Here is a 54,606-nt window from a genome sequence, read left to right as displayed (position 1 = left end):
GTTATCCGGGGTGCCCCCCTTGGACGCGACCGCGGCGTAGACGCCGTCGTGCTCGACGCGCATGACCGGGTTCTTGCGGAGCTTCCCGGACTTCGCGCCCCTGGACGTGATCACCACGATCGGCCAGTCCGGACGGCCCCGCAGGATGTTCGCGCGCGCGCCGTTCGATGCCTCGAACTCCTCGACCTGCTCACGGACCCAGCCCTCCGGGCTCGGCTCGTACTCGCCTTCAAGTGTCATGCCCCCACCATGCCCGTCCCGCGGTCGGCATGCCACCGGCGATAGCCTCGCCGGCATGACTGCGATCGACGGGGTGTCGGAGATCTTCGACGCCGACGACTGGGACGCGGTGCCCGGCTTCGAGGACCTGACCGACCTGACGTACCACCGGGCGAAGGCGCACGGCACGGTCCGCGTCGCGTTCGACCGGCCGGACATCCTCAACGCGTTCCGCCCGCACACCGTCGACGAGCTGCTCCGCGTGCTCGAGCACGCGCGCACCAGCTCCGACGTGGGCTGCGTGATCCTGACCGGCAACGGGCCGAGCGCGAAGAACGGCAAGTGGGCGTTCTGCACCGGCGGCGACCAGCGGATCCGCGGTCGCGCGGGTTATCAGTACGCCGAGGGTGAGACGGCCGAGAGCGTCGATGCCGCGCGACTCGGGCGGTTGCACATCCTCGAGGTGCAGCGGCTGATCCGCTTCATGCCGAAGATCGTGATCTGCGTGGTCCCGGGCTGGACCGCCGGCGGCGGCCACAGCCTGCACGTCGTCTGCGACCTCACCCTCGCCTCCGCCGAGGCGGCGCGGTTCAAGCAGACCGACGCCGACGTCGGGTCGTTCGACGGCGGCTTCGGGTCGGCGTACCTCGCCCGCCAGGTCGGCCAGAAGTTCGCCCGCGAGATCTTCTTCCTCGGCCAGGAGTACTCCGCCGAGGACGGCGTCCGCATGGGCACCGTCAACCGCGCCGTCCCGCACGCCGAGCTGGAGAAGGTCGCGCTGGAGTGGGGCCGCCTGATCAACGGCAAGTCGCCGACCGCCCAGCGGATGCTGAAGTACTCCTTCAACCTCATCGACGACGGCCTCGTCGGCCAGCAGCTGTTCGCCGGCGAGACGACCCGGCTGGCGTACATGACCGACGAGGCCCAGGAGGGCCGCGACCAGTTCCTGGAGAAGCGCGAGCCGGACTGGTCGCCGTACCCCTGGTACTACTGAGGCGCCGGTCCTCGCCGGGTCGTCCGCCTCTGGCACGGGTATGAGCCACCCTCAGGCGGACGACCCGATCACGCCTGACGCCGCGCGAAGACCATCGCTCCCGGGCGGTCGGCGTAAGGCTGGGTGAGCAGCTCCGCCTCGATGCCGAAGCCCGCGTCTCGCAACCAGCCGCTGACCTGCTCCGGGCGGCGGTGGTGGCTCTCGACGTGGATCGGGCGACCCGTGTAGCCGGTCGTGGACGTGCGCGTCCCCTCGCCGACGTGGAACCCGACGAGCACCGGTCCCCCGGGGCACAGCACGCGGTGGAACTCGGCGAAGACCCCCGGTACGGCGCGGTCGGGCACGTGGATGACCGACCAGAACGCGAGGAGGCCGGCGACCGAGCCCGCGGCCAGGTCCAGGTCGGTCATGGTGCCCACCTCGAACCGGAGGCCGGGGTGGTCACGCCGGGCGAGGGCGACCATCTCGGGCGCGAGGTCGATCCCGAACGCGTCCACGCCGAGGTCGTGGAGGTGGCGCGTGACGTGGCCCGGGCCGCAGCCGACGTCGGCAACCGGCCCGCCGCCGGCGTCACGCACCAGCTCGGCGAACAGCGCCAGGCCCGCACGCAGGTACGGGCTCGCGCCGAGCAGGTCGCGCACCTGCTCGGCGTAGCCCTCGGCGTCGGTGTCGTACGAGGTGCGGGTCTCGGCCAGCCAGTCGTCGGTCACCTGCGTGGTGACCGGTGGCGGCGCCGGAACTCATCGCGCCCGGGTTGCTCAGGGCCTCAGCACCCACCACCCCGGATGCCGCCCTGTGTCCGTGGCTTGCTGGCCCTGGATGGTGGCGACCGACATGGCAGCTACGGGAGCGGTGGGTGGGTGGTCGTCGCAGGCTCCCCGGCTTGCGGGCCCGCCGTGTCCCTGGGCCTGTGGAAAGCGACTCGGAATCGTAACCTGTTCGTTACCCAGGACCCTGTGGAACAAGGGGTTCTGGGCCTCTCAGTGTCGGTGGCCGGTGCTTGAGTAGCACCATGACAGCGATGGCCACACCCCGGCACCGGGTCTCGGTCACGGTTGCGCAGATGCGTGACCTGGCCGGCTCGGTGACCGATGCGTCGGTGTGGTCCATGGACGCCGCCGAGACCACCGCGACCCTGATCGCGCTGACCCGGCTGAAGGCGCAGGTCGCCGAGCTCGAGGCTCGGGTGGCCGAGCACGCCGACGACGAACAGGTGGACGCGTGGGCGCACCGGACCCGGCAGACCCGCCCGGCGGTGCTGGGCCAGGTGAAGCTCGGCCAGGCCCTGGTCACCCGGGGCCATGTCCGGGACGCGCTTGCGGCCGGTGACCTGGTGGTCGAGCAGGCCCGGGTGATCGTCGCCGCGCTGGACCAGTTGCCCGGGGACCTCGACACCGCCCTGGTGGACCGGGCGGAGCGGCACCTGGTCGCCGCCGGGCGCGAGCACACCGCCCCGACACTGCGGGTCCTGGGCAAGCGGCTGATGGACGTGGTCGCCCCCGACCTGGCCGATGAGTACGAAGCGAAGCAGCTCGCCCGCGAAGAGGCCGACGCGCTACTGGCCACCAGGCTGGAGATGTGGGACGACGGGCACGGCAAGTGCCACGGCCGGTTCACGGTGCCGTCCTTCCACGGTGCCGCGCTGAAGAAGATGCTGCTCGCGATCGCCGCCCCCAAACGGCAGGAACGGCCAGAACCCGGGGTTCCGCTGCGCCCCGGACCCGAACGCCGGGGTCGGGCGTTCTGCGAGCTCCTCGAGCGCTACCCCGCCCACCGGCTCCCCCAGACCGGGGGCGTCTCGGCCACCATCGTGGTCACCATGACCCTCGACAGCCTGCTCGGGAAGCTCGGGCAGGCCGCGCTGCTGGACACCGGGGAGAAGATCACCGCCTCGCAGGCCCGCCGGCTGGCCTGCGAGGCGGGGATCATCCCCGCCGTGCTCGGCGGACCCTCTGAGGTCCTCGACCTCGGCCGCACCCGCCGGTTCCACACCAAGGCCCAGCGGACCGCGATCGCGATCCGGGACCAGCACTGCACCGAGCCGGGCTGCGATTGGCCCCCGGCGATGTGTCACGTCCATCACGGCATCCCGTGGAGCCGCGGCGGACCCACCGACGTCGAGCACGGCCGGCTCCTCTGCCCGAAACACCACACCAGGTTCCACCGACGAACCTAGGCCGACCGGCCCGACCAAGCTCCGCCACAGACCGCCGACGGGCGCGGTCCTGGCTGCGACCCGTCACCGCGCACCGCGCGGATTGCGGCCGATCCGGTCGACCTCACGAAAGCGCGGACGCGGCCCGAGACAGCCTGCGGATGAAGGCCATCTGTCCGGTTACGATCGCGCGATGAACGACGATCTGTACGACAGTGGCCTTTCCTCTCGGGGCCTTTGGGGCACCTCGTGGGTGCTGGGTCTTGTGGCTGTTGGATCGCTGATGCGGCTGGTGACTGGTCCCGTATGCCGCTGACACCGGCACGGCAGTGTCCGAAGCCTTCGTCTGGGTCCTCCTCGGCACCGTCGCTGCCGCCTTCTCGGCTGCTTGCGCTGTCCTCGTCGGGGTGAAGAACGCCGAGTACCGAATCGCCTACCAACTTCAGCAGCCTGCCCGGGACTGACTGCGCGGTGCCGGTGACGTGCTCAGCGGTCGGGTCGACTGACAGCACGTTCCCGGTTGGGAACCGAGGTGTCGCTGATGAGCACTCAGGGCCTCAGCACCCACCGCCCCCGGACGCCGCCCTTCGCCACGAGGCGCTGCGCCTCGGCCGCCTCGGCCAGCGGCAGCTCGCCCGCGACGCGCGTGACCAGCTTCCCCGCGACGGCGTCGGCGAGCAGGCCCGTCGTCCGGGCGCCGTCGGGCACCACGCCGACCACGCGGATCTCCACCCCACGCTCGGATGCGGGCGGGGCCGACGGCTGCACCCCGACGAAGACGCCGCCGTCCCGCACCAGGGCAACGCCGGCGTCCTGCATCACGGCCCCGTCCGCCACCGCGTCCCAGCCCGGCTCGGCAGCAGCGGTGAAGTCGGCGCCGAGGCCGCGCATGAACTCCGCGTCCGCGGCGCGGGCCAGGCCGGTGACCCGCCAGCCGCGCTCGAGTGCCATCGGTACGACGTACCCGCCGACGGCACCGGCGGCGCCGGTGACCAGCAGTGAGCGCCCGCCCCCGTCCCCGAGGAGGTCGACCAGCTGCGCCGCGGTGAGGGCGTTGAGGGGGAGCGTCGCGGCGGCGACCAGGTCCAGGTCGGCCGGGACCAGGCCGACGTCGGACGCGGAGAGCACGAGCTGCTCGGCGTACGTGCCGAAGTCCCGGTCGAAACCGCCGACCAGGCCGGCGACGCGGGTGCCGACCGGGAGGTCGACGCCCTCGCCCGCCGCCTCGACGGTGCCGGAGAAGTCCCAGCCCAGGCCGGTGCGGTCGGGCTGGTCGATCAGCCCGATCCCGTGGAAGTAGCCGTCGGCGACCGCGAGGTCGACGGGGTTGACCGGGGCCGCGGCGACCCGGACCCGGATCTCACCGGGTGCGGGGTCGCGGACCGGGAGGTCGACGAGCTCGATGGCGTCGGGGCCGCCGGGCGTGCGGACGACGGCGGCGCGGAAGGTCTGGGTCGTGGTCATGGAGCGCTCCTCTTGTGGACGTGGTGTTACGTAGTCCACGATGGCGGGGTAACTCTCCATTGGTAAGTAGGCACCTGGAAGTGCGTAACTTGCCCCGAGGTGTCCGGGAGGACCCGTGTCGACGATGACCGCCGCCCAGCAGCGCGAGCAGGCGAAGGTCGCCTACGACGCCTTCGTGGCCGGGTGCCCGAGCCGCCAGCTCCTCGACCGGATCTCCGACAAGTGGGTCGCGCTCGTCCTGGCGGCGCTCGCCGACGAGGGCACGATGCGCTTCTCGCAGCTGGGCCGGCGGCTCGCGGGCGTCAGCCAGAAGATGCTGACCCAGACGCTGCGGTCCCTCGAGCGCGACGGCCTGGTCGTCCGCTCCGTGACACCGACGGTCCCGGTCACCGTCGACTACACGCTGACGCCGCTGGGGGAGTCGCTGGACGAGCTGATGCGCGGGCTCAAGGCCTGGGCCGAGGCGCACATGGACGTCGTCCAGGCCGCCCGCGACGAGTACGACGCCCGCTGAGCGGCGCGACGCTCGCAAGCGTCCCGTCAGTCGGGGCGGATGACCATGGAGCGGATGCGGTCGTCGCGGACCTCGAAGACGAAGTCACTGGTGCCGTTGAACCCGTCACCGGTGACCGTGAGCGTCACGACCCAGGCGTCCCCGTCCTGACGGGTGCCCTCCACCCGGAAGTGCGTGTGCTTGCCGATGTTGTCGGTCTCGTCCCAGGACGCGACGCCGTCGTGCCCATGGAACTGGCGACCCCAGTCCTCCAGGTAGCAGTCCTCGGTGAAGCAGTCCACGAACGCCGCATGGTCACCGGCGTTGGTCGCGTCGACCATGCGCTGCACTGCAGGTGGGGCATCCACGTCTCCCATGCTGCCACGGCCCTTGACCGGCTCTGGGACTCTGGTCCCATGGCGACACCCGCGGACGACTGGTTCCGCCAGGCCTTCGGCAAGGCCTGGAAGGACAAGGCCGACGAGGTCGGACGCTTCAACCTGGCGATCTTCGGCAAGACCGGGGTCGGCAAGAGCACGCTGGTGAACGCCATCTTCGGCACCGAGATCGCGCAGACCGGCATCGGCGAGCCGGTGACCCGGCAGGCGCACCTCTACCTCCACCAGTCCGGGACCCTGGGCGTGCTGGACACCCGCGGCCTCGAGGTCGGCAAGGACAACGAGGCGCTGCTCGCGGAGCTGCGCGACTACCTGCACGGGATGCGCCGCAAGCCGCTGTCCGAGCAGCTGCACGTCGCCTGGTACTGCGTGCGGGCCGGCGACCGACGGTTCGAGTCGACCGAGGCGGAGTTCATCCGGGCGCTGGCCGAGCTGGGGATACCGGTGATCCTGGTGCTGACCCAGGTGCCCCGATCCGGGCAGCAGGTGCACCCCGACGCCGAGGCGCTCGCGGCCAGGATCGCTGACCTGCGGATGCCGATCGCCGACGGGCTGATCCACTACACGATGGCCCTGGCGGACGAGTTCACCGGGCAGTCGGCCTACGGACTGCGGGAGCTCCTCGATGCCACCTTTCGAGGTGCGCCTGCGGGCGTTGCCCACGCGATCACGGCGGCTCAACGCATTGACTTCGACCGCAAGCGGGAGCGTGCGGGGGCTGCGATCAAGGTGGCGACGGGAGCCGCCACCACCGCCGGCGCCTCCCCGATCCCCTTCTCCGACGCCGCCATCCTCGTCCCCCTCCAGCTGACGATGATGGCCTCGATCGCGGTCACCTACGGGATCTCCCTCGAGCGCTCGACGGCCGCGTCCCTGGCCGCGACCGCCGCGGCGACGACGGCCGGGCGCTCGCTGGTCGGCAACCTGATCAAGTTCATCCCCGGCGCCGGGACCGCGGTCGCCGGCACCATCAACGCCACCATCGCGGGCACGTTCACCTATGCGATGGGCCACGCCTGGCTGCGCGTCTGCGAGCGGATCGCGCGCGGCGAGCTCCGCGCCGTCGGCGGCGCGCTCGACAGCGACTCCATCCGGCGCGTCTTCATGGACGAGTTCAAGAGCCAGGCGGCGCGCCGGAAGCTGTCGTCGTGAGCACCCGCTGGGAGCAGATCGCGCTCGACACCGTGGGCGAGGGGTACGCCGCGGCGTACGCCGAGCGCTTCCGCCGGCTGGCCGAGGACGGCGCCGACGTGCACGGCGAGGCGACGTTCGCGGCGTCGCTGGTGCCACCGCCGGCGCGGGCCCTGGACGCCGGGTGCGGCACCGGGCGGATCGCCGTACGCCTGCACGAGCTCGGGTACGACGTGGTCGGGGTGGACCTCGACGCCTCGATGGTCGCCGAGGCCCGCGCCGCGGCGCCCGGCCTGGACTGGCGGGTCGCCGACCTCGCGACCTTCGACCTCGGCGCGGTGTTCGACCTGGTCGTCGTCGCGGGCAACACGATCCCGCTGCTGGACGAGGGGACCCTGGCCGCGGCCTGCGACCGCCTCGGCGCGCACACCGCCCGCGGCGGTGTGGTCGTCACGGGATTCGGGCTCGACGCCGCCCACCTCCCGGGTGACTGCCCGGTCAGCCCGCTGCCCGAGGTCGACGCCGCGATGGCCGCGGCCGGTCTCGCGGCCGGCGAGCGCCACGCCACCTGGACCGGTGACCCCTTCGACGACGGCGGGTACGTCGTCGCGACGTACCGGAGGGTGCCGTGAACGTCGTCGTCCTCACGGGAGCCGGCATCTCCGCCGAGAGCGGGGTGCCGACGTTCCGCGACGCGGACGGGCTGTGGGAGGGCCACCGCGTCGAGGACGTCGCGACCCCGGAGGGCTACGACCTGCAGCCCTCGGTCGTGCACCGCTTCTACGACGAGCGCCGGGCATCGCTCAGCCGCGTCGAGCCGAACGCCGCCCACCGGGCGCTCGCCCGGCTCGAGGACCAGCTCGGCGACCGGCTCCTCGTCGTGACGCAGAACATCGACGACCTGCACGAGCGGGGCGGCTCCACCCGGGTGCTGCACATGCACGGGGAGCTCAGGTCTGCGCTCTGCCGGGCCTGCCGAGGCCGGACGCCGTGGGAGCACGACCTCGCCGACTACCCGCCCTGCCCGCGCTGCGGGGTGAGCGAGCTCCGGCCGGACGTGGTGTGGTTCGGCGAGATCCCGTACCAGATGGACCGGATCCAGGACGCGCTCGACGCGGCCGACCTGTTCGTCTCGATCGGCACGTCCGGGGCCGTCTACCCGGCCGCCGGCTTCGTCCAGTTCGCCGCCCGGGCCGGTGCCCGCACCCTGGAGCTCAACCTGCAGCCCAGTGCGGGCACGCACCTGTACGACGACGCCCGGCACGGCCCGGCGTCGTCGCTCGTGCCGGCGTGGGTGGACGACCTGCTGCGATAGCGTGCGCGCCATGGCACGCATCGCACTGGCACTGGCAGGCATCGGCGCGATGGCGGTCCTGACCGCGTGCGGTGGCAACGACTTCGCCGACGGGTCGGCCGACTCGATCGTGAACTCCTCGAAGGACGCCATGGGCGGCCTGAAGGCGGTCAAGGTCGAGGGCGACCTCACCACGAGCGGCCAGGCGATCTCGATCGACCTCCAGGCCAACTCGGACGGCGACTGCACCGGCTCGCTCGGCATCGCGGACGGCACGGCCGACCTTCTCGGCGTGGGTGGCGTCACCTGGATGAAGCCCGACGAGGCGTTCTGGCGGTCCTTCGCCGGTGACACCGCGGACCAGGTGATGGCAGTCGTCGGCGACAAGTGGGTGGTCGTGCCGGACGGCGAGGACTCGATCAAGCAGTTCTGCGACGTCGACGAGCTGCTCGACCAGCTGCTGTCGGACACCGAGGGTGAGAAGGCGACGTTCAGCAAGAACGGCACGGACACCGTGGACGGCGACGACGTCGTCAAGGTCGACCGCGAGGACCCCGAGGACGGCACCTCGACCGGGTACGTCCTCGTCGACGACCCGCACTACCTGGTGAAGATCGAGAAGACCTCGGGCGACGACACCGGCACCGTCACGTTCTCCGCCTTCGACGAGGAGTTCGACGTCTCCGCGCCGTCGGACGACCAGGTCGTCGACCTCAGCAGCCTGGCCGGCTGACTCAGGGGCAGAGCGACCCGAGGATGTCGCGCGCGGCACCCGGGCGGATCGCGCGGTGCCCGGCGCCGGCCCACAGGTGCAGCAGGTCCGGCTCGTCGTTCGCGGCCGCCCAGGCGCGCAGCGGCGCCGTGAGGTGGTGGACGGCGGGGTAGCCGACCGGTGCGCCGTCGTCGTACGTCGTGCTGAAGCGGTTGCGCAGCCCCCGGGCGACGCGGCCGGTGAAGGCCCGCATGGTCACCGTCCCGGGGAAGCGATCGGGGTCGGCGAGCGCGGCCCGGTGGACCGGACGGGTGCCGGCCTCGTCGGCGAGCAGCAGCATGGTGCCGACGGCCACGGCCTCGGCGCCGGCCTCGAGCAGCGCTGCCACCTGATCCGCCCCGGCGACGCCGCCGGCGGCGACGACCGGCAGCCCGGTCGCCGCGCGCACCCCGGGGACGAGGTCCAGCAGCGGGACGTCGTTCGGCGTCCGGTGCTGGTCGAAGGTGCCGCGATGCCCGCCCGCGTCCTGCGACTGGACGACGAGCCCGTCCACCCCGAGCGCCGCGGACTCCCGCGCCTCGTCGACGTCGGTGACCGTGGCGAGCAGCCGCGACCCGGCCCGGCGCAGCCGGTCTGCCGTCGTGGCGTCGGGGAGGCCGAACGTGAAGCTGACCCAGGGGACCGGCCGCTCGACGAGCAGGTCGACCTTCGCCGGCCAGTCGTCGTCGTCGGACCAGCGCGGCTCGGGCACGGCGATCCCGGCCCGCTCGTACTCCGGTGCGATCCGGTCCCGGTACGCCGCGACCGCCGCCCGGTCGAACGGCGCGTCGTCCGGCACGAACAGGTTCACGCCGACGTCGTCGGTGTGCTCGCGCACCGCCGCGAGGTCACCGGCCAGCTGCTCGGCCGATCGGTAGCCGGCGGGCAGGAAGCCGTACGACCCGGCCGCGGTCGCGGCCGCCACCAGCTGTGGCGTCGACGGCCCGCCGGCCATCGGCGCGGCCAGGACCGGCAGTCCGCCCAGTCCGAGACCGGTCACCCGAGCACCGCGCCCGCGTGGGCCGGCAGCACCAGCCGGCCGTCGGCGAGGGTCGCGCCCCCCGGCGTCGCGAAGAGCAGCTCGCCGCTCTCCACGGGCAGGCCGGCCTCGGCGTCACCGAAGTTCACGACGACCAGCATGCCGCCCCGGCGCATCGTGAAGAGCCGGGACTCCTCGTCGGCGGTGCACGCGACCGATCCGAAGGACGGGTCCGTCAGGTCCGGGTGCTCACGGCGCAGCCGGGCCAGGTCGCGGTAGACCTCGAGCAGCACCGCGTGCCGTCCGGTCGTGGCCTCGGCCCAGTCGAGCTTCGAGCGCGTGAACGTCTCGGGGTCCTGGGGGTCCGGCACCACGGCCGGGTCCCAGCCCATCTTCTCGAACTCCCTGATCCGGCCCTCGGCCGTCGCGCGACCGAGGTCGGGCTCGGGGTGGGAGGTGAAGAACTGGAACGGCGTGGATGCGGCCCACTCCTCGCCCATGAAGAGCATCGGCGTGAACGGGCCGCACAGCGTCAGCAGGGCCGCGCACGCCAACTGGTCGTCGTCGAGCACCTCGGTGATCCGGTCGCCGCGGGCGCGGTTGCCGACCTGGTCGTGGTTCTGGTTGCACACGACCAGCCGCCACGTCGGCATCGCGCGCACGTCCACCGGGAAGCCGTGCGGACGCCCCCGGAACGACGACCAAGTGCCGTCGTGGAAGAAGCCGCGCTCGCACACCTTCGCCAGCGCGGACAGCGGCTCGAAGTCCGCGTAGTAGCCGGTCGTCTCGCGGGTCAGGGCGACGTGCACCGCGTGGTGGAAGTCGTCGCTCCACTGGGCGTCCAGCCCGTAGCCGCCCGCCTCGCGCGGCCGCACCAGGCGGGTGTCGTTCAGGTCGGACTCGGCGATGAGGGTCAGCGGCCGGCGCTGGTGCGCCGACAGTGCCGCCACCTCGATGGCCATCTCCTCGAGCAGGTGCTGGTGCGCCGCGTCGTTGAGGGCGTGCACGGCGTCGAGCCGCAGCCCGTCGACGTGGTAGTCGTCCAGCCACATCCGGACGTTGTCGAGGATGTAGCGGCGCACCTCGTCGGAGCCTGGCCCGTCGAGGTTGAGGAAGTCGCCCCACGTGTTCACGCCCTGCTTGAGGTAGGGCCCGAACTCCGGCAGGTAGTTCCCGGACGGGCCGAGGTGGTTGTAGACGACGTCCTGGATCACGCCGAGGCCGGCCGCGTGGCAGCCGTCGACGAAGCGCTGGTAGGCCTCCGGGCCGCCGTAGCCCTCGTGCACCGCGAACCAGCCGACGCCGTCGTACCCCCAGTTGTGGGTGCCGTTGAAGGCGTTCACCGGCATCACCTCGACCAGGTCGACGCCGATCTCGCGGAGGTGCCCGAGCTTCTCGAGGGCGGCGTCGAAGGTGCCCGCGGGCGTGAACGTGCCGATGTGCAGCTCGTAGATGACCGAGCCGGCCAGCTGGCGGCCGGTCCAGGCCCCGTCGTTCCAGGTGTAGCGGGACGGGTCGTGGGTTCGCGAGCGCTGGTGGACGCCCGCCGGCTGATGCCGCGACCGCGGGTCGGGTCGGGGCGTGTCCGCGTCGTCGATCAGGTAGCCGTAGTCGACCTCCTCTCCGGCCCGGTCGGGAACGGGCTGCGCCGGTGTCCACCAGCCGTCGACTCTTCGGGTCATCTCGACGGTGGCATCCCCCACCGACAGCCGCAGCCGTCGTGCACCGGGCGCCCAGACGTCGAACGGTCCGCGGGTCGTCATGCGTCCTCCCTCACCAGCAGCGCGACCGGGTGGGTGTCGAGCAGGTCGGCGAGCCGGCCGTCGGTGGCCGACCCGGTCAGCACGTCGTGCCACCGCCCGGGGGGCAGCTCGAGCACGGTGTCGCCCCAGCCGCCGCGCGCGGCGAGGCCGGCCGGCAGCCGGGTGGCGACGGCGATCGCGCCGCCGCGGTCGAACGCGAGCACGTGGTCGGCGGCCGGTCCGGAGGCAGCCACCGGCGCGTACGTCGTGAACAGGTCGGCCCGGTCGCGCCGCAGCCGCAGGGCGGTGCTGGTGACGTGCAGCTTCTCGACCGCGTCGTCGCCGTCCTCGCCGGCGAGCACCGCGGCCCGGTGGTCGAAGTCGACGGGGCGGCGGTTGTCCGGGTCCACCAGCGACGTCTCCCAGAGCTCGCTGCCCTGGTAGACGTCCGGCACGCCGGGCATCGTGATCGCGAGCAGCTTCAGGGCCAGCGAGTTCGACCGGCCCGGTGCGTCGACGCGGGCCGCGAGCTCGCCCAGCACCCGCTGCACGTCCGGGGACTCGAAGACCGCGTCCACGGCGGCGTGCACCGCGGCCTCGTACTCCTCGTCCGGCTCGGTCCACATGGTGCGGTCGCCGGCCTCGCGCATCGCCTTCTCGGCGTACCCGTGCAGCCGGTCGCGCAGGTCGGGGAGGTGGTCGGGGGTCCACGCGCCCAGCACGGCCTGCCAGAGCAGCGAGCCGAAGCCCGGGTCGGGGACCGGCGCGAGCCGGAGCAGCTCGGCCAACGCGGTCTCCCACGCGTCCGGGATCTCCGCGAGCACGGTGATCCGGGCGCGCACGTCCTCGCCGCGCTTGGTGTCGTGGGTCGACAGCGCGGTCATCGCGTGCGGCCAGTCGCGCTGACGCCCGGCCATGGCGTCGTGGAAGTCCGCGACCGACACCGAGAAGACCGACGGGTCCGCACCCACCTCGTTCAGAGACGTCAGCCGGGACCAGCGGTAGAAGGAGCAGTCCTCGACGCCCTTGGCCATCACCATGCCGCTGGTCTGCTGGAACCGCCGGGCGGGCTGCGAGTAGGCGTCGGACAGCACCGGCAGCAGGGCGTCGTAGGTCGCGGCCAGGTCGGGCCGGTGCTTCCGGGCGAGGTCGAAGGCCTCGTCGAGGTGCTCGCGGCCACCGGGCAGGTAGGAGCGGTAGACCGGGAAGCAGGCGAGCAGCTCGGCGACCGCGTCCTCGACGTCGGCGAACGGGAGCGGGACGATCCGCAGCACCTCGCGGGTGATCCGGCGGACCTCGGAGTGCAGGATGCCGTCGGCGACGGCGCGCTTGTTGTCGTGGACCATCGCCGTCCAGTCGACCGGCGCTCCGCGGAGCCGGGCCTCCAGGGCATCCAGCGGGGCCTCGCCCGCCGGGTCCGTGAGCACCCGGTCGAGCAGGACGAGAGCGTCGTACCCCGTCGTGCCCTGCGTGGCCCAGCCGGCCGGGAGCGCCTCGCCGGGCTCGAGGATCTTCTCGACGAGCACGTAGGCGCCGCCGGTCATCGCGGCGAGGTCGTCGAGGTAGCGCTTGGGGTCGCGCAGGCCGTCGGGGTGGTCCACCCGGAGGCCGTCGACGAGCCCCTCGTCGAGCCAGCGCCGGATCTCGACGTGGGTGTCGGCGAACACCTCCGGGTCCTCGACGCGCACCGCGGCGAGCGTGTTGACCGCGAAGAACCGCCGGTAGTTGAGGTTGTCGTCGGCCTGGCGCCAGCTCACCAGCCGGTAGTGCTGCTCGTCGAGCGTGGTCGTGCCGGGCGCGAGCGGGAAGCGGTGGTCGTGGTAGCGCACCTCGCCGTCCTCGCTCCGGATCGCGCCCTCGTCGCCGTCGCCGACCACCGGGACCAGGAGCTTCCCGTCGCCCGCGGCCCAGTCGACGTCGAACGCGGTCGCGTGCTCGGACTCGCGGCCCAGCGCGAGCAGGTCCCACCACCACGGGTTCTCGGCCGGCGTGGCGACGCCGACGTGGTTCGGGACGATGTCGACGAGCACTCCCATGCCGAGGCGCCGCGCCTCGGCGGACAGCGCGGCGAGACCCGCGGCGCCGCCGCGCTGCGGGTCGACGCGGTCGAAGGCGACGACGTCGTACCCGTGCTGGCTGCCGGGCTCCGACGACAGGAGCGGGGACAGGTAGACCCAGTCCACCCCGAGATCGTGGAGGTACAGCAGCCGCCGGGCGGCCTCGAACAGGTCGAACTCCGGCGTGATCTGGAGCCGGTACGTCGAGACGGGGACTCGCACCGCGATCAGGCCTTGCGCGCCTGGGAGGCGGCGACCGACGCCGCGACGGAGAGGTCCGGCTCGTCCTCGGCCTCGATGTGCTCCCGCAGCACGACCATGCTGCGGGACGGGATCGTGAACGTCTCCCCCGCCGCGAACGTGCCGTCCTCGTCGGCCGAGCCGCCGGTGTCGATGACGACGTCCCACGCGTCGGCGTACTCATCCGGCGGCAGCGTCACCTGCGCCTCGCCGTCGGCGTTGAAGTACAGGAGGAAGTGGTCGTCGACGATCTTCTGCCCGCGCTCGTCGAGGCCGGCGATCCCGTGCCCGTTGAGGTACATCCCGAGCGCCTTCGCCCCGTCGGCCCAGTCCTCGTCGTCCATCGGCCGGCCGTCGAGGTGCAGCCAGACGATGTCGTTGAGCCGGTCACCGTCGCCGCCGTCCGGCACGCGCACCGTGCCGCCCGTGAAGAACCGCTTGCGACGGAACGTGGGGTGGTCGCGCCGCAGCCGGGAGACCGCGGCGGTGAACTCGACGAGCGGCCCGTCGGCCTCGTCCCAGTGCACCCACGACAGCTCGTTGTCCTGCGCGTACGTGTTGTTGTTGCCCTGCTGGGTGCGGCCGAGCTCGTCGCCGTGCAGCAGCATCGGCACGCCCTGGCTGAGCAGCAGCGTCGCGATGAAGTTCCGCTGGGCCCGGGCGCGGGCGGCGAGGATGTCCGGGTCGTCCGTCGGGCCCTCGACGCCGTGGTTCCAGGAGCGGTTGTGGCTCTCGCCGTCGTTGTTGTCCTCGCCGTTCGCCTCGTTGTGCTTCTCGTCGTACGACACCAGGTCGCGCATCGTGAAGCCGTCGTGCGCGGTGACGAAGTTGATGCTCGCGAACGGGCGCCGTCCGGAGTGCTCGTAGAGGTCCGACGAGCCCGACAGGCGGGACGCGAACTCACCGAGCGACGGCTCGCCCCGCCAGAAGTCGCGGACGGTGTCGCGGTACTTGCCGTTCCACTCCGTCCACTGCGGCGGGAAGCCGCCGACCTGGTAGCCGCCCGGGCCGATGTCCCACGGCTCCGCGATCAGCTTCACCTGGCTGACCACCGGGTCCTGCTGCACGAGCTCGAAGAACGTCGAGAGCCGGTCGACGTCGTAGAACTCGCGGGCCAGCGTGGACGCGAGGTCGAAGCGGAACCCGTCGACGTGCATCTCGGTGACCCAGTAACGCAGCGAGTCCATCAGCAGCTGGAGCGAGTGCGGGTGCCGGACGTTCAGGCTGTTGCCGGTGCCGGTGTAGTCCATGTAGTAGCGCGGGTCGTCCTCGACGAGGCGGTAGTACGCCGCGTTGTCGATGCCCTTGAAGCTCAACGTCGGGCCGAGGTGGTTGCCCTCGGCCGTGTGGTTGTAGACCACGTCGAGGATGACCTCGATGCCGGCGGCGTGCATGGCCTTGACCAGCGACTTGAACTCCTGCACCTGCTGCCCGAGCGCGGCCTGCCCGTCCCGCGCGGCCGAGGAGTAGTCGGCGTGCGGTGCGAAGAACCCGAGCGTGTTGTAGCCCCAGTAGTTGCGCAGCCCCTGGTCCATCAGCGTGCTGTCCTGCACGAACTGGTGCACCGGCATCAGCTCGATCGCGGTCACACCGAGCTTCATGAGGTGCTCGATGACGGCCGGGTGCGCGAGGCCGGCGTACGTCCCTCGCAGCTCCTCCGGTACGTCGGGGTGCAGCTGGGTCAGCCCCTTCACGTGCGCCTCGTAGACGACGGTCTCGTTGTAGGGGTAGTCGAGGCGCCGGTCGCCCTCCCAGTCGAAGAACGGGTTGATGACCACGCCGTGCGTCATGTGCGGCGCCGAGTCGTCGTCGTTGCGCGAGTGCTCGTCGCCGAAGTTGTAGGAGAACAGCGCCTGGTCCCAGTCGATCTCGCCCGCGGTCGCCTTGGCGTACGGGTCGAGCAGCAGCTTGCTCGGGTTGCAGCGCAGCCCCTGCTCGGGGTCCCACGGTCCGTGCACCCGGTACCCGTAGCGCTGCCCCGGCTGCACCGTCGGCAGGTAGCAGTGCCACACGTACGCGTCGACCTCGGTGAGCTCCACCCGGGTCTCGGCGCCCTCGGCGTCGAAGAGGCACAGCTCCACCCGCTCCGCGACCTCGCTGAACAGCGCGAAGTTCGTGCCGCTCCCGTCGAATGTCGCTCCCAGCGGGTACGCGCGCCCCGGCCAGACCTCCACCACGTTCTCCACCCTGCCAGTCCGCTCGATTGGATCGATCAAAGCACGGTGTACCCCCCACCGGCACCCGCCGAACCTCCGGGGGAACAAATCACACCCGGCGGTAGGTTGCCGCGGGACATGGCCGTCAACGAGATCTCCCGCGCCAGCGTCGGACTGCGCAGCGAGCGCGGGCCGGTGCTGCTCGCGGTCATGCTCAGCATCGGGCTGGTCGCGATCGACTCGACGATCCTCGCGACGGCGGTGCCGGCGGTCGTCGCCGACCTCGGCGGCTTCAGCCAGTTCCCGTGGCTGTTCTCGATCTACCTGCTGGCCCAGGCGGTCACGGTCCCCGTGTACGCCAAGCTCGCGGACCTGGTCGGCCGCAAGCCGGTGATGCTCGTCGGCATCGGGCTGTTCCTGCTCGGCTCGCTGCTGTGCGGCCTCGCCTGGAGCATGGGCGCGCTGATCGCGTTCCGGGCCGTCCAGGGCATCGGCGCGGGCGCGGTCCAGCCGATGAGCATGACGATCGTCGGCGACATCTACACGCTCGAGGAGCGCGCCAAGGTCCAGGGGTACGTCGCGAGCGTGTGGGCGCTGTCGGCGGTGGTCGGCCCGACGCTCGGTGGCGTCTTCACCGACTACCTCTCGTGGCGATGGATCTTCTTCGTCAACCTGCCGCTCGGCATCGCCGCGTTCGTGGCCCTCTGGCGCCGGTTCGAGGAGCGCGTGGAGCGGCAGCGGCACACCATCGACTACGCCGGCTCGCTGCTGCTGACCGGCGGCGGGATCCTGCTGCTGCTGGCACTGCTCGAGGGCGGCGTGCGCTGGTCCTGGGACTCGGCCACCAGCGTCTCGCTGTTCGCGGTGGCCGCCGTGCTGCTGGTCGGCTTCGTGCTCGCCGAGCGCCGCGCGCCGGAGCCGGTGCTGCCGATCTGGGTGTTCCGCAAGCGCGTCCTGCTGTCGGCGATGCTCGCCTCGCTCGTCGTCGGCGTGCTGATGATGGGGCTGTCGTCGTACATCCCGCTGTACGCGCAGAGCGTGCTCGGCCACGACGCCCTGGTGTCCGGCCTCGCGCTGGCCGCGATGACGCTCGGCTGGCCGATCGCGGCGTCCAACTCGGGGCGGCTCTACCTGACGATCGGGTTCCGGGCCACGATGCTGATCGGCAGCGTCATCGGCTTCGCGGGCGCCGCACTGCTGCTGCTCATCGACACGGACAGCTCGATCTGGCTGCTGGCCGCGCCGTGCTTCGTGATGGGCCTGGGCTTCGGCCTGGTCGCCAGCCCGTCGGTCATCGCGGCGCAGTCGTCGGTGACCTGGCAGCACCGCGGCGTCGCGACCGGCAGCACCATGTTCGCGCGCTCGGTCGGCAGCGCCGTCGGCGTCGCGGTGTTCGGGGCGATCGCCAACGGCGTCGTCGCCTCGAGGCTGGGCCGCGGCGTACCCGACCTCGAGCACCTGACCCCGGACGTCCTCAACCCGGCCATTCACGCGGTGTTCGTGGCGTCGGCGGTCTTCGCCCTCGCGCTGCTGCCGGTCGGCCTGCTCATGACCCGGAGGATCAGCGAGCCGACGGCACCGCCAGGATCGAGCTGAGCACGCCGGGGTAGGCCGCCTCGACGTCGGCGAGACGCAGCCGCTGGTGGGTCTTCCCGGCGATCAGGTCGACCCCGATCACCCCGGCCTCGCGCAGGATCTTGAAGTGGTGGCTGGCGGTGGACTTGCCGATGCCGTCGTAGAGCTGCCCGCACGCCACCGGCGCGCCGTCCGGATCGAGCCGCCGGAGCATCTCGAGCCGCACCGGGTCGGAGATCGCGGCGAGGACGTCCTGCAGGGGCGCCACGGGCGGCCGCTCCTGGTTGTCGCTCACATGACCCTCCTCACATCGGTTTGATATCCATCGAACCGGAGTCTACGGTGATGCCTGTTCGATCTACGTCGAACTTACCACGAGGAGGAAGCCGATGAGCACCATCACCGTCGCCCGGGCCGCCGAGGCCCACCGGGCCGAGCAGCGGTGGGCCTACCCCCTGCTCATCGCGCTCCTGGCCGCGTCGCTCGGGGTGTCCGGGGCTCCGGCTCCGCTCTACGGGCTCTACCAGCAGCGCTGGGGCCTGGCCCCGATCACGACCACCGTGGTCTTCGCGGCGTACGCCGTGGCGGCGCTCGGGGCCGTGCTCGTCGCCGGCCAGGCCTCGGACAAGTACGGCCGCAAGCCGCTGCTGCTCGGCGCGGCGGTGGTGATGGTCGCCGGGCTCGTGGTGTTCATGACGGCGAACGGCGTCGCCGCCCTGCTCGCCGCGCGGGTGCTGCACGGCGCGGCCGTCGGGACCGCGGTCGTCGTCGGGAGCGCCGCGCTGCTCGACCTCCGCCCAGAGCGGGGCGCGCGGACCGGCCACCTGACCGGGATCATGTTCAACGTCGGCATCGGTGCGACCGTCCTCGGCGCCTCCCTGCTCGCGCAGTTCGGTCCGCACCCCTACGTCACGCCGTTCGCGGCCGTCGCCGTCGTCGTCCTCGCGCTGCTGGTCGGCCTGCTCGGGATGGCCGAGCCGCACGCCGGTCGCACCGGCCGCGCCTCCGGTCCGCTCCGCGTCGCGCGGCCGAGCGTGCCGGCGTCGATCGCGGGCGACTTTCGCTTCTCGGTCATCGGCGTGATGGCCGCCTGGTCGGTCCTCGGCGTCTACCTGTCCCTCTTCCCCGCCTTCGCCGGGCAGTCGACCGGCATCCACAGCGTCGTGTTCGGCGGTGCCGTGGTCGCGGCCATGGCCGGCGCGGCCGCAGTCAGCCAGGCGTTCGGCGGCCGGCTGGCCGCCCGCCGGGCCGCGATCGCCGGTGACTTCGGGACCGCGGTGGCGCTCGGCCTGAGCGTCGTCGCCCTGGACAGCCACCACGCGCTGCTGATCACCCTGGCCGCCGTCCTGATGGGCCTGTCGTTCGGGCTCGCGTTCGGCGGCTCCCTGCGGCACCTGGGCAGCGTCGTGCCGGCGGCTCACCGCGGCCAGGTGATGTCGGCCTTCTACGTGCTGGCGTACGCCGCGATGGCGGTCCCGACGATCCTCGCCGGGTGGGCGGCCACGACCTGGGGCTTGGCCGCGGTCTTCCCGTGGTTCTCGGTGGCGGTGGCGCTCAGCTGCGTGCTCGCCGGCGTGCTCGGGCTGCGCTCGAGCCGGGCGTGAGCGGAGCCTGTCCTTGGTTGCGAGGGCGCCCGGTCGGCGTTTGGATCGACCCATGACTGCCAGCGGGCTCAGTGACGCCGTCCCCCTGGGGCCGCACGACGGCGAGCCGCACCAGGCGGGCCTGAACAACCGGCTGAACTGGCTGCGCGCCGCCGTGCTCGGCGCGAACGACGGCATCGTCTCCACGGCCGGCATCGTCATCGGTGCGGTCGGCGCCACCAGCGACCGCTCCGCGATCATGATCGCCGGCGTGGCCGGGCTCGCGGCCGGTGCGATGAGCATGGGCGCGGGGGAGTACGTCTCGGTGAGCACCCAGCGCGACTCCGAGCTCGCCCTGCTGGCCAAGGAGCGCCGAGAGCTGCGCGAGGAGCCCGAGGAGGAGCTCGCCGAGCTCGCGGGCATCTACGTCGGGAAGGGTCTCGACGAGGAGCTCGCGCTCGAGGTGGCGAAGGCGCTCACCGCCAAGGACGCGCTCGGGGCGCACGCCGAGGCGGAGCTCGGCATCGACCCCGACGACATCTCCAGCCCGGTGCACGCGGCCTGGGCGTCGATGCTGTCGTTCACGATCGGCGCGCTGCTGCCGCTGCTGACGATGACGCTCGCGTCGGACGCGATCCGGATCTGGCTGACGGTCGCCGCCGTCGCCGCCGCCCTCGCGGTCACCGGGTTCGTCAGCGCCCGGCTCGGCTATGCGCGACCCGGCCGTGCGGTGCTCCGCAACATCGTGGGCGGGCTCTTCGCGATGGCCGTCACGTATGCGATCGGGTCCGCCCTGGGGACCCAGATCGGGTGAGGCTCTTCGTCGCCCTGGTTCCGCCGGACGAGGCGGTCCAGCACCTCGACGACTTCCTCGACGTACGACGCGGAGCCGCGGCGTACCGCTGGGCGAGCAGCGAGCAGTTCCACGTGACGCTGGCGTTCCTGGCCGACGTCGAGGAGCGTCGGCTCGACGACCTGGGCGAGCGGCTGGACCGGGCGGCCGCGAAGCGGTCGGCCTTCGAGACCGCGATCGCCGGCGGCGGTGCGTTCCCGAACCCCGGCCGGGCCCGGGTCCTGTGGGCCGGGCTCGACCTCGACCAGCGAGGCCGCACCGAGATGGACCGGCTGGCGACGGGCTGCCGGGCCGCCGCCGGCCGCGCGGGCATCGCGGTCGACGGCCAGCGGTTCCGGCCGCACGTCACCGTCGCGCGGCTCGGCCGGCCGGCGGAGGTGTCGAGCTGGGTCCGCCTGCTGGACGGTTACGCCGGTCCGAGGTGGCTCGCCGACCGCGTCACGCTGGTCGTCTCCCACCTGGGAGAGGGACCGCGCGGACGACCCCGCTATGTCAATGTTGAGGAGTTCACACTCGCAAGGCCCCCCGAAGTGCCCTAGGTTGCCACGGGTGAAGATCGCTGTGGCCAGGGAGACCCGCGAGGGTGAGGCGCGGGTGGCGATGGTCCCCGAGCTGGTCGGCAAGCTGACCGGGCTGGGGTACGACGTCGTCGTCGAGCCGGGTGCGGGCAAGCATGCGCTGATCGCCGACGAGGACTTCGTGGCGGCGGGCGCGACGGTCGACGCCGGCGCCGTCGAGCAGGCGGACGTGCTGGTGGCGGTGCAGCCGCCGGGCACCGACGTCGTGCGGCGGCTGCGTGCGGGCGCCGCGACGGTGTCCTTCCTGCCGACCGGGCAGGAGCCCGAGGTGGTGACCGCACTGCGGGACGCGCGGGTGACGTCGTTCGCGATGGAGCTGGTGCCGCGGATCAGCCGGGCGCAGTCCATGGACGCGCTGTCCTCGCAGGCGCTGGTGTCGGGCTACCGGTGCGCGATCGTGGCGGCCGGGATGCTCCGCCGGTTCTTCCCCCTCAACATGACGGCCGCTGGCACGGTGCCGCCGGCCGAGGTGGTGGTCCTGGGTGCGGGCGTCGCCGGGCTGCAGGCGATCGCCACCGCCAAGCGGCTGGGCGCGGTCGTGAAGGCGTACGACGTGCGCGCGGCCGCCGCCGAGGAGATCCGCTCGATGGGCGCGCAGGCGATCGACCTCGAGCTGGACACCCTGGAGGGCGCGGGCGGGTACGCCCGCGAGATGACCGAGGAGCGCGCGGCCCTGCAGATGGAGCGGCTGGCGCCGTACGTCGCCGCCGCCGACGCGCTGATCACGACCGCCGCTGTGCCGGGTCGCCAGGCGCCGCTGCTGGTGACCAGCGCGATGGTGGAGCAGATGAAGCCGGGGTCCGTGGTGGTCGACCTCGCGGCCGAGACCGGCGGCAACGTGGAGGGCGCCGTGGCCGGCGAGGTGGTCCGGATCGGCAACGCGCAGGTCTGGGGCGGGCGGAACGTGCCGTCGCAGATGCCCGGCCCGGCCTCGAGGCTGTACGCGCAGAACATCGTGAACATCGTGACGCTGATGAGTGGCGACTCCGAGGAGGGAGGGGCCTTCACCCCCGACTTCGAGGACGAGATCGTCGCCGGGTCCTGCGTGACCCACGACGGCGCCATCCGGCACGAACCCACGCGCACCCAGATCGAGGGCGATGCTCTGGAAGGAGCCAACTGATGGACGAGGCCGTCGTCTGGCTGACGATCTTCATCCTGAGCGTGTTCGTCGGGATCGAGGTGATCTCGAAGGTCTCCTCGACGCTGCACACCCCGCTGATGTCCGGCGCGAACGCCATCCACGGGATCATCCTGCTCGGCGCGGTCCTGGTGACGGGTGCTACCGACAACGACGTCGCGCTCGTCGTGGGCCTGGTCGCGATCGTGCTGGCCGCGGTGAACATGGTCGGCGGCTTCGTGGTCACCGACCGGATGCTGCAGATGTTCGTGCGCAAGAAGCCCAAGCCCGCAGCGGCTCCGACCGACGGCGGGAGCGCCGCCTGATGCCGACCTGGGTGCAGCTCGTCTACCTGGCCTGCGCGGTCTGCTTCATCCTCGCGCTCAAGGGCCTGTCCGGCCCGAGGACGGCGCGAGCCGGCAACCTGGTCGGGGCAGCCGCCGCGGTGGTCGCGGTGATCGTGCCGTTCATCTACCTCGACCTCGACCACGTGCCGCTGATCCTCGCCGCGATCGCGGTCGGCACCGCCGGTGGCGTGGTCGGCGCCCGCCGGGTGCAGATGACCCAGATGCCGCAGATGGTGGCGCTGTTCAACGGTGTCGGCGGTGGCGCCGCCGCGCTGGTCGCCCTGCTGGAGCTGCACGAGATGACGCCGCACGTCGACGACGTCTCGTGGTTCACGCTCGCGGCGACGGCGTTCACGATCGCGGTCGGCTCGATCTCGTTCGCGGGCTCGATCATCACGTTCGCGAAGCTCCAGGAGCTGATGACCTCGCGGCCGGTGATCTTCCCCGGGCTCCGCTACGTCTTCCCGATCGCCGTCGCTGCCGCGGTGGTGCTCGGCGTGCGCGTCGTCATCGACCCGACCATGTGGGTCGGCATCGTCCTGGCGCTGCTGGGGCTGCTGGTCGGCGTGCTCCTGGTGCTGCCGGTCGGCGGCGCGGACGTGCCGATCGTGATCTCCCTGCTGAACGCGTTCACCGGCCTCACGGTCGCCGCGGGCGGCTACGTGCTGTCCAACGTCGTGCTGCTGGTCGCGGGCACGCTCGTCGGCGCGTCCGGCACCTACCTGACCATGCTGATGGCGAAGGCGATGGGTCGCTCGGTCGCCAACATCATGTTCGGCGCCCTCAAGGGCGGCTCGACCCTGGGTGGTGGCGAGGCGTCGGACCGCCCCGTGCGGTCCGCCGGCCCCGAGGACGTCGCGATCCTGCTCGGGTACGCCGACCGCGTGATCATCGTGCCCGGCTACGGCCTCGCGGTCGCCCAGGCCCAGCACACGCTGCGCGAGCTGGTCGACGTCCTGATCGCCCGCGGCACCCAGGTCGACTACGCGATCCACCCCGTCGCCGGCCGGATGCCCGGGCACATGAACGTGCTGCTCGCCGAGGCCCAGGTGCCCTACGAGCAGCTCATCGAGATGGACGAGATCAACGGCGAGTTCAAGCACACCGACGTCGTCCTGGTCGTCGGCGCCAACGACGTGGTGAACCCGGCGGCGAAGACCACGCCGGGCGCGCCGATCTACGGCATGCCGATCCTCAACGCGGACGAGGCGCAGCAGATCGTGTTCATGAAGCGGTCCATGCGCCCCGGCTTCGCCGGCATCGAGAACGAGCTGCTCTTCGACCCCAAGACCACGCTGCTCTTCGGCGACGCCAAGGACTCGCTCGGCAAGCTGCTCAACGCCGTCAAGGCGCTCTGAGTCACACGCACCGCACGGGACGTCTCGCGTCGTCACTCGTTGGACGGGCATGACTGACGACGACGAGCGCTTCGGTCGCCCGGACGGGCACCGGTACGACGCGCCCGAGCCCGACGAGACCCGGGTCGGCAAGGAGTGGGCCTACGCCGTGCTCGGCGTCCTCGTGCTGGTGCTGCTGGTCCTCATCGCCACCGGCAAGGTGCAGATGATCCCGGGCTGAGCTGGGCGTCGGGATACCCGGTGAACCGGGGATCCCTGCGCTTCACGGGCGTTGCAACACCCCATAAGCGTCGGCATACCCGGCGAGCCGGGGATCCCGACGGCCCCCGACGCTCAGACGACGTCCGGTCAGCCGACGACGCCGTACAACCGGTCCCCGGCGTCGCCGAGGCCGGGGACGATGTAGCCCTTGTCGTTGAGCCTCTCGTCCATCGCGGCCGTCACGATCGTGACGGGGACGTCGAGTCCCTCCAGCTCCTTCTCCAGCCGCGCGCAACCCTCCGGCGCGGCGAGCAGGCAGATCGCGGTGATGTGGTCCGCGCCGCGGTCGGTGAGGAACTTGATGGCCGCCGCGAGGGTCCCGCCGGTGGCGAGCATCGGGTCGAGCACGTAGCACTGCCGGCCCCGCAGGTCCTCCGGCAGCCGCTCGGCGTACGTCGAGGCCTGGAGCGTCTCCTCGTTGCGGATCATGCCCAGGAAGCCGACCTCCGCCGTCGGCAGCAGCCGCATCATCCCGTCGAGCATGCCCAGGCCCGCCCGCAGGATCGGGACCACCAGCGGCTTGGGGTTCGCCAGCGAGACACCGGTCGTCGGCGAGACCGGCGTGACGATGTCGTACGCGGCCACCCGGACATCGCGCGTCGCCTCGTACGCCAGCAGCGTGACGAGCTCATCGGCGAGCCGGCGGAACGTCGGGGAGTCCGTCTTCTCGTCGCGCAGGTGGGTGAGCTTGTGGGCCACCAGCGGGTGGTCGACGACGTGGGTGCGCATGGTCGAAACCCTAGTGGGTATGGGCGCACAGGGGCTTGGCCGCGTCGCAGCGGTCTGCCACTCTGGAGGGCACCCGGCGAGCAGGAGCGGAGGAAGACGATGGTCGAGCAGATCGACGCGATCGACTTCGCCGTCGCCGCCTACCGCGAGGAGGGCTCTTGGACCGTGCAGGAGCTCGCCCACGACGTGCTCGAGGACATCGACAAGCTGTCCCACGCGCTGCGCCGGTTCCCGGGCGACGGAGGGGCGGTCGGCATGATCGCGACCGACGACGACTTCTTCGTGATCGTCCGGGTCGCGGGTCCCACCATCCGGGTGCTGCTCTCCGACATCACCGCCGCCGACGAGTGGGAGCTGGCCAGCTCGGCCGTCGAGTTCCTCGGCCTGCCGCAGCCCGAGGACGAGGACGACCAGGTCCCGGCCGGCGACCTGGACCTGCTGGGAGACCTCGGCATGCACGCCATGGACATGGCGGTGCTGCTCGACGACGTCGACCTCTACCCCGACGAGATGCTCTCCGACGTCGCCCGCAAGCTGGGCTTCGGCAAGCTCTTCGACGACACCGTCGGCCTCACCTCGGCGTGAGCGACGGGCGCTGGGACGACCCGATGCGGGTCGCCCTCGACGAGGCGCGGGCTGCGCTCGCCACGGGCGACGTCCCGATCGGCGCCGTCGTGCTGGCGCCGGACGGTACGCCGGTCGCGCGCGGCCGCAACGTCCGCGAGGCCGAGGCCGACCCGACCGGGCACGCCGAGGTGGTCACCCTCCGGGCGGCCGCCCGCGACCACGGCGAGTGGCGCCTCGACGGCTACACCCTCGTCGTCACCCTGGAGCCGTGCACGATGTGCGCCGGCGCCGCCGTGCTCAGCCGGGTCGAGCGGATCGTGTTCGGCGCCTGGGACCCCAAGGCCGGCGCGGTCGGCAGCCTCTGGGACGTCGTCCGCGACCGGCGCCTCAACCACCGGCCCGAGGTGGTCACGGGTGTGCTGGCCGACGAGTCCACCGCCCTCCTGGAGGCGTTCTTCGGGGACCGTCGCTGATCGGTCCGTGGGTCATGATGGAACGCGTGCGCGAGCAGTGGCGTGGCCGGTTCAGCCGAGAGTTGAGACGGCTGCGCGTGGGCTGGCGACCAGCGGTGTTCTGGTCGCTGCGGATCACCACGGCGGCGGTCGCCAGCTACGTCGCCGCCACGATGATCTTCCCGGACACCCAGCCCCTGCTGGCGCCGCTGACCGCGATGCTGGTCGTCCAGGTCACGCCGGTGTCGCTGCTGGCCAGCGGGCTCGACCGGGTCGTGGCAGTGGTGGCCGGTGTCGCCCTGGCGGTCGGCTTCGCTGCCGTCGCGCCACTGGAGTGGTGGAGCCTCGGTGCCCTGATCTTCGTCTCGATCACCGTCGGGCAGGCGCTGCGACTGCGCTCGAACCTCATCGAGGTCGCGATCAGCGGCATGCTCGTGCTCGGAGTTGGCGCGCTCGGCGCCGAGGCCGCCGCGAGCCAGCGCATCGCGGAGACGCTGGTCGGCGCCGCGGTCGGGATCGCGGCGAACCTGCTCTTCCCGCCGCGCATCCCGACCGCGGACGCCGGTCGGGAGATCGAGGGACTGGCCGACGCGGTGAGCGACCTGCTGCGCCGTTCCGCGGATGCGCTCGAGCAGCTGGCGGGCGAGCCGGACGAGGTCGCCCCCGCTGCCGCCGCGTGGCTCGACGACGCACGGGTGATCACGCACCACGACGTACCCCGGGTGGGGGCGGCGCTGCTCCGGGCCGAGCAGGGCCGCCGGCTGAACGTGCGGGCCGTCGCCACCCCTGACCTGGGACCGGGCCTGCGGCACGGCCTGGAGTCGCTCGAGCACACCGCGCTGGCCGTGCGGTCGATGTACCGGACCCTCGCCGACACCACGGCCGGACGTCCGGCCTGGATCGCGGACGACAGCGCGGAGGACCTCCTGCTCGGCCTCGCGCAGACATTCCGGGAGCTGGCCGCCGCGGTCGACGCGTTCGGCGAGCTGGTCCGGCTCGAGGCGGCGCCGCTCGGCCAGGTGCGCACGGCGGACTTCGCGGCGCTCCGGGAGGCGATGGCCGGCCTGCCGGAGGCGCGTGCCCGGCTCGAGGAGCTCGGCACGGTCGCGGCCGATCCGGCGCTGCGGGAGCTGCAGGCCAGCGTGCTGTCGACCGTCAAGAGGGTCGAGCGCGAGCTCGATCTGGCCCAGCGCGTGCGGCGCCAGCTGCAGCTGCAGGGCCCGGTCCGTCCCAGGCCCGCGCCGCTGCGCCCCCGTCCCCCGATCGCTCCGGAGAGCAGCCCGGACGCCGAGACGGTGCGGATGCCGCGGCTCCCGGCCGACGGGGACCGGGACGACCCGGACGCGGGTACGCCGTAGCCGGCCCCGTCGAGGCGACCGCGCTGGGGAAACGTCCTGGTGCAGGGTCGCGCGCACGGCGCCCTGTCGGGCACCCTCGAAGACCTGCGGACCCTGGCCGCCCGCGCCCCTGCACCTGTCGTCCACGAGCCCCACGGAGCTGTTCGATGAAGCGGCAACTTCCGAAGCGTCACGACCTGGCGCCCCTGATGAGGTTCAAGCGTCCGGTCTGGTCGCCGAAGGACCGCCGGCTGGCGGGGGCCCTGACCATCGAGGACCTGCGGCGGATCGCCAAGCGGCGTACGCCGAAGGCCGCGTTCGACTACACCGACGGCGCTGCCGACGGGGAGGTGTCGCTGGCCCGCGCCCGGCAGGCGTTCGGCGACGTCGAGTTCAACCCCGCGATCCTGCGTGACGTCTCGACCGTCGACACCTCGCGGGTAGTGCTCGGGAAGCCGGTGGCGCTGCCGTTCGGCATCGCGCCCACCGGCTTCACCCGGATGATGCAGGCCGAGGGCGAGATCGCAGGCGCGACGGCCGCGGCCGCGGCGGGCATCCCGTTCTCGCTGTCGACGATGGGCACCACGTCGATCGAGGACGTCGCCGCCGCGGCGCCGGACGGCCGCAACTGGTTCCAGCTCTACATGTGGAAGGACCGTGACCGCTCGATGGCGCTGGTCGACCGGGCCGCGAAGGCCGGGTACGACACGCTGCTCGTCACGGTCGACGTGCCGGTCGCGGGCGCCCGCCTGCGCGACGTGCGCAACGGCATGACGATCCCGCCGACCCTGAGCCCGCGCACCGTCGCCGACGCGATCCCGCGCCCCGCCTGGTGGATCAACTTCCTGACGACCGAGCCGCTCGCGTTCGCCTCGCTCGACTCCTGGTCGGGCACGGTCGCCGACCTGCTGGACACGATGTTCGACCCCACGGTGACGTACGACGACCTGGCCTGGATCAAGGAGCAGTGGCCGGGCAAGCTCGTGGTGAAGGGCGTGCAGACCGTCGACGACGCGCGGCGGCTCGCCGACGCCGGCGTCGACGCGGTGCTGCTCTCCAACCACGGCGGCCGCCAGCTCGATCGCGCACCGGTGCCCTTCCACCTGCTGCCGCAGGTGGTGGCCGCGGTCGGGAACGACGTCGAGGTGCACCTGGACACCGGCATCATGTCCGGCCAGGACGTCGTCGCCTCGATCGCGCACGGCGCGCACTTCACGCTGGTCGGCCGGGCGTACCTGTACGGGCTGATGGCCGGCGGCCGCGACGGCGTGGACCGGGCCATCGAGATCCTGCGCGGCCAGGTAGAGCGGACCATGCGGCTGCTCGGCGTGCGCACGCTGGACGAGCTCGAGCCCGGCCACGTGACCCAGCTGGTGCGACTGGAGCCGCGCCGCCTGTAACTCGGCGTTACATGTCGTCGTTGGGCCGGTATGCGCCGGTTCGTGCCAGCCCTCGTCGTCGCCCTCGTCTCCAGCTGCATCGCGCTCTGCGTCGACGCCGCGCCCGTGTCCGCCCACGCGGCGCCTACCGCCGTGCGCAGCGGGTGGCAGCCCCGGCCGGCGACCTACCCGGGCACCGTGACGCAGACCGACCTCGCGATCCCGATGTCGGACGGCGTCGTGCTGCGCGGCGACCTCGAGCTGCCGGCCGACGCGAACGGCAACGCGATCGACCGGCGGTTCCCGGTCATCGTCACGATCACGGCGTACAACAAGGCCTCCGGCAGCTTCAGCGGCGGCCTGACCGGAGGCAGCCCCAGCTACCTGGTGCAGCGCGGCTACGCCCAGCTCACCGTCGACGCCCGCGGCACCGGCAGCTCCGAGGGCCAGTGGGCGGCGTTCAGCAAGCGGGAGGACCAGGACGCCGGCGAGATCGTCGAGTGGGCCCACTCGCGTCAGCGCCCGTGGAGCAACGGCAACATCGGCATGAGCGGCCCGTCGTACATGGGCATCGGCCAGATCTTCGCGGCCGGCGCACGGCCGAAGGGGCTGAAGGCGATCTTCCCGCAGGTCCCGGCCGACGACGTCTACCGCGACGTGGTGGCGTCCGGCGGCCAGGTCGACGTCGGCTTCATCCCGCTCTGGCTCGGCCTGGTCACCGGCACCAGCGTCATCCCGCCCGCGGTCGCCGCCACCGACCCGCAGTCCGGCTTCGGGGCGCTCGTCGACCACCTCACTGCCGCGGCCACGTTCACGCTGCCGCTGGTGCTCGACGCGATGACCGGTGGCGATGCGGCGTACGACGGCGAGTTCTACCGCGACCGCTCGCCGGAGCGCGTCATCGACCGGGTGCAGGTCCCGACGTTCCTGGTCGGCGGCGAGTTCGACATCTTCCAGCGCGGGACCCCGCTGCTGTTCGAGAGCCTGCAGGAGCGCGGAGTCCCGGTGAAGATGATCATCGGGCCGTGGAACCACCTCCAGGGCTCCTCGGGCGAGGGCATCGGCGACGCCGGCTACGGCTCGCTCTCGGAGCTGCAGCTGCGCTGGTTCGACCGCTACGTGCGCGGCACCCCGGACCCGACCCTGGACACCGACATCCCGCCGGTCACCTACTACGAGCAGGGCAGCGGCGAGTGGACGCACGCGCAGCGCTGGATGGAGGACCAGCACGCCGAGACGTTCCGACTCTCGGGCTCCGCAGCTTTCGGCGGCGGCATCGGCGTGCTGACGCAGGGTCGGACCGTCGACGGCCGCGCGATCGTCCCCCCGGTGCCGGTCTCGGGGATGTGCACCCGCTCGACGAGCCAGTGGATGGCCGGGGTCCCGTCGACCGCGCTCGCCGACCTGCCGTGCTGGAGCAACAACGCGCCGAACGACAAGTCCGGCGTGGTCTTCCAGACCGACCCGCTCGACACCACGCTGCGGCTGCGCGGCCCGATCAACGCCCGGCTCTACACCTCCAGCCCCAGCGGCGACGGGATGCTGTCGGTGTCGGTCTCCGACGTGGCGCCGGACGGCACCGTCACGCGGTTGACCGGTGGCTGGCAGGTGATCTCCCAGCGGGCCCTCGACCAGTCGCGGAGCCGCTACCTCGACGGCCGGCTCATCCAGCCGTACCACCCGTTCACCCGAGCCTCGAAGAAGCCCCTCGCCGCGGGCGAGGTCGCGCCCGTCGACGTCGAGGTGTTCCCGACGGCCGCCCGGATCGCGCCCGGCCACCGGCTGCGGATCGCCATCCAGGCCTTCGACGCCCCGCACCTGCTGCCGTCGGCGCCCGACCTCCCCTCGAGCCTGGTGCCGCTGACGGTCCGCACGGGTCCGCTGTGGCCGTCGGTGCTGACGATCCCGGCCGTGCCCTGACCTCCGAGCGATGAGTACGCCGCCCGGCGCCGGTCGACACGGGCATGGGAACCCTCGACTTCGGACCTGCCACCACGACCGTCGCCCGGATCGTCTCCGGCGTGCGCGACGACCAGCTGGCTGACCCCACACCCTGCCCGGCGATGACGGTCGCCGACCTGCTCGACCACCTGCACGGGCTGTCCCTCGCGTTCACGCTCGCCGCGCGCAAGGAGCCGATCCCCGGCGGCGGGGCGCCGTCCGCCGACGGTGCGCGCCTCCCGGACGGATGGCGTGAGGAGGTCGGCGGGCGGCTCGCCGCGCTGGCCGCTGCCTGGGCGGACCCGGCGGCGTACGACGGCCTCACGATGGCCGGTCCCGTCGAGATGCCCGGCGAGATCGCTGCGCTGGTCGCCATCGACGAGGTGGTCGTGCACGGCTGGGACCTGTCCCGCGCGACCGGCCAGGACTACGACCCCGGCGAGTCCGCCGTACTCGCGGCGCTCGGCTTCGCGCAGACCTTCGACGGCCCCACCGACGGTGGCCTGTTCGGCCCGCCGGTGGCCGTCCCCGACGACGCCCCGGCCCTGGACCGGCTCGCCGGCGCGACCGGCCGCGACCCCGCCTGGAGGCCCTGAGCAGCTCGCTCGAGCACGTCCCGCGCCCACCGGCCGGATTTCCGTCGCACCCGATGGCTCCGGTACATTCTCCGGCGGTGGCGTGTCCGAGCGGCCGAAGGTGCATCACTCGAAATGATGTGTGGGGTCAAACCCACCGTGGGTTCAAATCCCACCGCCACCGCCAGCCAGAGGGTGCTGACGAGACTCAGCACTCGAGAGTGACGAAACCCCTCCAGGACTTGAGTCTTGGAGGGGTTTCGAGCGTCCTGGGACGATCCGAGGCCCGGGGGCGTGGTCGTCGGCAGCGATGGCACGGGTTCGCGGAGCACGCCGGCGATGCTCTGTCGCGTGCATGGCATGTCGACGTGCCCGACGGCGTTGGACCTCGGGCTGTGGGTGTCGCTGGTGTTGGTTGTCCTGCGCAGTGGGTCAGGCTCCCAGTCGCTCACCTGGCGGTCGTGCTAGTGCTCAAAGCCGCCCCGAGGATGTCTGTCAGGCGTCAGGGATAGGCCGCTCGAAGTTGGCGAGGGTGAGGTCCTTGCGGCTCGGGGCCGCCGCGCTTGCCGGTCTCGAACGGTCAGCACCGGGCCAGCCCGTCCGGGGGATAGACGCAACGGCCGGGCAGGTGTCTGCTGGAAAGAGGGTCACACCATCCCCTCCGTCCCACAGGTCACGACCGGACGCGGTGGGCGCTCACAGACTTGCGAGGTGAAGGCATCATGAGACAGGTCAAGCAGCTGATAGCGGCGCTGGCGGTGACCGCGGCGGCGACGGTGGCAGGGGTCGCTCAAGCGCCACCCGCGTCGGCGGACACCACCACCGTGCTGCGAGGCACCTGGTTCGAGGCAACCGCACCGACATGCACCCAGACCGACGCGTCCGGGCGGTGGACGATCGCGCTCCGATCGGACGGCACGGCGACCGTCTCGGTGACCGTGTTCCTCGACGGGGACCTGCATGCCGCATGGGGCGGCTCCGCCGTTGCACGAACCTTCACCTGGACACAGTCCGGGTCCACCTACGTCATCACCGGCGGCGGGCTCACGTTCACCGTCGCCGGGGAGACCATCCGGTTCGACATTCCCGGCCGGTACCCGACCTGCGACGCGCACGTGATGGGCACCGTCACCAGCAGCTGATGCGGTCGCGGCAACCGACGTCGATGCTGCGGCGCTCGGTGCCGCGCGGAGAGCGCCGGGCAAGACAGGGGTGCGCATCCTGACGTGGGGCCGCGGGGCTCTGTGCTGGTCCGTCAGTCCTGCGTCATGGCCGAGACGTGACGAACCTAGTCGGAGGCCGGCCGGCCGGTCGTCCCGTCTCCGCCCTGCGTGCCCCCGGGGAGGTGGCCGTCACGGCCTGAGGCCCCGGCTTGCTGGAGTGGCGGGTGTTCGACAGTTGTGCGGTGGGGTCAGGCGGCGACCGGCGGGTCGGTCCCGCCGGTATCGGCGCCTTCGGTGAACGCAACGAAGCCGCGGTCGGTGACGTCGAGATTGGTGAGGCGGATCCCCTGTGTCGCCGGTGCGCTCGGCCCAGCCGAGCAGGGGGTTGATGTTGGTGGCGCCGTCCGCACGTCCCCGGGGCCGTCTCCTCGATAGCGCGCCGGAAGCAGGACTCGAAATCGTCGAAGGAACCTTGCGCCTCCCGGCCTGGCGACGCGACGTCGTGAACGATCACTGCGGCGTCGTGGGACACGGCAGGCTCCCAGCACGCGACGTCGTCGTTGTCGTGTCGCCGAGCGACAGGTACTGGGGGGCTTGCGCTGTCGACCGGCTCGCGGGTCGATGGCCCTGTGTCCGTGGCTTGCTGGCCGTGGGTGGTGGCGACCGACAGGGCAGCCACGGGAACGGTGGGTGGGTGGTCGTCGCCGGTTCCCGGCTTGCGGGTCCGCCGTGTCCCTGGGTCTGTGGAAAGCGGCTCGGAATCGTGACCTGTTCGTTACCCAGGGCCCTGTGGAGCAAGGGGTTCTGGGCCTCTCAGTGTCGGTGGCCGGTGCTTGAGTAGCACCATGACAGCGATGGCCACACCCCGGCACCGAGTCTCGGTGGCCGTCGCCCACGCCCACTCCGAGATCGATGCGGTCGCAGACGCGTCGGTGTGGTCCATGGACCCCGCGGAGACCACCGCGACGCTGATCCAGCTGACCCGGCTGAAGGCGCAGGTGGCCGAGCTCGAGGCCCGGGTCGCCGAGCACGCCGACGACGAACAGGTCGACGCGTGGGCGCACCGGACCCGGCAGACCAAGCCCGTGGTGCTCGGCCAGGTCAAGCTCGGCCAGGCCCTGGTCACCCGTCCCCATGTCCGCGACGCTCTCGCCGCGGGTGACCTGGTGGTCGAGCAGGCCCGGGTGATCGTCACCGCGCTGGACCAGCTCCCCGGAGACCTCGACACCGCCCTGGTGGACCGGGCCGAGCGGCACCTGGTCGCCGCCGGCCGCGAGCACACCGCCCCGACCCTGCGGATCCTGGGCAAGCGGCTGATGGACGTGGTCGCCCCCAAGCTGGCCGACGCCTACGAGGCGCGGCAACTCGCCCGCGAAGAGGCCGACGCGCTACTGGCCACCAAGCTGGAGATGTGGGACGACGGGCACGGCAAGTGCCACGGCAGGTTCACCGTCCCGTCCTTCCACGGTGCGGCGCTGAAGAAGATGCTGCTCGCGATCGCCGCACCCCAGCACCGCACCGCCACCGACGGCCCCGCAGCCCCCGGCGCCGCAGTGGTGCCGCGGCCCGGCCGGGAACGCCTGGGCCGGGCGTTCTGCGAGCTCATCGAGCGCTACCCCGCCCACCGGCTCCCCCAGACCGGGGGCGTCTCGGCCACCGTGGTGGTCACCATGACGCTCGACAGCCTGCTCGGGAAGCTCGAGCAGGCCGCGCTGCTGGACACCGGAGAGAAGATCACCGCGGCCACCGCCCGCCGGCTGGCCTGCGAGGCCGGGATCATCCCCGCGGTGCTCGGCGGCACCTCCGAGGTCCTCGATCTGGGCCGCACCCGCCGGTTCCACACCAAGGCCCAGCGCATCGCGATCGGGATCCGGGACAAGGGCTGCACCGAGCCCGGCTGCGATTGGCCCCCCGCGATGTGCCACACCCATCACGAGCCGCCGTTCAGCCGAGGCGGACCCACCGATGTAGATCACGGCAGGCTGCTCTGCCCCCGGCACCACACCCGCTACCACCGACCGGACGTAGACCGACCGGTCCGACAACCCTCCACCACAGACCGGCCGATGGGCGCGGTCCCGCCTGCCAACGCCGCGAGCCGCGCGAAATGCGGCTGCTCCGGGCGAGTCGAGGCGGTGCGGAGTCCGCGGAAACACGGACTCGGACCCGACAGCCGGACGCGCGAGCCTCCGTCTCGGGGGGAGGCTCCAATGCCCAACTGCCGGGCCACCCCCATGGTGACCCGAACGCGGGACCGACAACCTCGCGCAGATGAGGGATCGTCCGCTCACACTCCGCTCGGATCTCGGCTGCTTGTTCCGGTGAACGGCCGGCCGCCTCTGCCGCCGAACTGGGACACACCGAGAAACTGGCTCGATTCCCCGGTGGGATCGCGACCGCGGTGCTGATGCACTCGGACTCCGGACTCGTGGAGACCAGTTATCAGCGGACGACCATGGCGTCCGCGCCACGCGGCGCGCGTGCCGGCGTGGTCCCGCGCCCCTTGGCGAGCGGGCCCGTCCCACGATGTCGCGGGGCGGGCCCGCCGCTTGACCCTCAGTCCAGACCGTTCGACGCTCTTCCGCGCCGGAAGCGGGGGATGTGGCGCGGAAGAGTTCCTCCAGCGTGGGCCTCCGCGGGACGCCCCGCATCACCCGCACGAGGGAGGCCCGGGCGGTAGCCACCGGTCGGCTGGTGCATCCGGCCCGCGGGCCAGGTGACGATGGCCGGGCGAGCGGCTCCTACGGACCCCGGTTGGCGGTCCCTCGTTGTGGGTGCTGGCCGCAATGTGCGGCCCCCGTGCGCCGACGGACGCTGATGTCATGGCGCCCAGGGTCCGAGTCGTCGGCGACAGCAGTGGCCCGGGCAGGGTGCGGTCCGAGAGCCCGTGGGAGCGTCGGCGGCCGAGCGTTTCCGAGTCGCGCCTCCGTACGGCCCTCGGGCGCATGTGCTGCTGCGCCAGGATGTGGCGGGGGCCGTCCGTCACCAGTGATGCAGCGGCCAGGTCGGCGGCGGCGACCGCGCCTGCTGTCCCGCCCGGAGAGTTCTCCCTCATGTCCTCGACGAAGCCTTCCGTCGCCGTGACTCGGCGGACCCTGGGCGCGCTGGCCGTCGTGCTCGTTGGCGCGTCAGCGTGCGGCTATCCCGCCGACGCCGACAAGGAGAACCGTGAACGGCGCGACAACGAGGACGAGCGCGACGAGAACGAGCGCGACGAGAACGGGCGAGACGAGATCGGGCGCGACGGGGACGGGCGCGACGGGGACGGGCGCGATGAGCGCGAGCGCGATGAGGACGAGGGCGACGAGGACGAACGCGACGAGGACGAAGGCAGAGATGGTGAAGGCGAAGGTGGCGACGGGAGCGGGGGCGAAGACGACGGCGGTGGTGACGACGAAGGCGGCGAGGACGAGCCGGACGAACCAGGCGGTTCAGGCGGGAAGTGCGCGGAGAACCCCGGCGAGTGTGAGCCCGGGAGCTGAGTCGGCGGCCGAACTGGTTGCCTGACCGGACCGTGGGCGGTGCCCGGCGGTTCCCCAGCATTGACGTCGCGGACCGGTTGGGTGCGTGCCCATGCTGGTGGGACCTCGAGAGGTTGTGCGGTAGGAGGTCCACGATGCCGGATCGTCGGGTGCAGGCAACGGTGGGACTGCTGCTCGTGTCGGGGCTGGTCCTCGCCGGACCCGGTGCGCGGGCTGCGGTGGTCACCGGGACTCCCGGTGACGACGTGCTGGTGGGCACCGCTGCGCACGACACGATCGAGGCGAAGGCGGGTGAGGACCTGGTCTTCGCCGGCGCTGGTCCGGACGTCGTCAAGGGCGGCCGCGGCGCCGACGTCCTCCGGGGCGGGCTCGGCGGGGACACCGTGTTCGGCGACCCCGGTGCGGACCTGCTCAAGGGCCGGGCGGGCCGTGATCTCCTGGTCGGCGGCAGCGGGGACGACCGTGCCTTCGGAGGGCCGGGCGGCGACCAGTTCGGCAGCCTGGCGCCGAACTTCGGGTTCCAGGGGAACGACGTCCTGGTGGGCGGACGCGGGATCGACGTCTTCCTCGAGGCCGGCGACGGCGACGACCTCCTCCGCGGCGGGCCGAACCGCCGCAACCCCGATGCGCTGTTCCCCGTCGAGACCTTGCGACCGGGCCCCGGAGCCGATCGCGTGTTCGGTGGACCCGGGCCGGACGAGGTCGTGCTCGAGGTCGACGGCAGCGCCGACACCATCCGCTGCGGCCCGGGCTCGGACGTGGTGACCTACCTCGGTGCCATCGACGACTCCGACACCCTCACCGGGTGCGAGCAGGTGCGGGCGCAGTAGCGGCGGTCGTCCCCACCCGGCTATCGGAGCGTCGGCCAGTCGATCAGCGTGCGGCCGCCGGGCGCGAACTGGATCGCGGTGGGGCCGCCCGGGAGCTTCGGCACCGGGATCAACCACCAGCCCGTCACGCACTGTCCCGGTGCGAGCACCTTCCGGAAGGGATAGGTCGGTGTCGGCAACGGGTGCGCGCCTGCCGGGCGGGCGGGGTAGACGCGGCCGTCCGTGCCCTTCGCCCGCCAGTCGTCCCAGCCGACCAGCTCGCGGTGGTGGCTTGATCGCCGGACGCAGGTGCGCACCTCCTCCGCCCAGAAGTCCAGCCCGGGCTCGTCCGGGTGCAGCACCTGCCCGTCGGCGTCGCGCACGTCCCGGCTCAGGAGCAGCTCCTTGACGACGAAGCCCCCGCCGCGGCGCGGCGGCAGGTTCTGGTCGGAGTACGGGCGGTGCTCCCGGTGCGCGTGCGGGAGGTCCGACCCGCCGGGCGCGGTGATCGCGGATGACTCGCGGGCCGGACTGTGGGCACATCCGCCCAGGAGGATGCAGACCGTCGCGAACCACAGGAGGCCGCGCACGCGCGCCGGCATCGCCATGGGAGCTCCTCTCGACATGCGTGCGACGCGCGGTCGGGGGCGAAGGTTGCGACCGGGATGGACCGGCCGGTCCGGCGGTCAGGTTGCTGGCAGGTGCGGCCACGGACCTTGGTCGCATGGACTCTCGTACGTTCGCCGGCCCCAAGGTGCCCGCCGTCTTCCTCACCTTCTGGGTCATCAAGCTGCTCACCACGGGCATCGGGGAGACCGGGGCCGACTTCATGGGCACCCACAGCATCCCGGTCGCCGGCGTGGTCGGCGTCGGCGGCTTCTTCGCCGCGCTGTGGTGGCAGCTGCGTGCCTCGGCGTACCAGCCGGTGCGCTACTGGGTGACGGTGCTGATGGTGGCCGTCTTCGGCACGATGATCGCCGACGGGCCGCACGTGGCGCTCGGTACGCCGTACTGGTTCGACGCCATCGTCTACTTCGTGCTGCTGTGCGGGCTGCTGACGTGGTGGCTGCGCAGCGAGGGGACGCTGTCGGTGCACTCGATCGTGACCTCCCGCCGGGAGCGGTTCTACTGGGGGACGGTGCTGCTGACGTTCGGGCTGGGCACCGCGCTCGGTGACGCCGTCGCCATCAACGCAGGCCTCGGGTTCGGTTGGTCGATCGTGATCTTCGGTGTCGCGATCCTGATCCCGCTCGGGCTGTGGCGGGCGGGCCTTCCCGCGGTCGCGTGCTTCTGGGCGTCGTACGCGCTGACCCGTCCGCTCGGCGCGAGTGTCGCCGACTACCTCGCGGCCAAGCCCTCGAGCGGCGGGCTGGGCTGGGGGACCGGGCCGGTGACCGCGGTCGGCCTGGTGCTGTTCGCCCTCCTCGTCGCGTACGTCGCCGTCACGCACTCCGACGAGGAGGGTGCGCACGGCACGGCACCGGAGGAGGACCACGAGGCGGAGCCGGTGCTCGACTGAGCAGAATGGCCCCATGGTCAGCATCGAGTTCGAGGGCAAGCGCCCCGCCGTCCACCCCGACGCGTTCGTCGCGGCGACCGCGACCCTGATCGGCGACGTGACCGTCGAGAAGGGCGCGAGCATCTGGTACGGCGCGGTGCTGCGTGCCGACATCTGCACCATCGTGGTGCGCGAGGGCGCGAACGTGCAGGACAACTCGGTGCTGCACGCGGCCCCCGGCGAGACGCTGGTCGTCGGTCGCGACGCGACGGTCGGCCACGGCTGCGTGGTGCACTGCAAGGAGGTCGGCGAGCAGGCCCTGGTCGGCAACGGCTCGACGCTCCTCGACCGCGCGGTGTTGGGCCCGCGCACCCTGGTCGCCGCCGGATCCGTCGTCACCCCCGGCACCGTGCTGCCGGGCGGCGTGGTCGCAGCGGGCATCCCGTGCAAGCCGACCAAGCCCATCGAGGGCACGTCGTCTGAGTTCTGGGTCGAGCAGAACCCGCCGTACTACCAGGAGCTCGCGCAGCGGCACCGCGACGGCGCCGTCCTGCTCGACAGCGAGGTCCGATGAGCGTCCGCGTCGAGGTCGACGGCGCCGTCACCACCGTCGTGCTCGACCGCCCCGAGGCCCGCAACGCCGTCGACGGCCCGACCGCGAAGGCGCTCGCCGACGCGTTCCGCGCCTTCGACGCCGACGAGGGCCAGGCCGTCGCGGTCCTGTACGGCGACGGCGGCACGTTCTGCGCCGGCGCGGACCTCAAGGCGATCGGCACCGAGCGCGGCAACCAGGTCACGGACTTCGACGAGGGCGGCGACGGCCCGATGGGCCCGACCCGGATGCGACTGTCCAAGCCGGTCGTCGCCGCCATCGAGGGGTACGCCGTCGCCGGCGGCCTCGAGCTCGCGCTGTGGTGCGACCTGCGGGTGGCCGCCGGCGATGCGGTGCTCGGCGTGTTCTGCCGGCGCTGGGGTGTGCCGCTCATCGACGGCGGCACGGTCCGGCTGCCGCGGCTGATCGGCGCCGGTCGCGCCCTGGACCTGGTCCTCACCGGCCGCCCGGTCGACGCCTGGGAGGCCGAGCGGATGGGCCTGGTCAACCGCGTCGTACCCGTCGGCACCGCGCGCGCCGAGGCCGAGGCGCTCGCCCACCAGCTGGCGGCGCTGCCGCAGCCCTGCCTGCGCGAGGACCGCCTGTCGCTGCTGGAGCAGGAGGGACTCACCGAGGACGAGGCGATGGCGAACGAGCTGCGGCACGGGCTCGTCTCGCTCGAGAACGGCGCGCTCGAGGGAGCCGCGCGGTTCGCGTCAGGCGACGGGCGTCACGGAGCCTGACGCGTCGGAGCCTCGTCCAGGCACACCGCCACCAGCCGGGCGGCACCCTGCGCGGTGAACACCCGCCAGCCGGTCTCGAACGGCACGAACCGCATCTGCCCGGACGCCGAGCGCACGATCGCGGAGACCGGCTGGGCGCCGCCGTCGAAGCCGGTGACCGAGCAGTGGTGCCGGTCGAGCAGGTGGTCGACGCGCGTGGGCTGGTCGTCGACCGCGTAGCCGGCGTACCCGTTGTCCGGCCTGTCCGCGACGGTCTGGGTAGCCCAGCCGGTCACGGCGATCGACCCGACGACGGTCACCTTGACCGCGAAGAGCGCGAGTCGGGCAGAGCGCGGGAGCCGGTGCGGCATGGGTCCTCCTGGGCCGGTGCTGCGCACGCGTCCCCCTCGGTCGGCGTGCGTCCCTCTCCGGGCGTTCCAACGAGCGGAGGTACGCCGAGGTGACGCCGCGGGTAGGCGAGGATGGGTGACATGCCGCACCCCAGCTCCTGGTTCGCCTCGCCCGACGACGCCGTCGCCCGCCTCGGGGAGCGTGGCTACCTCGCTGATCCGGCGACCGCCACGACGGCGTACCTCGCGGGTGCCCTCGAGAAGCCGCTGCTGGTCGAGGGGCCGGCCGGGGTGGGCAAGACCGAGCTCGCGAAGGCGGTCGCGCGCGCCACCGGCGCGGACCTGGTCCGGCTCCAGTGCTACGAGGGCCTCGACGAGGCCCGGGCGCTGTACGAGTGGAACTACAAGAAGCAGCTGCTGCGCATCCAGGCGACCGGTGAGCAGTCGTGGGAGGAGACCCACGACGACATCTTCACGGAGGAGTTCCTGCTGACCCGCCCGCTGCTGACCGCGATCCGGCGCGAGCAGCCGACCGTGCTCCTGGTCGACGAGGTCGACAAGACCGACGTCGAGGTCGAGGGACTGCTGCTCGAGGTGCTGTCCGACTTCCAGGTCACCATCCCCGAGCTCGGCACCGTCGCGGCGGTGCGCCGGCCCTACGTCGTGCTCACCTCGAACGCGACCCGCGAGCTGTCGGAGGCGGTGAAGCGGCGCTGCCTGTACCTGCATCTGGAGTACCCCGACGCCGCGCGCGAGCGGGAGATCGTCACCAGCCAGGTGCCCGACCTCGACCAGCGCGTCGCCGAGCAGCTGGTCGCGACCATCGGCCGGCTGCGCGACCTGGAGCTCAAGAAGGCGCCGTCGATCGCGGAGTCCGTCGACTGGGCGCGCACCCTGGTCGCCCTCGAGATCGGCGAGCTCGACGAGAAGGCGATCGCGGACACGCTCGGCGTCGTCCTCAAGCACGCCTCCGACCAGGACAAGGCCGTGCGGGAGCTCCGGCTGCGGTCATGAGGTGCTCATGAGCGGACTCGTCGACCGCCACATCAGCTTCCTGGAGGCGCTCCGCGCCGCCGGGATGCCGGTGTCGCTCGCGGAGGACCTGGACGCGGTGGCCGCGCTGCGCGCCCTCGACTGGGACAGCCGCGAGGTGGTGCGGGCGGGGTACGCCGCCACGCTGGTCAAGAAGCAGTCCCAGCGGCCCACCTTCGACGTGCTGTTCGACGTCTACTTCCCCCGCATGGTGGGCGACGGCGCGGCCGCGGTCGGTCGCGAGCCGGAGGTCGACAACGGCCGGGCGCTGGCCGACTTCCGGGACGAGCTCGCCGACGCGCTGACCGAGCAAGGTGGGGACGGGGACGAGCAGGCGCTGCTCGACCTCGCCGCCGAGATGGTGGCCCGCTTCGGTGCGATGCCGGGCCGGGGCCCGGGCCTGTCGTCCTGGTCGGCGTACACCGCGCTGCAGCGGGTCGCGCCGTCCGAGCTCGTGGACCGGATCGTCCAGGCCCTGCTGGCCGGCGGGCGCACCGACGACGAGGCCCGGCGTGAGGCGGGGCGCCGGATCGGCAGCTTCACCGGCATGGTCCAGGCCGACGCCCGGCGGCGGATCGCCGAGGAGAAGGGGCCCGAGCACGTGGCGAACGTCGCGGTCCGCCCGACGATCGACCGGCTCGACTTCACCTCCGCCCGCAGGGCCGACCTCGAGCAGATGCGGCGGGAGATCTACCCGCTCGCGCGGCGGCTCGCGACCCGGCTCACCCAGGAGCACCACGCGAGGCGGCGCGGCCCGCTGGACTTCCGGCGCACCGTCCGCGCGTCCGTCTCCACCGGTGGCGTCCCCCTGGTCACCCACCACCGCCCGAAGCGGCCGCACCGCACCGAGCTGGTCGTGCTCTGCGACGTCAGCGGGTCGGTGGCGAACTTCGCGCAGTTCACGCTGCTGCTCGTCTACGCGCTGCGCGACCAGTTCGACAAGGTCCGCGCCTTCACGTTCATCGACCACGTGCACGAGGTGACGCAGCACTTCCGGCCCGGCGCGGACCCGGCCGACGTGCTGGCGGACCTCGCGGCCAGCACCTCGCACGCCGCGCTGTGGGGCCGCACCAACTACGGCCGGGCGCTGACGAAGTTCGAGGAGTCGTACGCCGACGCGCTCGGCCCGAGGTCGTCGCTGCTGATCCTCGGCGACGCGCGCTCGAACTACGCCGACCTGCACCTCGACGTGCTGAAGCGGCTGGCCGGCTCGGCGCGGCATGCGTGGTGGCTCAACCCGGAACACCGCCGGCACTGGGACACCGGCGACTCCGCGGCGACGAGGTACGGCGAGGTCGTGCCGATGGTCGAGTGCCGCAACCTCACCCAGCTCGGTGAGTTCGTGCACGACATCCTCTGAGCGGCCCGACGGACGAGCTCGCGACCGGCGGATGGAGATCAGGAGAGATATCCCAGCCCACGCAGGCGATCCAGCTCCTGACGGATCCCGGGATGCTGCGCCGAGTCGACCGCGCGACCGCCCGCCACGTAGTCCGCGCCGTCGAAGACGACGGTCAGCCGGTTCGCGGCGTCGGCGTTGACCAGCGCGCCGAGCTGGGCGACCGGGTCGGCGCGGTCCTCGAGCGAGAGCACCCGCACGCCGTCGGGCAGTCGCGGCACCAGCGCGGCCGGCGAGCCGGCGGTGATGACCTGGTCGACGACGTACGGCGCGGGCCGGGTCGCGACCTCGACCGCGGTGGCCCCGCCCTGGGCGCACCCGACCAGCAGCACGTGCGCATCGGCGGGCACCGCATCCCGGAGGGCGTCGTGGGCGTGGTCGGCGTACGCCGCGTGGTCGCCCGCGACGACCCGCTGCCGTCCCTCCCCGGCATACGGTCCGCGCAGGAAGGCGACGTACCGCTGCGGCGAGACCTCGTGCACGGAGACGGGGGCGGGTGCGCGGGCCAGCGCGGCCATCAGGTCCCCCAGCCCGGAGAGCCGTGGGTCGCCGCCGGTGGTCGTGCGGTCGGGCGGGTCCTCCCCGAGCACCGGGGCGGCGACGTCGCGCAGCGCGGCGCCGAGGTCGGCGTGGAAGGGCTCGGCGCCGATCGCGCGCAGCCCGGCCCGGGCGGCGCCGGCGGTGGTCTCGCCCGTGGTGAGGAGGGACCGCAGCTGCAGCCCGTCGAGCAGTCCGCCGCCCCCGGCCACGTGCTCGCGCAGGTCCGGGTTGTCGCCGATCAGCTCCTCGAGGTACGCCGCGACGCCGTCGCGGTCGAGCGCGTCCGTCTCGATCAAGCCCGCGGCGACGACCGCGCCGCCGAGGGCGACCTCGGGGGCGAGGTAGCCGATCGCGCGGCCGGCGATCGAGCCGAGGGTGCGGAACGCGGCGGCCTGGAGGTCGTCGATCCATTGGTAGGTGAGCACCGTCGCGCGCACCACGAGTGCGTCGGCGTCGAGCTCGACCGACCGCGCGAGCAGGCCGTGCCGGCCGGTGGTGGCGGCGCGCACGTCGTCTTCGAACCGCTCGAACGACGCCGGCGCCAGCTCGGCGGACTCCTCGACGGCCGGGTCGCGGAGCAGCTGTTCGCCGAGCCCGGCGCGGCTGCGCATCTCGGCGCCGGTGCCGTCGAACAGGTCGGCCAGGCCCATCAGCTGGTCGTACCTCTCGGCGATCCTCATGGGCGCACCTCCGCGAGCACCGGGGCGAGCTCCGTGGCGAGGTCGCCGGGCCGGACCCGGCGCACCTCGACGAGGTCCGCGCCGTGGGGTCGCAGCGCGCGCCAGCCGTCGGCCAGCAGCACCCACGAAACCACGCCGATGACACTGGTGCGCTCGCCCGACACGTCGGCGACCAGCGCCCGGAGGCGGCCGCGCGGTTCGGTGGCGAGCGCGGTCAGCACTGGCACCGCCTCGAGGTCGACGCCGTGCTGCCCGGCCAGCACCGAGAGCAGGTCGGTGCGGTGGCTGCACACCGCCTCGGCGGCGGCGTCGAGGAGGTCGTACGGCAGGTCGAGGCGGTCGGGAGCGCCGGACTCGCCGGTCCGCAGGTCCTCGGGGACGACCGCGACGCGGGCCAGCTCGTCGGCCCAGGCACTGGTGGGGAACCACGCCAGCTCGAACACGATGCCGTCCGCGGTCGCGAGCGACGCGACGGCGTCCCCGCGTTGCCGGTGCCAGGCGCGGACCCGGCCCGGACCTGCCGTCACGTCGAGGTCGACGGCGACGGTCGGTGTGGCGAGCAGCCCGACGGCGCCGACCAGACCCTCGTCGACGACCGTGTCGACGAGCAGCCCCCGGCGGGCCAGGGAGGCATGCGGGTCGTGGAGACCCTCGAGCGCGGCGGCCAGCTCCTCGGCGTCCGTGGCACCGGGCGTCGGCCCGAGCCGGCCGTCGAGCTCGGCGTCGGGCCCCTCCGCCGCGCGGACGAAGGGCAGCGGGGCGCCGCCGGCCCGCTCGGCCACGAACAGCAGCTCCGGGAGGGTCAGCGAGAGCCGGCGAGGGAGTGCGTCGAGGAGGCCCGTCGCCGCCGGAGGGGCGGCGCCGAGGTCGATGGTCGCCACGTCAGAGTCCCGGCAGGTCGAGGGCGAGCCAGTCCTTGTGACCGGGTGGCGGTGGTGAGAACGGGACGCCGTCCTCCGCGAGGTGCCGGGCCCGGTGCTCGGCATCGTCGATGGCGTCCTTGAGCCGCTCCACCTCGAGCAGGTGCGCCTCGAGGGACTCCGCCGCGGCGTCGTGCCGCGCGGCGACGTCATGGAGCCTGCTCGCGCGGTCGCGGATCCGGATCGCGAGCGCGTCCGCCGCGCGCCCGGTCCAGCCGACGGCCTCGGTCCGGGCGACCAGCCGGTCGGCCATCCTGCGGATCTCGATCCCCTGCTCGCGCAGCTGGGTGGCGCGCTTGCGCATCACGTCGGTCTCGCCGTACATCGATGAGGCACCTTCTTCCGAGATAGCCGGGTGCGTCGGTGACCGCATTCCCCGATTCGACCGGGTGAAACGCGTCTCAGGGCTGGCGGACGATCTGGAACACCTGGCTCGTGACGGTGCTCCGTGGGCCGTCGCCGGAGGCCAGGAATCCGGCGTCGTGCAGGCTCGCGAGCTGCTCCTGCACGGAGGGGTCGGAGGACGCGTCCGCCGCGGCGGCGCCGTTCAGGTAGTGCCAGTAGTCGTGGTTGCCGACGACGCCCGACGCCCCGCCGTGGTCGGCGAAGGACACGGTGGCCTGCTCGACGGACTCGTGGTTGGGCGCGCCGTCGGTCAGGGGCACGACATCGCCCCGGTGCTCGAGCGACAGCACGTGCGTGCCCGACGGGAACGACGGCACCTGCGCGGTCGGCGAGCCCGCGGTGACGACGTGGGTGACGTCGTAGTCGCTGCCGTGGCCGAGGATCGCGGCCGCCTCCATGCCGCCCATGGAGTGCCCGACCAGGAGCACCGGGTCGTGGGGGCCGATCCCGGCCTCTCCCATCGCGTCGAGGATGCCCTGCTGGTAGCTGTTGCCGTGCCCGGACATCAGCAGCAGGTCGGTGGGCAGGTCGCGGACGTCGTCGTCCTGGGTCCACGGCAGCGTCGTCATGTCGTCGGTCCCGGGCAGGTACACGATGTGCCGGACGCCGTCAGGTCCGTGGATCGTCTGGATCTCGATGGTGCCGTTGAGCGCCGAGTCCGACCCCTGCGAGAGCGCGGCGACGTGCTGGAGCTGGCCGACCAGTCCGGTCAGGTTCGCCGGCTGCTCGCCGGAGTACGGCACGTCCGCGTCGATCGGCCGGACCCCGGCCTGCCCGTCGCCGCCGTACGCCAGGGCGAGCGGGCCGGCGCGGAGCTCGGGCTCGGTGAGGGCGAAGGCGCGCTCGGTCAGCGGCTGGAACCACGAGCGCACCTCGTCGTCGCAGACGTCGAACGTGGTGACCACCGCGCGGACCACGACCGCGTGGGCCTCCCAGCCGAACGACTCGACCAGCACGCCGTCGGGCCCGGTCGTCGCCGCGAGCACCGCCCGCTCGGCGAGCGCGAAGCTGACCGGCGAGATCGGGGCGGACGCGGCGAGGCCGGGGTCGAGCATGGTGCGGGCGCCGAGGCCGGCCCAGTCGCGCAGCTCGCTCCCGGCGGTGTCGAACCGGTCGGCGAGGCCGCGCATCGCGACGTAGGTCGCGGCCAGGCCGTGGGCACCGCCGGTCACCTGGGTGATGTGGGTGTCGCTCACAGCAGCTCCTTCAGCTTCCCGACGGTCCCCTCGACGGCGTCCACGGCGAGGTCCTCGAGCAGGTCGACCTCGCGGGCGTGCCGGTCGAGCGCGTCGGCGGCGTCCTCGTGCAGCCGGGCGGTGCGGTGGAGGGCCGAGACGCGGGTCTCCACGTGGACGCGCATGGTGTCCGCGGCGACGCCCTGCCAGGCGACGTCCCGCGCCGCGGCGCTGAGCCCGGTCGCGAGGTCGCGGATCTCGTCGGCCCGTTCGCGCAGCCGCCGGGCCAGGGCCCGGATGGTGGTCGTGTCTCCGTACATGCCCGGAAGCGTCACCGGGCGGGACTTGTGGAGAAACGTCAGGTGGCGGTGACTGTGGAGAGCCGGTCCAGGGCCTCCTCGATGCCGGCCCCCGGGCCGGCGAAGCTGAGCCGCACGAAGCGGCCGCCGTCGACGGTGTCGAAGTCGATCCCGGGCGCCATCGCGACGCCGGTCCGGGCCAGCACGTCGTGGCAGAACGCCATCGTGTCGTCGGTCAGGTGCCCGACGTCGGCGTACACGTAGAACGCGCCGTCCGCGGGTGCGAGCCGCGTGACGCCGAGCCGCGGCAGGCCGTCGAGCAGGAGGGCGCGATTCCCGGCGTACCGCCGTACGTGGCCGTCGAGCTCGTCGTACGACGCGTCGCTGAACGCCGCGAGGCTCGCCCACTGCGCCAGCACCGGCGGGCAGATCGTGAAGTTGCCGGTGAGCACGTCGGCCGCGCGGCGGAGCCGGTCCGGGACCAGCATCCATCCGATCCGCCAGCCGGTCATCGAGAAGTACTTGGAGAAGCTCGAGAACACGACGGCCTCGCGGCTGGTCTCCCAGGCGCTGCGGGCCAGCTGGTCGCCGCCGTCCAGCGGGGCGTACTCGATGCCGTGGTAGATCTCGTCCGAGATCAGCTGGATGCGCTGCTCCTCGCAGTACGCCGCCAGCGCGGCGAGCTCGCTGGGGACCAGCATCGTGCCGGTGGGGTTCGCCGGGCTGGCGACCACGAGGCCCTTGATGCCCCCGCCGGACTCCTGGAGCGCGGCGACCTGCTCGACGGTCGGCTGGAACCGGGTCTCCGGACCCGTGGGGATCTCGACGACCTCGCAGCCGAGCGCGGCGAGCACGTTGCGGTAGCAGGGGTAGCCGGGGCGAGCCATCGCGACCCGGTCACCCACCTCGAACGCCGCGAGGAACGCCAGCAGGAAGCCGCCGCTGCTCCCGGTCGTCACGACCACCTCGTCCGGATGCACGTCGATGCCGTGCGCGCGCTAGTGGTGCCCGGCGATCGCCTCGCGCAGCTCCAGCACGCCCGCGGCCGGTGTGTAGCCGAGTGGGTCGCCGGAGTCGAGCAGCCGCTTGGCCTCCTCGCGCACCGGGGCCGGCGCGCCCGTGCTCGGCTGTCCGGCCAGCAGGTTGAGCAGGTCGCCGTGCGTGCGCTGCCGGGTGGTCGCCGCCGCCAGCAGGTCCATCACGTGGAACGGCGGCACGTTCGCCCGGCTGGCGACCTCGAACCGGTCGGTCATGGGGCGACTGTACGGCGGGGCGTGATACCCGGTGAGCCGGGTATCACCACGCTTATCGGGTGTTGCAATGCCCGTGAAGCGACGGGATACCCGGTTAGCCGGGTATCCCGGCAGCGTGCCGCCCGGCCCGCCGACCGAAGAACGACCCCTCACCGAGCTGGGTGCCGGAGCAGTAGCCCTTGCCGTCCTGGGCGATGTTGGACGCGCAGGCGCCGGCGGCGTACAGGCCCGGGATGACCGAGCCGTCGGGGCGCTGGGCCTGGCCGTCGACGGACACCCGGATGCCGCCGAGGGTGAAGCCGGCGTACATCGCGTGCCCGAGCCGCAGGTCGAAGACCGCCCACGGACCGGTGTCCTGGGGGGCCAGCCACTCGGCAGCCTTGTGGAAGTCGAGGTCCTCTCCGGCGGCCGCCATCTTGTTGTAGCGCTCGAGCGTCGCGGCGACCGACCCGGCCGGCAGGTCGAGCGCCGACTCCAGCTCCGCGATCGTCTCGTAGCCGTCGATGAGCGGGACCAGGGGGAACTTCGGGTACTCGACGTGCTCGCTGTCGACGACGAGGTACGCCGTGTGGTCGGCCTGCTCCATCACGAACTGCGAGGTCCGCGAGTGGTAGCCGTCCTCGCCGCAGAAGCGCTCGCCGTCCTTGTTCACGATGATGCCGGTCATCAGCGACGACGGCGGGTAGAACGGCGCGGTGATGAACGGCTCCTCCATGTGCCGGAGCTCGGCGCCGGCGGAGGCGCCGAGGCGGATGCCGAGGCCGTCGTCGTACGTCGAGCCCAGCGTGAACGGCTTCTCGGCGAGGGACGGGGTGTACGACGCGACCATGTCGGGGTTCATCACGAAGCCGCCCGCGGCGACGACCACCGCGCCGGCGGCGATGACGCCCGTGTCCTCGAACGACCGCCAGGCGAGGCCGACGACGGTGTCGCCGTCCACCACGAGGTTGGTCGCGCCGGTCTCGTAGCGGACCTCGACCCCGGCCTCCTCGATCCGGGCGCGCAGCAGGTCCATCACCATCCTGGTGCCCTCGGTGTCGCCCGGCACCGGCACCTTGTGCCCGCGTGGCGCCGGCGTCGCCTGCTCCTTGAACGGCCAGACCTTCTCGTTGCCGGTGAACATCAGCCCCTCGGTGCCGGGCTGGATGACGGCCTTCTCCGGGTAGTAGGAGCGCTCGAACTCGAACCCGAGCGACTCGAGCCAGGCGAAGTGCTCGACCGAGCCGTCGCAGTACGCGCGGATCTTGTCGGGCTCGGGATCCTTGGAGACCGCGACGAGGTACGCGTACATCTCGTCGGCGGAGTCCGCCCACCCGGTCGCCTGCTGCACGGCCGTCCCGCCGCCGAGGTAGAAGTGGCCACCGGACATCGCGGACGTGCCCCCGTGGACCGCGGCCTTCTCCAGCAGCAGCACCCGGGCGCCCGCTCGTGCGGCCTCCAGCGCCGCGCAAGCACCGGCGATGCCGAAGCCGACCACGACGACGTCGTACCGCTCGGCGCCCTCGCCGCTGTCGGGGACCAGGACGGAGGCGGGGAGGACGTCGGGGATGGCGGTGCCGCTGCTCATGGGTCAAATCTAGAACAAGTTTCAATTCTGCGGAACGTCGGCCCGCTCGGCCGCACCGATACACTCGGGCCCCGCCCCGACGATCGCCGAGGTGACCTGTGTCGTTCGACGTCCATCAGCTCGACACGTTCGTCCTGGTGGGCTCCGCGGTGACCCTGCTGGCGATCCTCGCGGTCCGGGTCTCCTCGCGAGCCGGCCTGCCGAGCCTGCTGATCTACCTGCTCATGGGTGTCGCGCTCGGTGAGTCCGGCGCTGGCATCCACTTCGAGAACGCCGAGGTCGCCCACTCGCTCGGCTTCGCGGCGCTGGCGGTGATCCTCGCCGAGGGCGGCCTGACGACCAGCTGGCGCGAGATCCGCCCGGTCGCCCGGATGGGGCTCTCGCTCGCGACGATCGGGGTTGCGGTCTCGGTCGCGGTCGTGGCCGTGGGCGCCCACTACGTGCTCGGGCTGCCGTGGCAGCTCGCGGTGCTGCTCGGGGCCGTCACCTCACCCACCGACGCGGCCGCGGTGTTCTCGGTGCTGCGCGTGGTGCCGCTGCCGCGGCGGCTGACCGGCACGCTCGAGGCCGAGTCCGGCCTCAACGACGCGCCGACGGTCGTGCTCGTGACGCTCGTGTCGTCGGGCGCCGCGCAGGAGCACGGCGTGCTGGCGGTGCTCGGGATCGTCGGGTACGAGCTCGTCGTCGGCACGGGGTTCGGCCTGGCTGCCGGGTTCGGCGGCGCCTGGGTCATGCGCCGCGCGGCGCTGCCCTCCTCCGGCCTGTACCCGCTCGCGGTGCTGACCCTGGCCTTCCTGGCGTACGGCGCGGCGGCGTTCGTGCACGGGTCCGGCTTCGCCGCCGTGTACGTCGCCGCGCTGGTGCTCGGCAACACCGAGCTGCCGCACCGCACCGCCACCAGGTCGTTCGCCGAGGGTGTCGCCTGGCTGGCCCAGATCGGGCTCTTCGTGATGCTCGGCCTGCTGCTCTCACCGGGCCGGATCACCCTCGACTCGGTCGGCCTGGCGGTCGCGGCCGGGCTGATCCTCACGCTGGCGGCCCGGCCCCTCTCGGTGCGTCGTGAGCGCCGTCGTGCAACCGATGCCCCGGCGAGAGCTGGGCTTCATCTCCTGGGCCGGGCTGCGTGGGGCCGTGCCGATCGTGCTGACGACCATCCCGCTGGCCGAAGGGGTCGACGGGGCGGCCCGGCTGTTCGACATCGTGTTCGTGATGGTCGTCATCTACACCCTGCTCACCGGGCCGACGCTGCCCGCGGCAGCCCGGCTGCTGAAGGTCGCCCGCCGCTCCGAGCCGCGGGGGCTCGACGTCGAGGCCGCGCCCCTCGAGCGGATCGCGGCCGACCTGCTGCAGGTGGCGATCAGCCCGGTGTCGCAGATGCACGGCGTCGAGGTGGGTGAGCTGCGGCTGCCGCGCGGCTCGTCGGTCGCGATGGTGATCCGGGAGGGGGAGACGATCGTGCCCGAGCGCCGTACCGTGCTCCGGCACGGCGACGACCTGCTCGTCGTGGCGCCCCGGAAGCTGCGCGAGCAGACCGAGGAGCGGCTGCGGCAGGTCAGCGAGCACGGGCGGCTGGCGCAGTGGCTGGGGACCCGGCGGCGCTAGACCGGCGGGCTGCAGATCTGGGCGTCGTCCGCAGCGACCTCGCGGCGGTCGCCCTTGACGAGCGCGGTGAAGTCGTCGCCCACGACGACGGTGACCCCCGCCCCGAGGCCGTCGCGGCGCTCGATGTCGACCCGGCCGCCGAGCTGGCTCGCGACCAGCAGCACGGCGGGGTTGGTGGGCTCGGTCGTCCAGATCGCGACGTCGTCGACCTTCCCCGCAGAGGTGTTGCCGCTGTTGCCCTCGGCGAACCCGTCGTCGATGAACGACTGCATCACCCGGCCGGCCAGGCCCTCCCGGGTGCCGGCGTTGTAGACGCTGACCGTGACGTCCTGGGGGAACACCTTGTCGCCCTTGGCGATCGACCGCGTGCTGCACAGCGGGGTGTCGACCTTGGCGGGCAGCGGCTCGGTCGCGGCGCTCCAACCCCACACGGCGGCGAGCACGAGGAGCAGGGCCAGCGCGGTGATGGTGATCGCCGACCGGGCCCCCTGCGTCATCAGCCCTCCAGCGTGTGGACGCGGGCGTGCAGCACGTTGCGCTGCTGGAGCGCGGCCCGGAGCGCGCGGTGCAGGCCGTCCTCGAGGTAGAGGTCACCCCGCCACTCGACGACGTGTGCGAACAGGTCGCCGTAGAAGGTGGAGTCCTCGTCGAGGAGCGCCGCGAGCTGGAGGGTGTCCTTGGTGGTGACGAGCTGGTCGAGCCGGACCTGGCGCGGCGGGACGGCGGCCCAGGCCCGGGAGGAGAGCCCGTGGTCGGGGTAGGGCCTCCCGACACCGACGCGCTTGAAGATCACCGCGCGATTGTAACGAGGCCCTCCCCGGCCGGGGCTCACCCGTGAAGGGCGGTCACGCGGTCCAGCGGACCGCCTCGTCGAAGTGATCGGCGAGCGCGTGCACGCCGCGCAGGTCCGCGCGCTCCTCCATCAGCGAGGTGAGCGCCTGGGCGTGCCGGAGCCGCAGCGCGGCCCGCTGCTCGCGGAGCTGGGCGAGCTCGGTCTCGGGGGTGACGGGGTTCTCCATCAGGGCCTCCTGGGTCGTGCGTCGAACGGTCGGTGACCCGAGTGTGGATCGTTCACGTCGCCGGGAGGTTGACCATGCGTTACGAGCAGGTAAGCGATGACGCGCGAGCAGAACTGGAATACGTTCTACTTTCGTGGACGACGTCACGGCGATCAGCCAGCTCAAGTACCGCTACCTGCGCTCCCTCGACACCAAGGCCTGGGACGAGTTCGCCGACTGCTTCGTGCCGGAGGCGACCGGCGACTACAACGGCCTGGTCTTCGACGACCGCGCCGCGCTGGTCTCGTACATGAAGGAGAACCTCCCCGAGGGGTTCCTCACCATGCACCAGGTCCACCACCCCGAGGTGAGCGTCGACGGTGACGCCGCCTCCGGGCGCTGGTACCTCCAGGACAAGGTGATCGTCCCGGCCGTCCAGTTCATGCTCGAGGGCGCTGCGTTCTACGACGACCGCTACGTGCGGACGCCTGCCGGCTGGCGGGTCGCGCACACCGGCTACCGGCGTACCTTCGAGATCACCTACGACCTCGCCGACCTGCCCGGCACCAGGATCAACGGGCCGGGCGAGCACACGCACGTGTGACTCCCTCGCCTCCCCGGTCGCAGCTTCACCAGGTGATCGTGCCCAACCTGCACTCCCCGTGGTGAGCACGTCGTGGGACGTGCAGGTCTCCCCGGGGACCATGGTGAAACCGACCGGCGCCGAGCGCGGGAGAGCGGCAGCCGCGCACCAGCTCACAGGCTGGGCTCGCACCACGCCATCTGCACGACCTCGACCCCGCGGTCGCGGGAGACCAGCCGGCCGCGGCCCGGCGGGCCGGGCTGCGGCTTCTGGTTGCCCAGCAGCGGGCCCTCGTCCGGGCTGCCGGCGAGCAGCAGGCCGGGCATGGCCAGGTCGCGCAGCGACTGGACGATCGGCTCGTACAGCGCCCGCGACGCGCCACCGGACCGGCGGGCGACGGCGAGGTGCAGCCCGACGTCGCGCGCCTGCGCGAGCAGCGGCTGGAGGGCGGCGACCGGTGAGCTCTGCTGGGTGGCGACCAGGTCGTAGTCGTCGACGATCACGAACACCTCGGCGCCGGTCCACCAGGAGCGGTTGCGGAGCTGGTCGGGGGTGACGTCCGGGCCCGGGATCCGGCCCTCGAGGTACGACGCGAGGTCGTGCAGCGCGGGCTGCGCCTGCGCGGCGGAGGTCAGGTAGTTGAGCAGGTACTCGTCGGGCACCTCGCCGAGCAGCGAGCGCCGGTAGTCGACGATGACGAGCTGCGCCTCCTTCGGCGACCGGGTCCTCATCACCTCGTGCGCGTACGCGCGCAGCACGCCGCTCTTGCCGGACTGGCCGTCGCCGAACATCAGCAGGTGCGGCTCGGCGTCCACGTCCAGGCCGACCGCGGCCAGCTCGCGCTCGTCGACCGCGAGCAGGAGCCGGCGGTCCTCCGCCGGCACCATGGCGCGCACCTCGTCGAGGCCGATCCGCTCCGGGAGCAGCCGCAGCTTCGGTCCGGGTGGTCCGTCCCACGCGGCCGCGACCCGCTTGATCACGTCCTCGACCCCCTCGCCGAGGCTCTCGACGTCCGCAGTGCCGTCGATGCGGGGCAGCGCGGCGAGGAAGTGCAGCTTGCCCTGCACCAGACCGCGGCCCGGCCGGCCGGCCGGGACCAGCGCCGCGATCTTGCGATCGATCTCGGAGTCCATCGGGTCACCGAGCCGCAGCTCGAGCCGGGTGCCGAACAGGTCCCGCATCGCGGCGCGGAAGTCGGCCCACCGCGCCGCACCGACGACCAGGTGCAGGCCGAACGTCAGGCCGCGGGCCGCGAGCTGCTGCAGCTCCACCTCGAGGTCGTCGAAGTCCGCACGCAGCGTCGACCAGCCGTCGACGACCAGGAACAGGTCGCCGTACCCGTCGTCGGCCCGGCCGTCGCGACGCCGCGAGCGGTAGGTCTCGATGGAGTCGATGCCGTGGGCGCGGAAGTAGGCCTCGCGGCGGTCCACGACGTTGGCCACCTCGGCCACGATCCGGCGTACGACGTCGGGCTCGGACCGGGTGCCGACCCCGGCGACGTGCGGCAGCTCGGTGAACGGCGCGAACGTGCCGCCGCCGAAGTCGAGCACGTAGAACTGCGACTCCTGCGGGGTGGTCGTCAGCGACATGCTCGTCACGATCGTGCGGAGCAGCGTGCTCTTGCCGCTGCGCGGCCCGCCGACGACCGCCACGTGGCCGCCCGAGCCGGAGAGGTCGATGGTGAGCGTGTCCCGGCGCTGCTCGCGCGGCCGGTCCACGGTGCCCAGCGGTACGACGAGGCCGCCGGCCCCACGCCAGCGCGGCGAGACGAGGCCGAGGTCCGGGTGCTCGCCGAGGTCCGGCATCAGCGCGTCGAGCGTGTCCGGGACGTCGAGCGGCGGCAGCCACACCTGGTGGGCCGCCGGCCCCTGGCCCGTCATGTGCCGGACCGCGATGTCGAGCAACGACTCCTGGTCGCCGGGCTCCTGCACCACGACCGGCTCCGGCTCCGGCTCGGCCACGTCGAGCTCGAGCACCTCCGAGATCGTGAACGGGAGGATCCCCTGCACGTGGCCGCCCTCGTCGCGGCGGACCCGCACCCGCCCCGACGGCGGCCCGGAGACGTACGCCGCCTTGAACCGCAGCATCGTCGTCGGGTCCGGCTTGAGGTAGCCGAGGCCGGGGTCCGCGGGCAGCTCGTAGGCGTCGGGCACGCCGAGGACGGTGCGCGACTCGCCGGCACTGAAGGTCCGGAGCCCGACCCGGTAGGAGAGGTGGGACTCGAGCCCGCGCAGCCGGCCCTCCTCGAGCCGCTGGGAGGCGAGCAGCAGGTGCAGGCCGAGCGAGCGCCCGAGCCGGCCGATGGCGACGAAGAGGTCGATGAACTCCGGCTTCGCGGACAGCATCTCGGAGAACTCGTCGACGACGACGAACAGCGACGGCAGCGGTGCGAGGACCTCCCCGGAGGCCCGCGCCTTCTCGTAGTCACGGATCGAGGCGAAGTTGCCCGCGTCGCGGAGCAGCTCCTGGCGGCGCACCATCTCACCCGACAGCGCGTCCTGCATGCGGTCGACCAGCGTGAGCTCCTGGGCCAGGTTCGTGATGACCGCGGAGACGTGCGGCAGGTCGGTCATGCCGGCGAAGGTCGCGCCGCCCTTGAAGTCGACGAGCACCATGTTCAGCTGCTCGGGGGAGTGCGTGAGCGCGAGGCCGAGCACCAGGGTGCGCAGGAACTCGGACTTGCCGGACCCGGTCGCGCCGATCACCAGGCCGTGCGGGCCCATGCCCTGCTGGGCGGACTCCTTGATGTCGAGGTGCACGACCGAGCCGCCCTCGCCGAGGCCGATCGGCACCCGCAGCCGGTCCCGGG

General features: G+C 72.6%; 55 protein-coding genes, 1 tRNA gene and 1 pseudogene (2 of these 57 only partly in view). 33 read left to right on the top strand and 24 right to left on the bottom strand.

The genetic code is table 11. The features are described 5' to 3' along the window. Window positions 1-240, bottom strand: partial view of a nitroreductase family deazaflavin-dependent oxidoreductase gene (locus tag ACVW2K_RS02325; protein ID WP_457201382.1) — the 5' portion only. 204 nt of this gene lie to the left of the window's left edge; the window shows 240 of its 444 coding nt (coding positions 1-240); its start codon is at window positions 238-240; the stop codon falls past the left edge of the window. Window positions 241-295: 55 nt separating this feature from the next. Between ACVW2K_RS02325 and ACVW2K_RS02320 the strand changes: the two genes are divergently transcribed. Next, window positions 296-1,213, top strand: coding sequence for a 1,4-dihydroxy-2-naphthoyl-CoA synthase (locus ACVW2K_RS02320; protein ID WP_457201381.1), 918 nt, complete (start codon window positions 296-298; stop codon window positions 1,211-1,213). A 68-nt stretch (window positions 1,214-1,281) separates the two neighbouring features. On the opposite strand, the gene ACVW2K_RS02315 is transcribed toward ACVW2K_RS02320, so the two are convergent. After that, window positions 1,282-1,923, bottom strand: a complete 642-nt coding sequence (locus tag ACVW2K_RS02315; protein WP_457201380.1) for a class I SAM-dependent methyltransferase — start codon at window positions 1,921-1,923, stop codon at window positions 1,282-1,284. Between the two features lie 311 nt (window positions 1,924-2,234). Between ACVW2K_RS02315 and ACVW2K_RS02310 the strand changes: the two genes are divergently transcribed. After that, window positions 2,235-3,389 carry a DUF222 domain-containing protein gene (locus ACVW2K_RS02310; protein ID WP_457201379.1) on the top strand — a complete coding sequence of 385 codons (1,155 nt, stop codon included), beginning with the start codon at window positions 2,235-2,237 and terminating at the stop codon, window positions 3,387-3,389. Between the two features lie 528 nt (window positions 3,390-3,917). Here ACVW2K_RS02310 and ACVW2K_RS02305 read toward each other — a convergent pair. Then, window positions 3,918-4,832, bottom strand: a complete 915-nt coding sequence (locus ACVW2K_RS02305; protein WP_457201378.1) for an NADP-dependent oxidoreductase — start codon at window positions 4,830-4,832, stop codon at window positions 3,918-3,920. Between the two features lie 124 nt (window positions 4,833-4,956). Here ACVW2K_RS02305 and ACVW2K_RS02300 point away from each other — a divergent pair, with 124 nt between their 5' ends. Further along, window positions 4,957-5,346, top strand: coding sequence for a winged helix-turn-helix transcriptional regulator (locus ACVW2K_RS02300; RefSeq protein ID WP_197025416.1), 390 nt, complete (start codon window positions 4,957-4,959; stop codon window positions 5,344-5,346). Between the two features lie 26 nt (window positions 5,347-5,372). Here ACVW2K_RS02300 and ACVW2K_RS02295 read toward each other — a convergent pair whose 3' ends face one another. Then, entirely contained in the window at window positions 5,373-5,666 is a 294-nt protein-coding gene (locus ACVW2K_RS02295; protein WP_457201377.1) for a nuclear transport factor 2 family protein, read from the bottom strand. A 75-nt stretch (window positions 5,667-5,741) separates the two neighbouring features. Between ACVW2K_RS02295 and ACVW2K_RS02290 the strand changes: the two genes are divergently transcribed. The 4 genes from ACVW2K_RS02290 to ACVW2K_RS02275 are packed head-to-tail and all read left to right on the top strand — an operon-like array spanning window position 5,742 to window position 8,881. Next, the gene (locus ACVW2K_RS02290) at window positions 5,742-6,875 is read left to right on the top strand and encodes a GTPase family protein (protein ID WP_457201376.1); all 1,134 of its coding nucleotides are present in this window, start codon (window positions 5,742-5,744) and stop codon (window positions 6,873-6,875) included. Then, the gene (locus tag ACVW2K_RS02285) at window positions 6,872-7,486 is read left to right on the top strand and encodes a class I SAM-dependent methyltransferase (RefSeq protein ID WP_457201375.1); all 615 of its coding nucleotides are present in this window, start codon (window positions 6,872-6,874) and stop codon (window positions 7,484-7,486) included. The genes ACVW2K_RS02290 and ACVW2K_RS02285 overlap by 4 nt, the downstream gene beginning before the upstream one ends. Further along, window positions 7,483-8,169 (top strand): NAD-dependent deacylase, encoded by a 687-nt coding sequence (locus tag ACVW2K_RS02280; protein WP_457201374.1) that lies wholly within the window; start codon window positions 7,483-7,485, stop codon window positions 8,167-8,169. The genes ACVW2K_RS02285 and ACVW2K_RS02280 overlap by 4 nt, the downstream gene beginning before the upstream one ends. Before the next feature lie 10 nt (window positions 8,170-8,179). Next, complete coding sequence (locus ACVW2K_RS02275) at window positions 8,180-8,881, top strand: hypothetical protein (RefSeq protein ID WP_457201373.1); 702 nt, start codon at window positions 8,180-8,182, stop codon at window positions 8,879-8,881. A gap of 1 nt (window position 8,882) precedes the next feature. Here the strand turns inward: ACVW2K_RS02275 and ACVW2K_RS02270 are convergent, their stop codons facing one another. Genes ACVW2K_RS02270 through glgX form a run of 4 tightly spaced genes read right to left on the bottom strand, consistent with a single transcriptional unit; the run spans window position 8,883 to window position 16,091 of the window. Continuing rightward, a complete protein-coding gene (locus ACVW2K_RS02270; protein WP_457201372.1) occupies window positions 8,883-9,899 on the bottom strand; it encodes a nitronate monooxygenase in 1,017 nt (338 codons plus the stop codon). Then, window positions 9,896-11,641, bottom strand: a complete 1,746-nt coding sequence (treZ, locus tag ACVW2K_RS02265) for a malto-oligosyltrehalose trehalohydrolase (protein WP_457201371.1) — start codon at window positions 11,639-11,641, stop codon at window positions 9,896-9,898. The genes ACVW2K_RS02270 and treZ overlap by 4 nt, the downstream gene beginning before the upstream one ends. Then, window positions 11,638-13,899 (bottom strand): malto-oligosyltrehalose synthase, encoded by a 2,262-nt coding sequence (gene treY, locus ACVW2K_RS02260; RefSeq protein ID WP_457201370.1) that lies wholly within the window; start codon window positions 13,897-13,899, stop codon window positions 11,638-11,640. Before treY ends, treZ begins: the two co-directional genes overlap by 4 nt. Window positions 13,900-13,904: 5 nt before the next feature. Further along, entirely contained in the window at window positions 13,905-16,091 is a 2,187-nt protein-coding gene (gene glgX / locus ACVW2K_RS02255) for a glycogen debranching protein GlgX (RefSeq protein ID WP_457204036.1), read from the bottom strand. Window positions 16,092-16,211: 120 nt separating this feature from the next. Here glgX and ACVW2K_RS02250 point away from each other — a divergent pair, with 120 nt between their 5' ends. Then, window positions 16,212-17,669 carry an MDR family MFS transporter gene (locus tag ACVW2K_RS02250; RefSeq protein WP_457201369.1) on the top strand — a complete coding sequence of 486 codons (1,458 nt, stop codon included), beginning with the start codon at window positions 16,212-16,214 and terminating at the stop codon, window positions 17,667-17,669. Here the strand turns inward: ACVW2K_RS02250 and ACVW2K_RS02245 are convergent. Beyond that, a complete protein-coding gene (locus tag ACVW2K_RS02245; RefSeq protein WP_457201368.1) occupies window positions 17,635-17,943 on the bottom strand; it encodes a helix-turn-helix domain-containing protein in 309 nt (102 codons plus the stop codon). The genes ACVW2K_RS02250 and ACVW2K_RS02245 overlap by 35 nt on opposite strands. Before the next feature lie 94 nt (window positions 17,944-18,037). On the opposite strand from ACVW2K_RS02245, the gene ACVW2K_RS02240 reads away from it, so the two are divergent. From ACVW2K_RS02240 to ACVW2K_RS02210, 7 genes are read left to right on the top strand one after another with little or no spacing between them, the layout of a single operon-like run. Next, a complete protein-coding gene (locus ACVW2K_RS02240) occupies window positions 18,038-19,252 on the top strand; it encodes an MFS transporter (protein WP_457201367.1) in 1,215 nt (404 codons plus the stop codon). A gap of 52 nt (window positions 19,253-19,304) precedes the next feature. Beyond that, window positions 19,305-20,045, top strand: a complete 741-nt coding sequence (locus ACVW2K_RS02235) for a VIT1/CCC1 transporter family protein (RefSeq protein ID WP_051549443.1) — start codon at window positions 19,305-19,307, stop codon at window positions 20,043-20,045. After that, on the top strand, window positions 20,042-20,623 hold the full coding sequence (gene thpR, locus ACVW2K_RS02230; protein ID WP_457201366.1) for an RNA 2',3'-cyclic phosphodiesterase: 582 nt from the start codon (window positions 20,042-20,044) through the stop codon (window positions 20,621-20,623). The genes ACVW2K_RS02235 and thpR overlap by 4 nt, the downstream gene beginning before the upstream one ends. 10 nt (window positions 20,624-20,633) lie before the next feature. Then, a complete protein-coding gene (locus ACVW2K_RS02225) occupies window positions 20,634-21,785 on the top strand; it encodes a Re/Si-specific NAD(P)(+) transhydrogenase subunit alpha (protein ID WP_457201365.1) in 1,152 nt (383 codons plus the stop codon). Further along, window positions 21,785-22,108 carry an NAD(P) transhydrogenase subunit alpha gene (locus tag ACVW2K_RS02220; protein ID WP_036571325.1) on the top strand — a complete coding sequence of 108 codons (324 nt, stop codon included), beginning with the start codon at window positions 21,785-21,787 and terminating at the stop codon, window positions 22,106-22,108. The genes ACVW2K_RS02225 and ACVW2K_RS02220 overlap by 1 nt, the downstream gene beginning before the upstream one ends. Further along, window positions 22,108-23,487 carry an NAD(P)(+) transhydrogenase (Re/Si-specific) subunit beta gene (locus ACVW2K_RS02215; RefSeq protein WP_036571328.1) on the top strand — a complete coding sequence of 460 codons (1,380 nt, stop codon included), beginning with the start codon at window positions 22,108-22,110 and terminating at the stop codon, window positions 23,485-23,487. The genes ACVW2K_RS02220 and ACVW2K_RS02215 overlap by 1 nt, the downstream gene beginning before the upstream one ends. Before the next feature lie 49 nt (window positions 23,488-23,536). Further along, the gene (locus ACVW2K_RS02210) at window positions 23,537-23,707 is read left to right on the top strand and encodes a hypothetical protein (protein WP_155992248.1); all 171 of its coding nucleotides are present in this window, start codon (window positions 23,537-23,539) and stop codon (window positions 23,705-23,707) included. A 128-nt stretch (window positions 23,708-23,835) separates the two neighbouring features. Here the strand turns inward: ACVW2K_RS02210 and upp are convergent, their stop codons facing one another. Beyond that, entirely contained in the window at window positions 23,836-24,477 is a 642-nt protein-coding gene (gene upp / locus ACVW2K_RS02205) for a uracil phosphoribosyltransferase (RefSeq protein ID WP_028638627.1), read from the bottom strand. A 99-nt stretch (window positions 24,478-24,576) separates the two neighbouring features. Between upp and ACVW2K_RS02200 the strand changes: the two genes are divergently transcribed. The 11 genes from ACVW2K_RS02200 (at window position 24,577) to ACVW2K_RS02150 (ending at window position 36,203) form a co-directional block, all read left to right on the top strand. Then, a complete protein-coding gene (locus ACVW2K_RS02200; protein ID WP_028638628.1) occupies window positions 24,577-25,062 on the top strand; it encodes a tRNA adenosine deaminase-associated protein in 486 nt (161 codons plus the stop codon). 23 nt (window positions 25,063-25,085) lie between these two features. Beyond that, window positions 25,086-25,517, top strand: coding sequence for a nucleoside deaminase (locus ACVW2K_RS02195; protein ID WP_457204035.1), 432 nt, complete (start codon window positions 25,086-25,088; stop codon window positions 25,515-25,517). A gap of 26 nt (window positions 25,518-25,543) precedes the next feature. Next, window positions 25,544-26,854 (top strand): FUSC family protein, encoded by a 1,311-nt coding sequence (locus ACVW2K_RS02190; protein WP_457201364.1) that lies wholly within the window; start codon window positions 25,544-25,546, stop codon window positions 26,852-26,854. Between the two features lie 188 nt (window positions 26,855-27,042). After that, entirely contained in the window at window positions 27,043-28,233 is a 1,191-nt protein-coding gene (locus ACVW2K_RS02185; RefSeq protein WP_457201363.1) for an alpha-hydroxy acid oxidase, read from the top strand. 42 nt (window positions 28,234-28,275) lie between these two features. Continuing rightward, window positions 28,276-30,132 (top strand): CocE/NonD family hydrolase, encoded by a 1,857-nt coding sequence (locus ACVW2K_RS02180; protein WP_457201362.1) that lies wholly within the window; start codon window positions 28,276-28,278, stop codon window positions 30,130-30,132. Window positions 30,133-30,176: 44 nt separating this feature from the next. Further along, window positions 30,177-30,749 (top strand): TIGR03086 family metal-binding protein, encoded by a 573-nt coding sequence (locus ACVW2K_RS02175; RefSeq protein WP_028638631.1) that lies wholly within the window; start codon window positions 30,177-30,179, stop codon window positions 30,747-30,749. 76 nt (window positions 30,750-30,825) lie between these two features. After that, window positions 30,826-30,915: transfer RNA gene (locus tag ACVW2K_RS02170), tRNA-Ser, on the top strand. Window positions 30,916-31,450: 535 nt separating this feature from the next. Beyond that, window positions 31,451-31,870, top strand: coding sequence for a hypothetical protein (locus tag ACVW2K_RS02165; RefSeq protein WP_457201361.1), 420 nt, complete (start codon window positions 31,451-31,453; stop codon window positions 31,868-31,870). Window positions 31,871-32,745: 875 nt separating this feature from the next. After that, window positions 32,746-34,299, top strand: coding sequence for a DUF222 domain-containing protein (locus tag ACVW2K_RS02160; protein ID WP_457201360.1), 1,554 nt, complete (start codon window positions 32,746-32,748; stop codon window positions 34,297-34,299). 645 nt (window positions 34,300-34,944) lie between these two features. Beyond that, window positions 34,945-35,373: a hypothetical protein gene (locus tag ACVW2K_RS02155; protein WP_457201359.1), complete on the top strand. Its 429-nt coding sequence runs from the start codon at window positions 34,945-34,947 to the stop codon at window positions 35,371-35,373. A gap of 134 nt (window positions 35,374-35,507) precedes the next feature. Further along, window positions 35,508-36,203 carry a calcium-binding protein gene (locus tag ACVW2K_RS02150; RefSeq protein ID WP_457201358.1) on the top strand — a complete coding sequence of 232 codons (696 nt, stop codon included), beginning with the start codon at window positions 35,508-35,510 and terminating at the stop codon, window positions 36,201-36,203. A gap of 20 nt (window positions 36,204-36,223) precedes the next feature. On the opposite strand, the gene ACVW2K_RS02145 is transcribed toward ACVW2K_RS02150, so the two are convergent. Further along, on the bottom strand, window positions 36,224-36,790 hold the full coding sequence (locus ACVW2K_RS02145) for a hypothetical protein (RefSeq protein ID WP_457201357.1): 567 nt from the start codon (window positions 36,788-36,790) through the stop codon (window positions 36,224-36,226). Between the two features lie 116 nt (window positions 36,791-36,906). Here ACVW2K_RS02145 and ACVW2K_RS02140 point away from each other — a divergent pair, with 116 nt between their 5' ends. The 3 genes from ACVW2K_RS02140 to ACVW2K_RS02130 are packed head-to-tail and all read left to right on the top strand — an operon-like array spanning window position 36,907 to window position 39,015. Next, window positions 36,907-37,701, top strand: coding sequence for a COG4705 family protein (locus ACVW2K_RS02140; RefSeq protein WP_457201356.1), 795 nt, complete (start codon window positions 36,907-36,909; stop codon window positions 37,699-37,701). A gap of 13 nt (window positions 37,702-37,714) precedes the next feature. Further along, window positions 37,715-38,254, top strand: a complete 540-nt coding sequence (locus tag ACVW2K_RS02135) for a gamma carbonic anhydrase family protein (protein ID WP_457201355.1) — start codon at window positions 37,715-37,717, stop codon at window positions 38,252-38,254. After that, window positions 38,251-39,015 (top strand): crotonase/enoyl-CoA hydratase family protein, encoded by a 765-nt coding sequence (locus ACVW2K_RS02130; RefSeq protein WP_457201354.1) that lies wholly within the window; start codon window positions 38,251-38,253, stop codon window positions 39,013-39,015. The genes ACVW2K_RS02135 and ACVW2K_RS02130 overlap by 4 nt, the downstream gene beginning before the upstream one ends. Here the strand turns inward: ACVW2K_RS02130 and ACVW2K_RS02125 are convergent. Next, a complete protein-coding gene (locus tag ACVW2K_RS02125) occupies window positions 39,003-39,365 on the bottom strand; it encodes a hypothetical protein (RefSeq protein ID WP_457201353.1) in 363 nt (120 codons plus the stop codon). The two genes, ACVW2K_RS02130 and ACVW2K_RS02125, sit on opposite strands and share 13 nt — an antisense overlap. Window positions 39,366-39,485: 120 nt before the next feature. On the opposite strand from ACVW2K_RS02125, the gene ACVW2K_RS02120 reads away from it, so the two are divergent. Continuing rightward, a complete protein-coding gene (locus ACVW2K_RS02120; protein WP_028638651.1) occupies window positions 39,486-40,358 on the top strand; it encodes an AAA family ATPase in 873 nt (290 codons plus the stop codon). Window positions 40,359-40,365: 7 nt separating this feature from the next. Further along, window positions 40,366-41,736, top strand: coding sequence for a vWA domain-containing protein (locus tag ACVW2K_RS02115; RefSeq protein WP_457201352.1), 1,371 nt, complete (start codon window positions 40,366-40,368; stop codon window positions 41,734-41,736). A gap of 38 nt (window positions 41,737-41,774) precedes the next feature. On the opposite strand, the gene ACVW2K_RS02110 is transcribed toward ACVW2K_RS02115, so the two are convergent. The 8 genes from ACVW2K_RS02110 to ACVW2K_RS02075 form a co-directional block, all read right to left on the bottom strand. Beyond that, on the bottom strand, window positions 41,775-42,995 hold the full coding sequence (locus ACVW2K_RS02110; RefSeq protein WP_457201351.1) for a hypothetical protein: 1,221 nt from the start codon (window positions 42,993-42,995) through the stop codon (window positions 41,775-41,777). Beyond that, the gene (locus tag ACVW2K_RS02105; RefSeq protein ID WP_457201350.1) at window positions 42,992-43,876 is read right to left on the bottom strand and encodes an ESX secretion-associated protein EspG; all 885 of its coding nucleotides are present in this window, start codon (window positions 43,874-43,876) and stop codon (window positions 42,992-42,994) included. Before ACVW2K_RS02105 ends, ACVW2K_RS02110 begins: the two co-directional genes overlap by 4 nt. A gap of 1 nt (window position 43,877) precedes the next feature. Beyond that, window positions 43,878-44,240, bottom strand: coding sequence for a hypothetical protein (locus tag ACVW2K_RS02100; protein WP_457201349.1), 363 nt, complete (start codon window positions 44,238-44,240; stop codon window positions 43,878-43,880). Window positions 44,241-44,316: 76 nt separating this feature from the next. Next, window positions 44,317-45,516, bottom strand: a complete 1,200-nt coding sequence (locus ACVW2K_RS02095) for a PGAP1-like alpha/beta domain-containing protein (RefSeq protein WP_457201348.1) — start codon at window positions 45,514-45,516, stop codon at window positions 44,317-44,319. Then, window positions 45,513-45,815: a putative T7SS-secreted protein gene (locus tag ACVW2K_RS02090; RefSeq protein WP_457201347.1), complete on the bottom strand. Its 303-nt coding sequence runs from the start codon at window positions 45,813-45,815 to the stop codon at window positions 45,513-45,515. The genes ACVW2K_RS02095 and ACVW2K_RS02090 overlap by 4 nt, the downstream gene beginning before the upstream one ends. Window positions 45,816-45,853: 38 nt before the next feature. Further along, the gene (locus tag ACVW2K_RS02085; protein WP_457201346.1) at window positions 45,854-46,774 is read right to left on the bottom strand and encodes an aminotransferase class I/II-fold pyridoxal phosphate-dependent enzyme; all 921 of its coding nucleotides are present in this window, start codon (window positions 46,772-46,774) and stop codon (window positions 45,854-45,856) included. An 18-nt stretch (window positions 46,775-46,792) separates the two neighbouring features. After that, window positions 46,793-47,047, bottom strand: a complete 255-nt coding sequence (locus ACVW2K_RS02080; protein WP_457201345.1) for a hypothetical protein — start codon at window positions 47,045-47,047, stop codon at window positions 46,793-46,795. A 94-nt stretch (window positions 47,048-47,141) separates the two neighbouring features. Continuing rightward, window positions 47,142-48,614 carry an FAD-binding protein gene (locus ACVW2K_RS02075; protein ID WP_457201344.1) on the bottom strand — a complete coding sequence of 491 codons (1,473 nt, stop codon included), beginning with the start codon at window positions 48,612-48,614 and terminating at the stop codon, window positions 47,142-47,144. 98 nt (window positions 48,615-48,712) lie between these two features. Here ACVW2K_RS02075 and ACVW2K_RS02070 point away from each other — a divergent pair. Beyond that, window positions 48,713-50,216 (top strand): annotated as a pseudogene (locus tag ACVW2K_RS02070) (potassium/proton antiporter). Here ACVW2K_RS02070 and ACVW2K_RS02065 read toward each other — a convergent pair. The 3 genes from ACVW2K_RS02065 to ACVW2K_RS02055 are packed head-to-tail and all read right to left on the bottom strand — an operon-like array spanning window position 50,213 to window position 51,235. Further along, window positions 50,213-50,713, bottom strand: coding sequence for a LytR C-terminal domain-containing protein (locus ACVW2K_RS02065; protein WP_028638660.1), 501 nt, complete (start codon window positions 50,711-50,713; stop codon window positions 50,213-50,215). The pseudogene ACVW2K_RS02070 and the gene ACVW2K_RS02065 sit on opposite strands and share 4 nt — an antisense overlap. Continuing rightward, on the bottom strand, window positions 50,713-51,009 hold the full coding sequence (locus ACVW2K_RS02060) for a type II toxin-antitoxin system VapB family antitoxin (RefSeq protein WP_028638661.1): 297 nt from the start codon (window positions 51,007-51,009) through the stop codon (window positions 50,713-50,715). The genes ACVW2K_RS02065 and ACVW2K_RS02060 overlap by 1 nt, the downstream gene beginning before the upstream one ends. Before the next feature lie 52 nt (window positions 51,010-51,061). After that, complete coding sequence (locus ACVW2K_RS02055) at window positions 51,062-51,235, bottom strand: hypothetical protein (protein WP_197025403.1); 174 nt, start codon at window positions 51,233-51,235, stop codon at window positions 51,062-51,064. A 133-nt stretch (window positions 51,236-51,368) separates the two neighbouring features. On the opposite strand from ACVW2K_RS02055, the gene ACVW2K_RS02050 reads away from it, so the two are divergent. Continuing rightward, window positions 51,369-51,818: a nuclear transport factor 2 family protein gene (locus ACVW2K_RS02050; protein ID WP_457201343.1), complete on the top strand. Its 450-nt coding sequence runs from the start codon at window positions 51,369-51,371 to the stop codon at window positions 51,816-51,818. Window positions 51,819-51,970: 152 nt separating this feature from the next. Here the strand turns inward: ACVW2K_RS02050 and eccCa are convergent, their stop codons facing one another. Next, window positions 51,971-54,606 carry the 3' portion of a type VII secretion protein EccCa gene (gene eccCa / locus ACVW2K_RS02045; RefSeq protein ID WP_457201342.1) on the bottom strand. Its footprint extends 1,339 nt past the window's final position, so only the last 2,636 of its 3,975 coding nucleotides appear in the window; the start codon falls outside the window, past its right edge; its stop codon occupies window positions 51,971-51,973.

This window comes from Nocardioides sp. HB32 (genome assembly GCF_054058995.1).
This window is presented reverse-complemented; position numbering and strand designations above follow the sequence as displayed.

Excerpts from the sequence above, each read along its gene's own strand:
- upp (WP_028638627.1), bottom strand. The coding sequence starts at position 24,477 with ATGCGCACCCACGTCGTCGACCACCCGCTGGTGGCCCACAAGCTCACC.
- ACVW2K_RS02155 (WP_457201359.1), top strand. The coding sequence starts at position 34,945 with ATGTCCTCGACGAAGCCTTCCGTCGCCGTGACTCGGCGGACCCTGGGC.
- ACVW2K_RS02295 (WP_457201377.1), bottom strand. The coding sequence starts at position 5,666 with ATGGTCGACGCGACCAACGCCGGTGACCATGCGGCGTTCGTGGACTGC.
- ACVW2K_RS02110 (WP_457201351.1), bottom strand. The coding sequence starts at position 42,995 with ATGAGGATCGCCGAGAGGTACGACCAGCTGATGGGCCTGGCCGACCTG.
- ACVW2K_RS02220 (WP_036571325.1), top strand. The coding sequence starts at position 21,785 with ATGGACGAGGCCGTCGTCTGGCTGACGATCTTCATCCTGAGCGTGTTC.
- ACVW2K_RS02300 (WP_197025416.1), top strand. The coding sequence starts at position 4,957 with ATGACCGCCGCCCAGCAGCGCGAGCAGGCGAAGGTCGCCTACGACGCC.
- ACVW2K_RS02185 (WP_457201363.1), top strand. The coding sequence starts at position 27,043 with ATGAGGTTCAAGCGTCCGGTCTGGTCGCCGAAGGACCGCCGGCTGGCG.
- ACVW2K_RS02130 (WP_457201354.1), top strand. The coding sequence starts at position 38,251 with ATGAGCGTCCGCGTCGAGGTCGACGGCGCCGTCACCACCGTCGTGCTC.
- ACVW2K_RS02115 (WP_457201352.1), top strand. The coding sequence starts at position 40,366 with ATGAGCGGACTCGTCGACCGCCACATCAGCTTCCTGGAGGCGCTCCGC.
- ACVW2K_RS02210 (WP_155992248.1), top strand. The coding sequence starts at position 23,537 with ATGACTGACGACGACGAGCGCTTCGGTCGCCCGGACGGGCACCGGTAC.
- ACVW2K_RS02090 (WP_457201347.1), bottom strand. The coding sequence starts at position 45,815 with ATGTACGGAGACACGACCACCATCCGGGCCCTGGCCCGGCGGCTGCGC.
- ACVW2K_RS02135 (WP_457201355.1), top strand. The coding sequence starts at position 37,715 with ATGGTCAGCATCGAGTTCGAGGGCAAGCGCCCCGCCGTCCACCCCGAC.
- ACVW2K_RS02145 (WP_457201357.1), bottom strand. The coding sequence starts at position 36,790 with ATGGCGATGCCGGCGCGCGTGCGCGGCCTCCTGTGGTTCGCGACGGTC.
- ACVW2K_RS02140 (WP_457201356.1), top strand. The coding sequence starts at position 36,907 with ATGGACTCTCGTACGTTCGCCGGCCCCAAGGTGCCCGCCGTCTTCCTC.
- ACVW2K_RS02250 (WP_457201369.1), top strand. The coding sequence starts at position 16,212 with ATGGCCGTCAACGAGATCTCCCGCGCCAGCGTCGGACTGCGCAGCGAG.
- ACVW2K_RS02150 (WP_457201358.1), top strand. The coding sequence starts at position 35,508 with ATGCCGGATCGTCGGGTGCAGGCAACGGTGGGACTGCTGCTCGTGTCG.
- treZ (WP_457201371.1), bottom strand. The coding sequence starts at position 11,641 with ATGACGACCCGCGGACCGTTCGACGTCTGGGCGCCCGGTGCACGACGG.
- ACVW2K_RS02080 (WP_457201345.1), bottom strand. The coding sequence starts at position 47,047 with ATGACCGACCGGTTCGAGGTCGCCAGCCGGGCGAACGTGCCGCCGTTC.
- ACVW2K_RS02055 (WP_197025403.1), bottom strand. The coding sequence starts at position 51,235 with ATGGAGAACCCCGTCACCCCCGAGACCGAGCTCGCCCAGCTCCGCGAG.
- ACVW2K_RS02120 (WP_028638651.1), top strand. The coding sequence starts at position 39,486 with ATGCCGCACCCCAGCTCCTGGTTCGCCTCGCCCGACGACGCCGTCGCC.
- ACVW2K_RS02215 (WP_036571328.1), top strand. The coding sequence starts at position 22,108 with ATGCCGACCTGGGTGCAGCTCGTCTACCTGGCCTGCGCGGTCTGCTTC.
- ACVW2K_RS02175 (WP_028638631.1), top strand. The coding sequence starts at position 30,177 with ATGGGAACCCTCGACTTCGGACCTGCCACCACGACCGTCGCCCGGATC.
- ACVW2K_RS02065 (WP_028638660.1), bottom strand. The coding sequence starts at position 50,713 with ATGACGCAGGGGGCCCGGTCGGCGATCACCATCACCGCGCTGGCCCTG.
- ACVW2K_RS02125 (WP_457201353.1), bottom strand. The coding sequence starts at position 39,365 with ATGCCGCACCGGCTCCCGCGCTCTGCCCGACTCGCGCTCTTCGCGGTC.
- ACVW2K_RS02310 (WP_457201379.1), top strand. The coding sequence starts at position 2,235 with ATGGCCACACCCCGGCACCGGGTCTCGGTCACGGTTGCGCAGATGCGT.
- ACVW2K_RS02200 (WP_028638628.1), top strand. The coding sequence starts at position 24,577 with ATGGTCGAGCAGATCGACGCGATCGACTTCGCCGTCGCCGCCTACCGC.
- ACVW2K_RS02290 (WP_457201376.1), top strand. The coding sequence starts at position 5,742 with ATGGCGACACCCGCGGACGACTGGTTCCGCCAGGCCTTCGGCAAGGCC.
- ACVW2K_RS02165 (WP_457201361.1), top strand. The coding sequence starts at position 31,451 with ATGAGACAGGTCAAGCAGCTGATAGCGGCGCTGGCGGTGACCGCGGCG.
- ACVW2K_RS02275 (WP_457201373.1), top strand. The coding sequence starts at position 8,180 with ATGGCACGCATCGCACTGGCACTGGCAGGCATCGGCGCGATGGCGGTC.
- ACVW2K_RS02320 (WP_457201381.1), top strand. The coding sequence starts at position 296 with ATGACTGCGATCGACGGGGTGTCGGAGATCTTCGACGCCGACGACTGG.
- ACVW2K_RS02305 (WP_457201378.1), bottom strand. The coding sequence starts at position 4,832 with ATGACCACGACCCAGACCTTCCGCGCCGCCGTCGTCCGCACGCCCGGC.
- ACVW2K_RS02195 (WP_457204035.1), top strand. The coding sequence starts at position 25,086 with ATGCGGGTCGCCCTCGACGAGGCGCGGGCTGCGCTCGCCACGGGCGAC.
- ACVW2K_RS02160 (WP_457201360.1), top strand. The coding sequence starts at position 32,746 with ATGGCCACACCCCGGCACCGAGTCTCGGTGGCCGTCGCCCACGCCCAC.
- ACVW2K_RS02100 (WP_457201349.1), bottom strand. The coding sequence starts at position 44,240 with ATGTACGGCGAGACCGACGTGATGCGCAAGCGCGCCACCCAGCTGCGC.
- ACVW2K_RS02075 (WP_457201344.1), bottom strand. The coding sequence starts at position 48,614 with ATGAGCAGCGGCACCGCCATCCCCGACGTCCTCCCCGCCTCCGTCCTG.
- ACVW2K_RS02240 (WP_457201367.1), top strand. The coding sequence starts at position 18,038 with ATGAGCACCATCACCGTCGCCCGGGCCGCCGAGGCCCACCGGGCCGAG.
- ACVW2K_RS02235 (WP_051549443.1), top strand. The coding sequence starts at position 19,305 with ATGACTGCCAGCGGGCTCAGTGACGCCGTCCCCCTGGGGCCGCACGAC.